Annotated in this window: 39 protein-coding genes and 1 tRNA gene (1 of these 40 cut by a window edge); 9 read left to right on the forward strand and 31 right to left on the reverse strand. The window is 70.8% G+C overall.

From position 1 onward, the window contains the following. On the reverse strand, positions 1 to 328 hold the 5' end (the start) of the coding sequence (locus tag HCJ93_RS22770) for a TetR/AcrR family transcriptional regulator (protein WP_167997649.1). It extends 329 nt beyond the left edge of the window; only the first 328 of its 657 coding nucleotides appear in the window; its start codon is at positions 326 to 328; its stop codon lies off the left edge, out of view. A gap of 79 nt (positions 329 to 407) precedes the next feature. Here HCJ93_RS22770 and HCJ93_RS22775 point away from each other — a divergent pair, with 79 nt between their 5' ends. The 3 genes from HCJ93_RS22775 to HCJ93_RS22785 are packed head-to-tail and all read left to right on the forward strand — an operon-like array spanning position 408 to position 2,570. Next, positions 408 to 1,190 carry an ABC transporter ATP-binding protein gene (locus HCJ93_RS22775; RefSeq protein WP_167997650.1) on the forward strand — a complete coding sequence of 261 codons (783 nt, stop codon included), beginning with the start codon at positions 408 to 410 and terminating at the stop codon, positions 1,188 to 1,190. Positions 1,191 to 1,234: 44 nt separating this feature from the next. Further along, positions 1,235 to 1,984: an ABC transporter permease gene (locus HCJ93_RS22780; protein WP_167997685.1), complete on the forward strand. Its 750-nt coding sequence runs from the start codon at positions 1,235 to 1,237 to the stop codon at positions 1,982 to 1,984. Positions 1,985 to 1,997: 13 nt separating this feature from the next. Continuing rightward, a complete protein-coding gene (locus HCJ93_RS22785; protein ID WP_167997651.1) occupies positions 1,998 to 2,570 on the forward strand; it encodes a cob(I)yrinic acid a,c-diamide adenosyltransferase in 573 nt (190 codons plus the stop codon). Here HCJ93_RS22785 and HCJ93_RS22790 read toward each other — a convergent pair. Both HCJ93_RS22790 and HCJ93_RS22795 read right to left on the reverse strand, forming a co-directional pair. After that, positions 2,567 to 2,770 (reverse strand): DUF5708 family protein, encoded by a 204-nt coding sequence (locus HCJ93_RS22790; RefSeq protein ID WP_167997652.1) that lies wholly within the window; start codon positions 2,768 to 2,770, stop codon positions 2,567 to 2,569. The genes HCJ93_RS22785 and HCJ93_RS22790 overlap by 4 nt on opposite strands. Beyond that, a complete protein-coding gene (locus HCJ93_RS22795; protein WP_309141483.1) occupies positions 2,767 to 3,396 on the reverse strand; it encodes a hypothetical protein in 630 nt (209 codons plus the stop codon). Before HCJ93_RS22795 ends, HCJ93_RS22790 begins: the two co-directional genes overlap by 4 nt. Positions 3,397 to 3,549: 153 nt before the next feature. Here HCJ93_RS22795 and HCJ93_RS22800 point away from each other — a divergent pair, with 153 nt between their 5' ends. The 3 genes from HCJ93_RS22800 to HCJ93_RS22810 all read left to right on the forward strand — a co-directional run bounded on the left by HCJ93_RS22800 (position 3,550) and on the right by HCJ93_RS22810 (position 7,346). Further along, a complete protein-coding gene (locus HCJ93_RS22800) occupies positions 3,550 to 4,746 on the forward strand; it encodes a sensor histidine kinase (RefSeq protein WP_373563604.1) in 1,197 nt (398 codons plus the stop codon). Then, positions 4,743 to 5,387: a response regulator gene (locus HCJ93_RS22805; protein ID WP_167997653.1), complete on the forward strand. Its 645-nt coding sequence runs from the start codon at positions 4,743 to 4,745 to the stop codon at positions 5,385 to 5,387. The genes HCJ93_RS22800 and HCJ93_RS22805 overlap by 4 nt, the downstream gene beginning before the upstream one ends. A 135-nt stretch (positions 5,388 to 5,522) precedes the next feature. Continuing rightward, the gene (locus HCJ93_RS22810) at positions 5,523 to 7,346 is read left to right on the forward strand and encodes a glycoside hydrolase family 18 chitinase (RefSeq protein WP_167997654.1); all 1,824 of its coding nucleotides are present in this window, start codon (positions 5,523 to 5,525) and stop codon (positions 7,344 to 7,346) included. An 18-nt stretch (positions 7,347 to 7,364) separates the two neighbouring features. Here HCJ93_RS22810 and HCJ93_RS22815 read toward each other — a convergent pair whose 3' ends face one another. The 25 genes from HCJ93_RS22815 to HCJ93_RS22935 all read right to left on the reverse strand — a co-directional run bounded on the left by HCJ93_RS22815 (position 7,365) and on the right by HCJ93_RS22935 (position 34,113). After that, a complete protein-coding gene (locus HCJ93_RS22815) occupies positions 7,365 to 7,811 on the reverse strand; it encodes a DUF2550 domain-containing protein (protein ID WP_167997655.1) in 447 nt (148 codons plus the stop codon). Positions 7,812 to 7,939: 128 nt separating this feature from the next. Further along, entirely contained in the window at positions 7,940 to 8,317 is a 378-nt protein-coding gene (locus HCJ93_RS22820; protein WP_167997656.1) for a F0F1 ATP synthase subunit epsilon, read from the reverse strand. A gap of 131 nt (positions 8,318 to 8,448) precedes the next feature. After that, a complete protein-coding gene (gene atpD, locus HCJ93_RS22825; protein ID WP_167997657.1) occupies positions 8,449 to 9,885 on the reverse strand; it encodes a F0F1 ATP synthase subunit beta in 1,437 nt (478 codons plus the stop codon). Continuing rightward, the gene (locus HCJ93_RS22830) at positions 9,886 to 10,803 is read right to left on the reverse strand and encodes a F0F1 ATP synthase subunit gamma (RefSeq protein WP_167997658.1); all 918 of its coding nucleotides are present in this window, start codon (positions 10,801 to 10,803) and stop codon (positions 9,886 to 9,888) included. Positions 10,804 to 10,824: 21 nt separating this feature from the next. Continuing rightward, positions 10,825 to 12,432 carry a F0F1 ATP synthase subunit alpha gene (atpA, locus tag HCJ93_RS22835; RefSeq protein ID WP_167997659.1) on the reverse strand — a complete coding sequence of 536 codons (1,608 nt, stop codon included), beginning with the start codon at positions 12,430 to 12,432 and terminating at the stop codon, positions 10,825 to 10,827. Positions 12,433 to 12,570: 138 nt separating this feature from the next. Continuing rightward, positions 12,571 to 13,386 carry a F0F1 ATP synthase subunit delta gene (locus HCJ93_RS22840; RefSeq protein WP_167997660.1) on the reverse strand — a complete coding sequence of 272 codons (816 nt, stop codon included), beginning with the start codon at positions 13,384 to 13,386 and terminating at the stop codon, positions 12,571 to 12,573. Next, positions 13,383 to 13,931, reverse strand: a complete 549-nt coding sequence (locus tag HCJ93_RS22845; protein WP_167997661.1) for a F0F1 ATP synthase subunit B — start codon at positions 13,929 to 13,931, stop codon at positions 13,383 to 13,385. The genes HCJ93_RS22840 and HCJ93_RS22845 overlap by 4 nt, the downstream gene beginning before the upstream one ends. Positions 13,932 to 13,972: 41 nt before the next feature. Continuing rightward, positions 13,973 to 14,206: an ATP synthase F0 subunit C gene (gene atpE, locus HCJ93_RS22850; RefSeq protein WP_013000660.1), complete on the reverse strand. Its 234-nt coding sequence runs from the start codon at positions 14,204 to 14,206 to the stop codon at positions 13,973 to 13,975. A gap of 79 nt (positions 14,207 to 14,285) precedes the next feature. Beyond that, the gene (atpB, locus tag HCJ93_RS22855; protein WP_507202473.1) at positions 14,286 to 15,104 is read right to left on the reverse strand and encodes a F0F1 ATP synthase subunit A; all 819 of its coding nucleotides are present in this window, start codon (positions 15,102 to 15,104) and stop codon (positions 14,286 to 14,288) included. 225 nt (positions 15,105 to 15,329) lie between these two features. After that, on the reverse strand, positions 15,330 to 15,767 hold the full coding sequence (locus HCJ93_RS22860) for a Cg1360 family ATP-synthase-associated protein (protein ID WP_167997662.1): 438 nt from the start codon (positions 15,765 to 15,767) through the stop codon (positions 15,330 to 15,332). Positions 15,768 to 16,167: 400 nt separating this feature from the next. Then, on the reverse strand, positions 16,168 to 17,520 hold the full coding sequence (locus HCJ93_RS22865; protein ID WP_167997663.1) for an MraY family glycosyltransferase: 1,353 nt from the start codon (positions 17,518 to 17,520) through the stop codon (positions 16,168 to 16,170). 133 nt (positions 17,521 to 17,653) lie between these two features. Continuing rightward, positions 17,654 to 18,883, reverse strand: a complete 1,230-nt coding sequence (glyA, locus tag HCJ93_RS22870; protein WP_167997664.1) for a serine hydroxymethyltransferase — start codon at positions 18,881 to 18,883, stop codon at positions 17,654 to 17,656. A gap of 111 nt (positions 18,884 to 18,994) precedes the next feature. After that, positions 18,995 to 19,672 carry an arsenate reductase/protein-tyrosine-phosphatase family protein gene (locus tag HCJ93_RS22875; protein WP_167997665.1) on the reverse strand — a complete coding sequence of 226 codons (678 nt, stop codon included), beginning with the start codon at positions 19,670 to 19,672 and terminating at the stop codon, positions 18,995 to 18,997. Next, positions 19,669 to 20,316, reverse strand: coding sequence for an L-threonylcarbamoyladenylate synthase (locus tag HCJ93_RS22880; RefSeq protein ID WP_167997666.1), 648 nt, complete (start codon positions 20,314 to 20,316; stop codon positions 19,669 to 19,671). The genes HCJ93_RS22875 and HCJ93_RS22880 overlap by 4 nt, the downstream gene beginning before the upstream one ends. A 98-nt stretch (positions 20,317 to 20,414) precedes the next feature. Continuing rightward, positions 20,415 to 21,260, reverse strand: coding sequence for a peptide chain release factor N(5)-glutamine methyltransferase (gene prmC / locus HCJ93_RS22885; RefSeq protein WP_167997667.1), 846 nt, complete (start codon positions 21,258 to 21,260; stop codon positions 20,415 to 20,417). A 26-nt stretch (positions 21,261 to 21,286) separates the two neighbouring features. Continuing rightward, a complete protein-coding gene (gene prfA, locus HCJ93_RS22890) occupies positions 21,287 to 22,354 on the reverse strand; it encodes a peptide chain release factor 1 (protein WP_167997668.1) in 1,068 nt (355 codons plus the stop codon). A gap of 103 nt (positions 22,355 to 22,457) precedes the next feature. Next, positions 22,458 to 22,679: a 50S ribosomal protein L31 gene (gene rpmE / locus HCJ93_RS22895; RefSeq protein WP_030740744.1), complete on the reverse strand. Its 222-nt coding sequence runs from the start codon at positions 22,677 to 22,679 to the stop codon at positions 22,458 to 22,460. Positions 22,680 to 22,872: 193 nt separating this feature from the next. Then, positions 22,873 to 24,009 (reverse strand): LCP family protein, encoded by a 1,137-nt coding sequence (locus HCJ93_RS22900; protein WP_167997669.1) that lies wholly within the window; start codon positions 24,007 to 24,009, stop codon positions 22,873 to 22,875. A gap of 589 nt (positions 24,010 to 24,598) precedes the next feature. Then, on the reverse strand, positions 24,599 to 26,671 hold the full coding sequence (rho, locus tag HCJ93_RS22905; protein ID WP_167997670.1) for a transcription termination factor Rho: 2,073 nt from the start codon (positions 26,669 to 26,671) through the stop codon (positions 24,599 to 24,601). A 412-nt stretch (positions 26,672 to 27,083) separates the two neighbouring features. After that, complete coding sequence (thrB, locus tag HCJ93_RS22910; protein WP_167997671.1) at positions 27,084 to 28,001, reverse strand: homoserine kinase; 918 nt, start codon at positions 27,999 to 28,001, stop codon at positions 27,084 to 27,086. Positions 28,002 to 28,343: 342 nt separating this feature from the next. Then, the gene (gene thrC, locus HCJ93_RS22915; protein ID WP_167997672.1) at positions 28,344 to 29,402 is read right to left on the reverse strand and encodes a threonine synthase; all 1,059 of its coding nucleotides are present in this window, start codon (positions 29,400 to 29,402) and stop codon (positions 28,344 to 28,346) included. Between the two features lie 6 nt (positions 29,403 to 29,408). After that, positions 29,409 to 30,701 carry a homoserine dehydrogenase gene (locus tag HCJ93_RS22920; RefSeq protein WP_167997673.1) on the reverse strand — a complete coding sequence of 431 codons (1,293 nt, stop codon included), beginning with the start codon at positions 30,699 to 30,701 and terminating at the stop codon, positions 29,409 to 29,411. 177 nt (positions 30,702 to 30,878) lie between these two features. Continuing rightward, the gene (lysA, locus tag HCJ93_RS22925) at positions 30,879 to 32,270 is read right to left on the reverse strand and encodes a diaminopimelate decarboxylase (RefSeq protein WP_167997674.1); all 1,392 of its coding nucleotides are present in this window, start codon (positions 32,268 to 32,270) and stop codon (positions 30,879 to 30,881) included. Positions 32,271 to 32,287: 17 nt separating this feature from the next. Continuing rightward, positions 32,288 to 33,511: an ArgS-related anticodon-binding protein NrtL gene (gene nrtL, locus HCJ93_RS22930; protein WP_167997675.1), complete on the reverse strand. Its 1,224-nt coding sequence runs from the start codon at positions 33,509 to 33,511 to the stop codon at positions 32,288 to 32,290. Positions 33,512 to 33,618: 107 nt separating this feature from the next. Beyond that, the gene (locus HCJ93_RS22935) at positions 33,619 to 34,113 is read right to left on the reverse strand and encodes a response regulator (protein ID WP_167997676.1); all 495 of its coding nucleotides are present in this window, start codon (positions 34,111 to 34,113) and stop codon (positions 33,619 to 33,621) included. A 180-nt stretch (positions 34,114 to 34,293) separates the two neighbouring features. On the opposite strand from HCJ93_RS22935, the gene HCJ93_RS22940 reads away from it, so the two are divergent. Continuing rightward, a tRNA-Arg gene (locus tag HCJ93_RS22940) sits at positions 34,294 to 34,368 on the forward strand. 177 nt (positions 34,369 to 34,545) lie between these two features. On the opposite strand, the gene HCJ93_RS30050 is transcribed toward HCJ93_RS22940, so the two are convergent. Together HCJ93_RS30050 and HCJ93_RS22945 are read right to left on the reverse strand one after the other, a co-directional pair. Continuing rightward, positions 34,546 to 35,295, reverse strand: a complete 750-nt coding sequence (locus tag HCJ93_RS30050; RefSeq protein WP_309141484.1) for a DUF6083 domain-containing protein — start codon at positions 35,293 to 35,295, stop codon at positions 34,546 to 34,548. Between the two features lie 62 nt (positions 35,296 to 35,357). Beyond that, positions 35,358 to 36,218 carry a nuclease-related domain-containing protein gene (locus tag HCJ93_RS22945; protein ID WP_167997677.1) on the reverse strand — a complete coding sequence of 287 codons (861 nt, stop codon included), beginning with the start codon at positions 36,216 to 36,218 and terminating at the stop codon, positions 35,358 to 35,360. 498 nt (positions 36,219 to 36,716) lie between these two features. On the opposite strand from HCJ93_RS22945, the gene HCJ93_RS22950 reads away from it, so the two are divergent. After that, entirely contained in the window at positions 36,717 to 38,498 is a 1,782-nt protein-coding gene (locus HCJ93_RS22950; protein ID WP_167997678.1) for a beta-ketoacyl-[acyl-carrier-protein] synthase family protein, read from the forward strand. A 310-nt stretch (positions 38,499 to 38,808) separates the two neighbouring features. On the opposite strand, the gene ku is transcribed toward HCJ93_RS22950, so the two are convergent. Next, positions 38,809 to 39,855, reverse strand: coding sequence for a non-homologous end joining protein Ku (gene ku, locus HCJ93_RS22955; RefSeq protein ID WP_444875657.1), 1,047 nt, complete (start codon positions 39,853 to 39,855; stop codon positions 38,809 to 38,811). Positions 39,856 to 39,906: 51 nt separating this feature from the next. On the opposite strand from ku, the gene ligD reads away from it, so the two are divergent. Beyond that, complete coding sequence (gene ligD / locus HCJ93_RS22960; protein ID WP_167997680.1) at positions 39,907 to 40,788, forward strand: non-homologous end-joining DNA ligase; 882 nt, start codon at positions 39,907 to 39,909, stop codon at positions 40,786 to 40,788. The last annotated feature ends 111 nt before the right edge of the window (positions 40,789 to 40,899 follow it).

The following is a 40,899-nucleotide window of genomic DNA, read 5'->3' on the forward strand; positions in this document are numbered from 1 at the left end:
CGTACCCGTCCATCAGGCCGATCCGGGGCGAGACGGACTCGGCCTCCTCGCGCAGCTCCCGCAGGACGGCCTCGGCGGCGGACTCCCCGGCACGCCGCCCGCGCACCCAGCGGGAGAGCAGGTCGGTGACACCCTTGGCCCGGTCGAGGAAGAGGTCCTCCTTGGCCGGGAAGTAGTTGTAGACGGTGTTGACGGAGACGTTCGCCGCGTCCGCCACCTCGGCCACGGTCACGGACTCGAAGCCCCGCTCGACGAACAGGGCCGTGGCGACATCGGAGATGTACTGCCGGGTCTGCCGCTTCTTCCGTTCCCTGAGTCCCTCGGCCATGTCCGCATCCTAGCTTCGCTGGGCGCGATGAAAACTTGGGGTCGTTGCAAAATTTCAGTCCCTCTGCTTTTCTGGGGGCATGGCCATCATCAGCACCGTCTCGCTCGCCCGCACCTTCCGGACGAAGAGCGGCACCGTCCAGGCCGTCCGGGGCATCGATCTCACCGTCCGCGAGGGCGAGATCGTGGGCCTGCTCGGCCCCAACGGCGCCGGCAAGACCACCACCCTGCGGATGCTCACGACCCTGCTCGCCCCCACCGGCGGGGCGGCCACCGTCGCCGGCCACGACCTGGTGAAGGACCCGGCCTCGGTGCGGCGGGCCTGCGGCTATGTGGCCCAGAGCGGCGGGGTGGACCCGCAGCTGACCGTGCGGGAGGAGCTGGTCACCCAGGGCCGGATGTACCGGCTCGGCCGGGCGCGGGCCGCCGAGCGCGCCCGCGAACTGGCCCACGAGCTGGACCTGACGGACCTGCTGGACCGCCCGTGCGCGGCGCTCTCCGGCGGCCGGCGCCGCCGCCTGGACATCGCCATGGCGCTGCTGCACGAACCCAGGCTGCTCTTCCTCGACGAACCGACGACCGGCCTGGACCCGGCCGGCCGGACCGCCCTGTGGGACCTGGTGCGCCGGCTGCGCGACGACCACGGCACCACCGTCGTCCTGACCACCCACTACCTGGACGAGGCCGATGCGCTCTGCGACCGCCTGGTCGTCGTCGACGGCGGGACGGTCGTCGCCGAGGGCACCCCGGCCGCGCTCAAGCTGCGGTACGCGGGCTCGGCCGACGCCTCGCTCCAGGACGCGTTCCTCGCCCTCACCGGCCGCAGCGCCGCACCGGCGGACCCGGCCCCGGTCGCCGTATGAGCGGCCACACCCCCCGTACCGCCGCCCGCCCCGAAGGACCGACGATGCTGCTGCACGACACCGCACTGATCTATGGCCGCTGCCTGCGCCAGTCCCTCCGCTCCCGCTTCGCCCTGCTCTTCGGCCTGCTGATGCCGATGCTGTACCTGCTCTTCTTCGGGCCGCTGCTGACCGGTCTGCCGCTCGGCGGGCGCGGCAGCTCCTGGCAGGTGCTGGTTCCCGGGCTGCTGCTGCAACTGGGGCTCTTCGGTGCCTCCTTCGCGGGCTTCGCGATCATCATCGAGAAGGGCCACGGGGTGGTGGACCGGATGCGAGTGACCCCGGTGAGCCGGCTCGCCCTGCTGCTGGGCCGGGTACTGCGGGACGCCACCGTGTTCGTGTTCCAGGCGGTGCTGCTGGTGCTGGCCGCGGTGGCGATGGGACTCAGGGCACCACTGGCCGGCGTCCTCATCGGATTCGTCTTCGTCGCACTGCTCACGGTCTCGCTGGCGGCGCTGTCGTACGCGCTGGCCATGCGGATGGGCACCCCGCAGGGCTTCGGCCCGGCGATCAACGCGCTGACCATGCCGTCGATGCTGCTGTCAGGGCTGATGCTGCCGATGACCCTGGGCCCGGCCTGGCTGGACGCGCTGTCCCACCTGATGCCGCTGCGCTATCTGGTGGACGCGGTGCGCGACGCCTATGTCGGTGCCTACGCCACCGGCCACATGCTGCTGGGCTCCCTGGTGGCCACCGGCTTCGCACTGCTGGCCGTGACAGTGGGCACACGAGTGTTCCGGACGGCCGGGGCATAACTAGGCTGGCCGCATGGTCAATCTGACGCGCATCTACACCCGCACCGGCGACAAGGGCACCACCGCGCTCGGTGACATGAGCCGGGTCGCCAAGACCGATCTGCGGATCGCCGCGTACGCCGACGCCAACGAGGCGAACGCGGTGATCGGCACGGCGATCGCGCTGGGCGGGCTGGAGGACGAGGTGGTACAGGTCCTCAAGCGGGTCCAGAACGACCTGTTCGACGTCGGCGCGGACCTGTCCACGCCGGTGGTGGAGAACCCGGAGTACCCGCCGCTCCGGGTGGAGCAGTTCTACATCGACCGCCTCGAGGCGGACTGCGACCGCTTCAACGAGCGTCTGGAGAAGCTGCGCTCCTTCATCCTGCCGGGCGGCACCCCGGGCGCGGCCCTGCTGCACCAGGCCTGCACGGTGGTGCGGCGGGCCGAGCGGTCCACCTGGGCGGCGATGGACGTCCACGGCGAGACCATGAACCCGCTCACCGCCACCTACCTCAACCGCCTCTCCGACCTGCTGTTCATCCTGGCCCGCATCGCCAACAAGGAGACCGGCGACGTGCTGTGGGTGCCGGGCGGGGAGCGCTAGAGGCGCTCCTTCCCGCGGGCGGGGCGGACGGTCCGGATCAGACCCCACAGGATCAGGGCCGAGCCGACGCACATCAGCACCGTGCCGACCTTGGTGAGCGTGACCACCGGGACCTCCACGTCCCCGGTGGTCAGCCTCAGCACCAGGCCGACGGCGAAGGTGACGACGCCCTCCGTGATGTCCTTCGCTGCCCTGGTCATCGGTGCGCCCCCTCCCGAGCGGAGTTCTTACCGGTCTTCTCGGTCTTCTCGGTCTCACCGGTCTCCCCGGTGCTCGCGGTGACCGGATCGGCGTCCGCAGGGGCCCTTCTCGGCCAGACGAAGTAGGACAGCGCGATCAGTCCGTGGATGCCGGCCGCCCGCCAGGCGCCGCCGCGCCACTCCTCCAGCGAGGTGACCCGGCTCGGGTCGTCGACGTACCAGATCGCGCCCTGGAGCAGCACCGTCGCGACGACGGCAGCGACCAGGGTGCCCAGCCACACCCTGGCCTCGTGCCGCGCCCGTGCCATGCCGTAGCGCGGGGGCCTGACCAGCGGGCGGCCCTCGAGGCGGTGCGCCGCATGGCCGTCCAGCCACTTCACGGTGCGGTGGCCGTGGCCCACGGTGTAGCCGATGTAGAGCGCGGCCAGCCCGTGCGTCCAGTTCGGTTCGGCGCCGTTCTTCAGGTCGATCGCGGTGACGATCAGCAGGACGACCTCGAGCAGCGGCTCGCACAGCAGCAGGGCCAGGCCGGTGCGCGGCATCCTCAGCAGGTAGCGGCAGGCCAGCCCGGCCGCCAGCAGCACCCAGAAGCCGATCTCGCAGGCGGCGATCAGTGCGACGATCACGGTTCGCTCCTCTCGGTCACCCTTTCAGGCTCCCGGTGACGGCGCCCGGACGCGTCGTCGCCTGCGATGAACTCGCAGTACATCGAAAGATGCAGTCCCGTACCGTCCCGGGGCATCAGGCGCCGGGTGCGCGCAGCGTGTTGGATGGTGCCCATGGCCGCTGTACGTCTCCCCCGCCCGCACCGCTTCGACGTCTGGGCCGCGCTCGGCGGGCTGCTGGGCGGCCTCGTGCTGTGGGGGTTCGGGCTGGGCCTCAGGCACGACGACGACGCGATGGTGCAGTTCGCGGGCCGCGGGCCGATCCTGGTCCCGCTGGTCGTGATGGCCGGATGCGAACTGCTGCGCCGCAGCGCCCCGCGCGCCGGTCTGTGCCTGGGCACCCTGGCGCTGGCCGCCGACCAGCTCACCCAGGGCAGCATCGCCACGATCGTGATGTACACCGACCTGATGTACGCGGCCGTGCTCTACGGCCCGGCGTCCACCGCACGCCGCCTGCCCTGGGTCACCGGGCTGCTGTCCCTCACCGGGGTGCTGGTGCCGTACGCGGTGTGGCGGGAACCCGAGGCTCTGCTGATCGGCGTCGTGACGGCCGGAGTCGCCTTCGCCCCCGCCTCCACCGGTCTCATCGTGCGCAATCACCGCGAGGCCGCGGACGCGGCGCTGCTGCGCGCCGAACAGACCGCGCTGCTGGCCGAGATGGACCGCAGCCAGGCGGTGACCGCGGAACGCGCCCGGATGGCCCGGGAGTTGCACGACCTGGTCGCCAACCATCTGTCGGCCATCGCCATCCACTCCACGGCGGCGCTCTCCCTGGAGGACGAGCGCACCTCCCGCGAGGCGCTCTCGGTCATCCGGGAGAACAGCGTCCAGGGTCTGTCCGAGATGCGACGGCTGATCGGCATCCTGCGCGACGGCGCCCAGGACCGGGAACCGGCGGCCACCCCGACCCTGGACGGCCTCGCCGCCCTGGTGGAGGGCGCCCGCGCCAACGGTCTGGACGCCGCCCTGGACGCCGAGCACGAGGCGGTGCCCGCGCCGGTGGAGCTGGCCGCCTACCGGATCGTCCAGGAGTCCCTGACCAACGCCCTCAAGCACGGCGCGCCGGGGCGGGTCACGGTGTGGCTGCGGCAGCGGGACGGCACCCTGTCCCTGCGGGTGACCAGCCCCTACGGTGGCCGGGACGCGCCGCGCGCTCCCGGTTCCGGCGCCGGCCTGGTGGGCATGCGGGAGCGTGCGGCGCTGCTGCACGGCACCTTCGACGCGGGTCCCCAGGACGGCCCCGACGGCAAGGTGTGGGTGGTCCGCGCGGAGCTCCCCGTCCACGACATCGACCGAGGAGGCAGTGAATGATCCGGGTCCTGGTCGCCGAGGACCAGTCGGCGGTGCGCGCCGGGCTGGTGCTGATCCTGCGCAGCGCCCCCGACATCGAGGTGGTCGGCGAGGCGGACGACGGCGCGCGGGCGGTGGAGCTGGCCCGGGAGCTGCGGCCGGATCTGGTGCTGATGGATGTCCAGATGCCGCGCATGGACGGGGTGTCGGCGACCCGGCAGGTGGTCGGGGAGGGCCTGGCCGATGTGCTGGTGCTGACCACGTTCGACCTGGACGAGTACGTCTTCGGCGCGCTCCGGGCGGGGGCCGCCGGGTTCCTGCTGAAGAACACCGAGGCGAAGGACCTGATCGAGGCGGTGCGCACGGTGGCGCGCGGCGAGGGGATCGTCGCCCCCGCGGTCACCCGCCGGCTGATCGCCGAGTTCGCGGCGACGCCCGCGGCGCGGGAGCCGTCCGTCGATCCGGCGCTCCTCGAGTCGCTGACGCGGCGTGAGCGGGAGGTGCTGTCCTGCCTGGGGGAGGGTCTGTCCAACGCGGATGTGGCGGTGCGTCTGGACATGGCGGAGGCGACGGTGAAGACGCACGTCAGCCGTCTGCTGAACAAGCTGGGGCTGCGCAGCCGGGTGCAAGCGGCGGTTCTCGCACAGGAGTTGGGGATCTGAAGCGGGCGGCGGGCGCCGCATTCCAGAGTGGTCCAGACCTATTGACCGCTGGTCCAGACCTTTCTATTCTCGCGGCACTGCGGGCGTGAAGGCTCAGTCATGCCCCCACCACACTCCCCATAAAGGAGGCGCACGATGCGCTTCAGACGAAGAGTCGCAGCGGTGATCGCGACGCTGGCCCTTCCCCTGTCCGGTCTCGTGGCACTCGCGAGCCCCGCCCAGGCCGCGACCTCCGCCACCGCCACCTACGCCAAGACCCAGGACTGGGGCAGCGGCTTCGAGGGCAAGTGGACGGTGAAGAACACCGGCACCACGACCATCGACTCCTGGACCGTCGAGTGGGACTTCCCCTCCGGCACCAAGGTCACCTCCGCCTGGGACGCCACGGTGACCAACTCCGGCGACCACTGGACCGCCAAGAACCTGGGCTGGAACGGCACCCTCGCCCCCGGGGCGTCCGTCACCTTCGGCTTCAACGGCACCGGTTCCGGCTCCCCCAGCAACTGCACGCTCAACGGCGGCAGCTGCGACGGCGGTTCGGTACCCGGCGACGAGGCACCCTCGGCGCCCGGCACCCCCACCGCCTCGGACATCACCGACAGCTCGGTGAAGCTCACCTGGACGCCGGCCACCGACGACAAGGGCATCAAGAACTACGACGTCCTGCGCGACGGCGCCAAGGTCGCCACGGTGACCACCACCTCGTACACCGACACCGGGCTCAGCAAGGGCACCGACTACTCCTACTCGGTGCAGGCCAGGGACACCGCCGACCAGACAGGACCGGTCAGCGGCTCGGTGCGGGTGCGCACCACCGGTGAGACCGAGGAACCCCCGCCGCCCGGCGACAAGGTCAAGCTCGGCTACTTCGTCGAGTGGGGCGTCTACGGCCGCAACTACCACGTCAAGGACCTGGTGACCTCCGGCTCCGCGTCGAAGATCACCCACATCAACTACGCCTTCGGCAACGTCAAGAACGGTCAGTGCACCGTCGACGACACCTTCGCGGCCTACGAGAAGGCCTACACCGCCGAGCAGTCGGTCAGCGGCGAGGCCGACACCTGGGACCAGCCGCTGCGCGGCAACTTCAACCAGCTGCGCCAGCTGAAGGCCAAGTACCCGCACATCAAGGTGCTGTACTCCTTCGGCGGCTGGACCTACTCCGGCGGCTTCGGCCAGGCCGCGCAGAACCCGGCCGCGTTCGCCAAGTCCTGCAAGGCCGTCGTGGAGGACCCGCGCTGGGCCGACGTCTTCGACGGCATCGACATCGACTGGGAGTACCCGAACGCCTGCGGTCTGACCTGTGACAGCAGCGGCCCTGCCGCCTTCAAGAACCTCATGCAGGCACTGCGTGCCGAGTTCGGCCAGGACTACCTGGTCACCGCGGCGATCACGGCCGACGCCTCCGCCGGCGGCAAGATCGACGCCGCCGACTACGGCGGTGCGGCGCAGTACCTCGACTGGTACAACGTGATGACGTACGACTACTTCGGCGCCTGGGACCGGACCGGCCCGACCGCCCCCCACTCGCCGCTGACCTCGTACAACGGCATCCCGAAGGAGGGCTTCGACTCCGCCGCCGCGATCGCCAAGCTCAAGGACAAGGGCGTCCCGCCGGCCAAGCTGCTGCTCGGCATCGGCTTCTACGGCCGCGGCTGGACCGGCGTCACCCAGTCCGCACCCGGCGGCACCGCGACGGGCCCGGCGACCGGCACCTACGAGGCGGGCATCGAGGACTACAAGGTCCTCAAGAACAGCTGCCCCGCCACCGGCACGGTCGGCGGCACGGCCTACGCCCACTGCGGCAGCAACTGGTGGTCCTACGACACCCCGTCCACGATCAACGGCAAGATGTCCTGGGCCAAGGATCAGGGCCTGGGCGGGGCGTTCTTCTGGGAGTTCAGCGGCGACAGCGCCAACGGAGAGCTGGTGAGCGCCATCGACAGCGGACTGAAGTAGATCTCAGGGCTACAGGCCCTAAGCGACATTGACGCGCTGACCGGGCGGGGCTGCTTCGAGCCACGCGAGGAATCCGGTCAGCGCGTCTTCGCTCATCGCCAGTTCGAGCCGGGTGCCGCGATGCAGACAGGCGAGGATCACCGCGTCCGACAGCAGCGCCAGCTCCTCCTCGCCCTCGGGGAGCCGGCGGCCGGCCACCTCGATCGCGGAGCGCTCCAGGATGCGGCGCGGGCGGGGGGCGTAGGAGAAGACCCGGAACCACTCGACCCGGTCCCCGTTGTAGCGGGCCACGCCGTAGGCCCAGCCTTTGCCGCTGCCGTCGCCGGCCTCGGGGGCGTTCCAGCGCAGGCTGCAGTCGAAGGTGCCGCCGGATCGCTGGATCAGCCGGCGGCGCAGGCCGAAGACGAAGAGGCCCACCACCACGAGGGCCACGACGATTCCGCACACAGTCAGAGCGAGGATCATCGACACCGACCTCCTCGTCTGCCTAGGTTACGGAACGTAAAAATCATCCATATCTGCCTCAGCCGCGGCCGGCTCCGGATCACTCCGGTGCCGACCGCGGCTGAGTTACGTCATGACACCTCGCGGTGTCAGCGCGCCGCCGTAGCCGCGCGCAGCCGGACGTCCGCGCGGCGCTGGGCCTCCGCGTCGTCCTCCGCCTTCGCACGGGCCAGCTCCTGCTCCGCGCGCTGGACGTCGATCTCCTCCGCCAGCTCGGCGATCTCGGCCAGCAGCGACAGCTTGTTGTCCGCGAACGAGATGAAACCGCCGTGCACCGCGGCGACGACCGTCCCACCGTCACTCGTACGGATGGTCACCGGGCCCGACTCCAGCACACCGAGCAGCGGCTGGTGACCGGGCATGACGCCGATGTCGCCGGACGTGGTGCGCGCGACGACCAGGGTGGCCTCGCCGGACCAGACCTCTCGGTCGGCCGCGACCAGCGCGACGTGCAGCTCAGCAGCCAAGGTGGCTCCTCGGGTCACCACCCGGCGGGACTGCCGGGTGTTGGTTACAAGTCTAAGGGGCGTGACCGAGGGGGCGGGACGCGCCCGCCCCCTCAGGTGTGAACCTCAGGGGTTCACGGTGAGCTCGGTGCTCAGGAGACGCCCAGCTCCTTCGCGTTCTTCTTCAGGTCCTCGATGCCACCGCACATGAAGAACGCCTGCTCCGGGAAGTGGTCGTACTCACCGTCGCAGATCGCGTTGAACGCGGCGATCGACTCGTCCAGCGGCACGTCCGAACCGTCCACGCCGGTGAACTGCTTGGCGACGTGGGTGTTCTGGGACAGGAAGCGCTCCACGCGACGGGCACGGTGGACGACGAGCTTGTCCTCCTCGCCCAGCTCGTCGATACCGAGGATCGCGATGATGTCCTGGAGGTCCTTGTACTTCTGCAGGATGTTCTTGACGCGCATGGCGCAGTCGTAGTGCTCCTGCGAGATGTAGCGCGGGTCCAGGATCCGGGACGTGGAGTCCAGCGGGTCCACGGCCGGGTAGATGCCCTTCTCGGAGATCGGACGGGAGAGAACCGTCGTCGCGTCCAGGTGGGCGAAGGTGGTGGCCGGGGCCGGGTCGGTCAGGTCGTCCGCGGGGACGTAGATCGCCTGCATCGAGGTGATCGAGTGACCGCGGGTCGAGGTGATGCGCTCCTGCAGAGCGCCCATCTCGTCGGCCAGGTTCGGCTGGTAGCCCACCGCGGAGGGCATGCGGCCGAGCAGGGTCGACACCTCGGAACCGGCCTGGGTGAAGCGGAAGATGTTGTCAATGAAGAACAGCACGTCCTGCTTCTGCACATCGCGGAAGTACTCCGCCATGGTCAGACCGGCCAGGGCCACGCGCAGACGGGTGCCCGGGGGCTCGTCCATCTGGCCGAAGACGAGCGCGGTCTTGTCGATGACGCCCGACTCGCTCATCTCGTCGATGAGGTCGTTGCCCTCACGGGTGCGCTCACCGACACCGGCGAACACCGACACACCGTCGTGGTTGTTGGCGACGCGGTAGATCATCTCCTGGATGAGCACCGTCTTGCCGACGCCGGCGCCGCCGAACAGACCGATCTTGCCGCCCTTGACGTACGGGGTCAGCAGGTCGATGACCTTGACGCCGGTCTCGAACATCTCGGTCTTCGACTCGAGCTCGTCGAAGTTCGGCGCCTTGCGGTGGATCGGCCAGCGCTCGCCGTCGTACTCGGCGTCGACGTTCAGCACCTCACCGAGGGTGTTGAACACCTTGCCCTTGGTGAAGTCGCCGACCGGCACGGTGATCGGGGCGCCGGTGTTGACCACCGGGGCCTGGCGGACCAGACCGTCGGTGGGCTGCATGGAGATGGCGCGGACCAGGCCGTCACCCAGGTGCTGGGCGACCTCCAGGGTCAGCGTCTTCTTCTCGCCGGCCTTGGCCGGGTCGGACACCTCGACGTGGAGGGCCTGGTAGATGTCCGGCATCGCGTCGACGGGGAACTCCACGTCGACGACCGGGCCGATGACCCGGGCGACGCGGCCCGTAGCCGTCGCGGTCTCAACAGTGGTGGTCATTTATCGGTCACTCCCCGCGGTCGCGTCGGCCAGGGCACTGGCGCCACCGACGATCTCGCTGATTTCCTGGGTGATTTCGGCCTGGCGGGCCTGGTTGGCAAGCCGGGTGAGAGTCTCGATGAGCTCGCCCGCGTTGTCGGTGGCCGACTTCATCGCGCGCCGCGTGGCGGCGTGCTTCGAAGCGGCCGACTGGAGCAGTGCGTTGTACACACGGCTCTCCACATAGCGCGGCAGCAGGGCGTCGAGGACGTCCTCCGCCGAGGGCTCGAAGTCGTACAGCGGCAGGATCTCGCCCTTCGGAGCGGCCTCCGCGGCGGCCTCGTCGAGGCGCAGCGGAAGCATCCGGGAGTCGACCGCCGTCTGCGTCATCATCGAGACGAACTCGGTGTAGACGATGTGGAGCTCGTCCACGCCGCCGTCCGCCGCGCCCTTCTCGATGGCCTCGATCAGCGGAGCCGCGACCTTCTTGGCGTCCGCGTACGAGGGGTCGTCGGTGAAGCCCGTGAACGACTCCGCGATCGTGCGCTCACGGAAGTTGTAGTGGGCGACACCGCGCCGGCCGACGATGTACGTGTCGACCTGCTTGCCCTCGCGCTCCAGGCGCTCGGTCAGCTGCTCCGCCGCCTTGATGGCGTTGGCGTTGAAGGCGCCGGCCAGGCCGCGGTCGCTCGTGAGGAGCAGGACAGCGGCACGGGTCGGGTTCTCCGCCTCCGTGGTCAGCGGGTGCTTGGTGTTCGAACCGGTACCGACCGCCGTGACCGCGCGGGTGAGCTCCCGCGCGTACGGCGTGGAGGCCGCCACCTTGCGCTGCGCCTTGACGACGCGCGAGGCGGCGATCATCTCCATCGCCTTCGTGATCTTCTTGGTCGCGGTGACGGATCGGATGCGACGCTTGTAGACCCGGAGCTGGGCTCCCATGAGTCAGGTCCCTTCCTTACGTCACTTGGAGGCGCTGGTCGCCTTCGGGGCGGCGGGAGCGTCCTCACCGAGCAGCTTGCCGTCGCTCGTCTCGAACTGCTTCTTGAACTCGGCGATGGCGTCGGCAACGGCCTGCAGGGTGTCGTCCGACATCTTGCCGCCCTCCTTGATGGAGGTCATCAGACCCTGCTCCTTGCGGTGCAGGTACTCCAGCATCTCCTTCTCGAAGCGCCGGATGTCGGCGACCGGCACGTCGTCCATCTTGCCGGTGGTGCCGGCCCAGACGGAGACGACCTGGTCCTCGGTGGCCATCGGCTGGTACTGGTCCTGCTTGAGCAGCTCGACCATGCGCTGACCGCGCTCCAGCTGGGCCTTGGAGGCCGCGTCCAGGTCGGAACCGAAGGCGGCGAAGGCCTCCAGCTCACGGAACTGGGCGAGGTCCACGCGCAGACGGCCGGAGACCTGCTTCATCGCCTTGTGCTGGGCGGAACCACCGACTCGGGAGACGGAGATACCGACGTTCAGCGCGGGGCGCTGACCGGCGTTGAACAGGTCCGACTCCAGGAAGCACTGGCCGTCGGTGATGGAGATGACGTTGGTCGGGATGAACGCCGAGACGTCGTTGGCCTTGGTCTCGACGATCGGCAGACCGGTCATCGAGCCGGCGCCCATGTCGTCGGAGAGCTTGGCGCAGCGCTCCAGCAGGCGGGAGTGCAGGTAGAAGACGTCGCCCGGGTAGGCCTCGCGGCCCGGCGGACGGCGCAGCAGCAGCGACACGGCACGGTAGGCGTCGGCCTGCTTCGACAGGTCGTCGAAGACGATCAGGACGTGCTTGCCCTGGTACATCCAGTGCTGGCCGATGGCGGAACCGGTGTAGGGCGCCAGGTACTTGAAGCCCGCCGGGTCGGACGCCGGGGCGGCGACGATGGTCGTGTACTCGAGGGCGCCGTTCTCCTCCAGCGCGCGGCGGACCGACGCGATGGTGGAGCCCTTCTGGCCGATGGCGACGTAGATGCAGCGGACCTGCTTCTTCGGGTCGCCGGAGCGCCAGTTGTCCCGCTGGTTGATGATCGTGTCCACGGCCAGCGCGGTCTTGCCGGTCTGGCGGTCACCGATGATCAGCTGACGCTGACCACGGCCGATCGGGGTCATGGCGTCGACGGCCTTGTAGCCGGTCTCCATCGGCTCGTGCACCGACTTGCGCTGCATGACCGTGGGGGCCTGCAGCTCGAGGGCACGGCGGCCCTCGGTCTCGATCTCGCCGAGGCCGTCGATCGGGTTGCCGAGCGGGTCGACCACTCGGCCGAGGTAGCCCTCGCCGACCGGGACGGACAGAACCTCGCCGGTACGGGTGACCGACTGGCCCTCCTCGATGCCGCTGAACTCACCGAGGACGATCGCACCGATCTCGCGCTCCTCGAGGTTGAGGGCGAGGCCGAGGGTGCCGTCCTCGAACTTCAGCAGCTCGTTGGCCATGGCCGAGGGCAGGCCCTCGACCTTCGCGATGCCGTCGCCGGCCAGGGTGACCGTACCGACCTCCTCGCGCGAGGCCGCGTCCGGCTTGTACGACTGGACGAAGTTCTCCAGCGCGTCCCGGATCTCCTCCGGCCGGATCGTGAGCTCCGCCATCTGAGTTCCCTGCTCTCCTTGTTGGGCCCGAAGTTTCACTTTGGGGGGATGGGGACTCCCCCCAACAGGAGGTGAATCCTCTGCACGGCCCAACCAGGGCCGTAGGTACGTACTGCGTTCGTTGCTATGAAATTGCTGCTAGCCGGCCAGGCGGCGGCTCGCGTCTTCCAGCCGGTCCGCGATGGAGCCGTTGATGACCTCGTCGCCGATCTGCACCCGGATCCCGCCGATGACCGAGGGGTCCACGTCCAGGTTGAGGTGCATCTGGCGGCCGTAGAGCTTCGCCAGGGCGGCGCCCAGACGCTGCTTCTGCGACTCGCTCAGCGGCACCGCGGAGGTGACCACGGCCACCATGCGGTTACGGCGGTCGGCGGCGAGCTTGGACAGGGACTCCAGTCCCGACTCCAGGCTACGTCCCCGCGGCGCGGTCACAAGACGCGTCACCAGTCGCTCGGTGACCTGGTCCGCCCGCCCGCCGAGCAGCCTGCGCAGCAGCTCGGTCTTGGCGGACGCGGTCGCCTTGCGGTCGGTCAGCGCGGCGCGCAGCTCGGTGCTGCCGGAGACGATCCGGCCGAACCGGAACAGCTCGTCCTCGACGCTGTCGAGCGTGCCGGCCTGCTGGGCGGAGGTGAGGTCGGCGAGGTCCGCCAGCTCCTCCAGCGCGTCCACCAGGTCGCGGGACTGCGACCAGCGGGAACGCACCATGCCGGCCACCAGGTCCACGGCCGGGCCGCTGACCTGCGAGCCGAGCAGGCGCTGGGCCAGCTCCGCCTTGGCCTCACCGTCCTGCGCCGGGTCGGTGAGGACCCGACGCAGCGACACCTCGCGGTCGAGCAGCGCGGTGACGGCGGCCAGCTCGTCGGCGAGCGTCGCTGCGTCGACGGCCTTGCTGTCCGTCAGCGCGTCGAGACGCTCACGTGCGGCTGCCAGGGCCTCGCGGCTCGCTCCGTTCATCGTGCGGCCTCAGCCTTCTGGTCGAGCTCGTCCAGGAAGCGGTCGATCACGCGGCTCTGCCGGGCGTGGTCCTCGAGGGACTCGCCGACGAGCTTGCCGGCCAGTTCGGTGGCCAGCTTGCCGACGTCCTGACGCAGCGCGGACGCGGCGGCCTTGCGGTCGGCCTCGATCTGGGCGTGACCGGCAGCGATGATCTCCTCGCGCTGCCGCTGGCCCTCGGCACGCATCTCGGCGATGAGTGCGGCACCCTGCTCCTGCGCCTCCTGGCGCAGACGCGCGGCCTCGTGCCGGGCCTCGGCGAGCTGTGCCTTGTACTGCTCAAGGACGCTCTGGGCCTCGACCTTCATGGCCTCGGCCTCTTCGATACCGCCTTCGATCGCCGCCCGGCGCTCCTCCAGAACCTTGTTGATGTTCGGGAGCAGCTTCTTCCAGAAGAAGAAGAAGACGATGGCGAAGGCGATGGTGCCGACGAGCAGCTCGGGGCCCGGAGGAATGAGCGGGTTCTGCTTCTCCTCCGCCGCCAGCTGTACCAGGTTGGCGATCACATCAGTGCCTTTCGTCGAAAGGTTTGGCTCGTCGGCGTTCGTCAGTTGTAGACGAACGGCATGACGATGCCGATGAGGGCGAGCGCCTCACAGAAGGCGAAGCCGAGGATCTGGTTGGCACGGATCAGGCCGGCGGCCTCGGGCTGGCGGGCGAGCGCCTGGGTGCCGTTACCGAAGATGATGCCGACGCCGACACCCGGGCCGATGGCGGCGAGGCCGTAGCCGACGGAACCGATGTTGCCTTCGAGGGCGGCGAGGGTCTCCATGGCAGCCATGCTGATTCTTCCTTCTCTTTCTCGGACCGGCGGGGGTTGGCCACCGGACGTTCTTGGGGGCTTGTGGTGCGGGGGAGGCTCAGTGGTGCTCGGCGAGCGCGCCCTGGATGTACGAGCAGGCCAGCAGCACGAAGACGTACGCCTGGACGGCCTGAACGAAAAGTTCGAACATGATCATGACCATGGTCATGACGAAGGAGACGCCGGCCGCGGGGATCATCCAGCTGTTCAGCAGGTACCAGGAGGCGACCGTGAACATCACCAGCATGAGGTGACCGGCGAACATGTTGGCGAACAGTCGCACGGCGTGGGTGAACGGCCGGACCAGCAGGTTCGAGAAGAACTCGATGATCATGACCAGCGGCAGCACCGCGCCCAGCGACTTGTCGTAGCCGGTCACGTTCTTGAAGAAGCCGACGAAGCCGTGCCGCTTGAAGGTCAGCCCCACCCAGACCAGCCAGACGATCGCCGCGAGCACCATCGGGTAGGCGATGATCGACGACACCGGGAACTGGGCCAGCGGGATCACGGACCAGATGTTCATGACCCAGATGAAGAAGAACAGCGAGACCATGAAGGGGACGTACTTCTCGCCCTCCTTCTTGCCGAGCGTCTCGTAGACGATGCCGCGTCGGACGAAGTCGTAACCGGCCTCACCGATCATCTGCAGCTTGCCCGGCACCACCTTCGCCTTGCCGAACGCCGCGTAGAAGAAGCTGACGACGACGGCGGTGGTGATGATGGCGAGCAGCATCACCTTGTTGAACTCGATCCCACCGACAGTGGCGATCGGCTTGAAGAGGAACGAGTGCAGGCCCGGAGCCGGAAAGCCACACCCGTTGTCGGACATGATCCGACAGCTCCAGTCAAAGGCGAGCTGGGTCTGGTCAGCACTCACCGCGGGCTCCTTCGGCGTGACGCATAGGTACGGCAACCTCGTTGTGTCGGCGCGGCGCGCAGCCGCGGATCGGCACCGGACAGGTGTTACGGATGTGGGGGCGGCTGGGGGGCAACAAGCCTCGCGATGTAGCAGGCGTCAGCTCGGATGCCCGCGCCCGCGATGCCGCAGTTGGCACCGGACGATAGCAGGATCTCTCACGCGTCTTTATCCCGGGCCTACCTCTCACGACGAGTGCCCCGTCTTGTCGGGCTTGCCGCCCGTCGTCGACTCGGGCTCGACGTAGAGGATCTTGGCTTTCATATGGGCGCGCGTCTGTGCGGCGATCCACACCAGAGTGCCGCCGACCAGCGTGAACGCAAAGGCCTTGGCGTTGAACAGCGTGGTGTCCTTGAACGCCGTGAGGAAGATGAACAGCAGCAGGATCTGCGCCGCGTAGAGCATCAGGCCCATCATCTGGAACAGGTGCGGAAGCGTTCTGGCGGTGCGCTGCAGGACGTAGAGGCCGATCCCCATGAAGAGGATGACCACCACGGTCGCGACGAGCGCTCCGATCGCCCCCTTGCCTCCGGCCACCACCGCGCTGACAACGACGCCGACAGCGCCGGCGGCGGCCGTGGGCACGGCGGCCTGGGCCAGGTTCCGGACGTCGTTGGACGGCATGGCGGCAACTCCGCTTTTCACAGGGGGCAGGGGTGTCGTCATGGACGAGCGTAAACCCCTGGGCCGGGTGTGAAGTCCTCACACCATCGGACCGTCGCACTACGGTCCCTCGGCTCTCCGCGGGGTTCTCGTGAACGGTATCACAAACTATTTGATGCAGTCTTTACCCGGAAGGTGTGCCCACTCTCACACATGAGAGTGAACACGCGCGCGTGAGCGAGAAGCGGGGCGAGTTGTCTGATATCGGGGGGTTCGCACCCCCAAAGCAGACCCATCACACCCCCACGAGATGGCAATGCTCTAGGCGGATTCTTACCTTGACCGTGATCCGGCGCTGACGCGTGTGTGCCGCGTTCCTGGTGGGAGGCCTGATCCGCGCTCCCGGGCACGAGGGGCCGCCCTAGCGCGAGCTGCCCGCCCTGCGACGGTCGGCCATGTGTGCGCGGGGTCCGACGGCGGTGGCGCCGTTGACGCCGGAGACACCGGCGGCGACCGGCGTGCGGGTGCCCGGCTGCTCCGCCGCGTCGGCCGGCCCGGCGTCCGCCGTGGCCGGTGCCTGCCGCGAGGCGTCGGCGGCCCTGCGGCGGGCCCTGCGGTAGCGGGGCGGCACGAAGGCTTCCATCCAGCGCGGGGTGCGCGGGGTGAAACGGGGCAGCAGGAGCAGGACCAGCCCGATCGCGCTGAGGAAGACCACCCCCAGGACGATCCACATGGACGCCGAGTTGACCGAGTAGGCGAGCGCGCCGAAGGCGATCAGCGCCGACCAGAAGTACATGATCAGCACCGCCCGGCTGTGCGAGTGGCCGATCTCCAGCAGCCGGTGGTGCAGATGCCCCCGGTCCGCCGCGAACGGCGACTGCCCGCGCCAGGTGCGCCGCACGATCGCCAGGACCAGGTCGGCCATCGGCAGGGCGATGATCGTCAGCGGCATGATCAGCGGGATGAAGACGGGCACCATCGCGTGGGTCGCCTCGCGCGTGCCGCCCAGGTCGACATTGAGCGCCTCCACGTCCAGCTGACCGGTGACCGACACGGCACTCGCCGCGAGGACGAGACCGATCAGCATCGAGCCGGAGTCCCCCATGAAGATCCGGGCCGGATGCAGATTGTGCGGCAGGAAGCCGAGGCACATGCCGATCAGCAGCGCGGAGAACAGGGTGGCGGGGGCGGCGGCCTCGGCGCCGTAGCCGTACCAGATCCGGTAGCTGTAGAGGAAGAACGCGGTGGCCGCGATGCACACCATGCCCGCGGCGAGACCGTCCAGCCCGTCGACGAAGTTCACCGCGTTGATCGTGATGACCACCAGCGCCACCGTGAGCAGATTGCCCTGCCACGGGGTGACGGCGACCGTGCCGACGCCGGGAATGGGCAGCCACAGAATGGTCAGGCCCTGCAGAATCATGACGCCGGCGGCGATCACCTGGGCGCCCAGCTTGATCAGGGCGTCGATCTCGAACTTGTCGTCCAGGACACCGAGCAGCCAGATCAGCGCCGCACCCGACAGCAGGGCGCGGGCCTCGTTGGAGTCCTCGAACACCTGGTCGAGATTCGTCAGGTGACTGGCCACCAGCAGACCCGCGCACAGCCCGAAGAACATCGCGATCCCGCCGAGCCGCGGAGTGGGCTCCCGGTGCACGTCACGCGCGCGGATCTCCGGCATCGCCCCGGCCACGATCGCGAACTTGCGGACCGGGCCGGTCAGCAGGTACGTCACCGCGGCCGTGATGCAGAGCGTCAGGAGGTATTCACGCACGGGCTTTCCTAGGAGGTCACTGGTGTGTCAGCACCACACCTTAGCCCTCGCCGCTGTGCACGGGACCGGACCGGCCCGAGGCCGGGGACGGACCGTTACATCCCCCGTACCGTCGCGTCCGCTCCCCGTACGGTCACGGCGGGAAGGCACCGGCCAGGTCCCGCACCTGCTCGCGCACCCTCGGCGCACTGGCCTCGTCCCGCAGGGCCTGGCCGATGAACGCCGCGATCCGGATCATCTCCGCCTCCCGCATGCCCTGCGTCGTGACCGCGGCCGTCCCCAGGCGCAGCCCGCGCAGATCGGCGTGGGGCAGGGCACAGCAGTCCATGACCAGCCCCGCCGCCGCCAGCCGGCCACGGGCGGTGCGGCCGTCGACGCCGAGCGGGGCCGGGTCGGCGGTGATCAGGTGGGTGTCCGTGCCGCCGGTGGTGACGACCAGGCCCTCGGCGGCCAGCGCCGCGGCCAGCGCCCTGGCGTTGGCGACCACCTGGTGCGTATAGACGGCGAAGGCCTCGGTGGCCGCCTCGCCGAAGGCCACGGCCTTGGCGGCGATGGTGTGCATCTGGGCGCCGCCCTGGGTGAACGGGAACACCGCCCGGTCGACCCGTTCGGCCAGCTCGGCGCCGCAGAGGATCATGCCGCCGCGCGGCCCGCGCAGCACCTTGTGCGTCGTCGCGCACACCACGTCGGCGTACGGCACCGGGCTGGGCGCCGCTCCCCCGGCGACCAGCCCGATGGGGTGCGCGGCGTCGGCAATGAGATAGGCGCCCACCTCGTCGGCCACCTCGCGGAAGAAGGCGTAGTCGATGTGCCGCGGGTAGGCGATGGAGCCGCAGACGATGGCCTTGGGGCGGCGGGTGCGGGCCAGGGTGCGCACCTGGTCGTGGTCGATGAGCCCGGACTCGGCGTCGACGCCGTAGCCGACGAAGTCGAACCAGCGGCCGGAGAAGTTCGCGGGCGAGCCGTGCGTGAGATGGCCGCCGTAGGGCAGACCGAGGGCGAGCACGGTGTCCCCGGGGCGCAGCAGCGCCGCGTAGGCGGCCAGCACGGCCGACGAACCGGAGTGCGCCTGCACATTGGCGTGCTCGGCCCCGAACAGCGCCTTGGCCCGCTCGACGGCCAGCCGCTCGGCGACGTCGGCGATCTCGCAGCCCCCGTGGTGCCGGGCACCGGGGTAGCCCTCGGCGTACTTGTTGGCCAGCGGCGACCCGAGGGCGGCCAGCACGGCCGGCGAGGTGAAGTTCTCGGCGGCGATCAGCTGCAGCGTGCTCGCCTGCCGCTCACGCTCCCCCAGCAGCAGGTCGGCGAGCTCGGGATCCTGCCTCCGCAGCACATCGCCCTCGAGGGCATGGGTGACCGTCATGACGAACTCCCCGGGCGTCGACGCCGACGTAGCACCAATGTAGGCCCGGCAGTACGTCCGCGCCCGAGTTGTTGCACCACGGCTCCCGCGGCACTCGGGTGGGGCGAGGCGCTAGGTGCGCGCCGGGACCCCGGTCAGGGCCGTCACCACCGGGTCCAGCGCCTGGTGTATCTCGTCGCCGATGGAACGGAAGAAGGTCAGCGGGGCGCCGTAGGGGTCGTGGACCTCGTCGGCCTCCGCGGTGGGGGCCAGCAGCCACCCGCGCAGCGCGGCCGCGGCGCGGACCAGGGCGCGGGCGCGCGTCACCAGCCCGTCCTCCAGCGGGGGCAGCGTCGCCGGGTCGATGGCGTTCACCAGGCGGGTGAACTCCTTCAGGGTGAAGGTGCGCAGGCCCGCCGAGTGGCCCATGGAGATCACCTGCGCCCGGTGGTCGCGGGTCGCGGTGAGCACCAGGTCCGCCCGGATGACGTGCTCGTCCAGCAGCTCGCGGCCCTTGAAGCCGGAGGCGTCCGCCCCGTACTCGGCCAGCACGGTCTCCGCGTGGGACTCCATGGGCGCGCCCTCGTGGCCCCAGGTGCCCGCGCTCTCCACGATCAGCCCGCCACCCAGCACGCCCAGTCGCTGCTGCACGAAATGCCGGGTCAGCCGCTCGGTGATCGGCGAGCGACAGACATTGCCGGTGCTGACGTGGAGGATGCGGAAGGTGTCGCGCGGGAAGCCGAACGTCGTCGTCTGCTCCGCGCTGCTCTCCCCGTTGCCTATGCCACGCCCCGCGTCAGGGGCCGTCAATTCGCCACCTCGAGGTCGGGTACCACCTTGCGCAGCTCCTCCGGCGAGAGCGCTCCCTCGCGCAGCAGGACCGGCACGGAACGGGTGACGTCGACGATGGACGAGGGCACGTTGCCCGGGGTCGGGCCGCCGTCGAGGTAGACGGAGACCGAATCGCCGAGCATCTCCTGCGCGGCGTCGCAGTTCTCCGGCGCCGGGTGCCCGGTGAGGTTGGCGGAGGAGACGGCCATGGGGCCGACCTCGGTCAGCAGCTCGATGGCGACCGGGTGCAGCGGCATCCGCACCGCGACCGTGCCGCGTGAGTCGCCCAGGTCCCACTGCAGGGACGGCTGGTGCCTGGCGACCAGGGTCAGGGCGCCCGGCCAGAACGCGTCGACCAGCTCCCAGGCCAGCTCGGAGAAGTCGGTGACCAGGCCGTGCAAGGTGTTCGGGGAGCCGATCAGGACGGGCGTGGGCATGTTGCGGCCCCGGCCCTTCGCGGCCAGCAGGTCGGCCACGGCGTCCGAGGAGAACGCGTCCGCGCCGACGCCGTACACGGTGTCCGTGGGCAGCACCACGAGCTCGCCGCGGCGGACGGCGGAGGCGGCCTCGCGCAGACCGGTCGCGCGGTCGGTCGCGTCGTTGGTGTCGTAACGCCGAGCCATCTAACGGGCCTCCTCGTACACGTGCTGCTGGCGGAAAGACAGGAGCCGGGCCCGGGCGGACTGCCCGGGCCACGGGATGTGCCGCACCGGCCGGGCGGTCACGGCAGCGCCTTGCGGGCGGTGGCGAACCGCGGGCGGTTGTTCAGGTCCGGGTGGTCGGCGGCGTCGGTCCAGCCGCGGTCCTCCGCGAAGATCCACGGCACCTGGCCGCCCTGGGTGTCCGCGTGCTCCACCACGACCACCCCGCCCGGACGCAGCAGCCGGTGCGCGGTGCGCTCCAGGCCCCGGATCAGGTCCAGACCGTCCTCACCGGAGAACAGCGCCATGCCGGGGTCGTAGTCGCGCGCCTCGGGGGCGACGTACTCCCACTCCGACAGCGGGATGTACGGCGGGTTGGAGATGACCAGGTCGACCTGCCCGTCGAGGTCGGGGAAGGCCGTCAGGGCGTCGCCCTGGCGCAGCTCGACCCGGGACCCCTCCATGTTCTTGCGGGTCCACACCAGCGCTTCCTCGGACAGCTCCACCGCGTAGACGCGCGAGCGGGGCACCTCCTGGGCGAGCGCGAGCGCGATGGCGCCCGACCCGGTGCACAGGTCGACGATGCACGGCTCGACGACGTCCATGGCGCGCACCGCGTCTATGGCCCAGCCGACCACCGACTCGGTCTCCGGACGCGGCACGAACACCCCGGGGCCGACCTGCAGCTCCAGGTAGCGGAAGTAGGCGCGCCCGGTGATGTGCTGCAGCGGCTCGCGGGCCTCCCGGCGGGCGACGACCTCCCAGTAGCGGGCGTCGAAGTCGGAGTCCTTCACGTTGTGCAGCTCGCCGCGCTTGACGCCGTGCACGAACGCGGCGAGCTCCTCCGCGTCGGTGCGCGGCGAGGGCACGCCGGCGTCGGCGAGCCGCTGGGTGGCCTGGGCCACCTCGGCGAGCAGCAGGTTCACGTGGTCCTCCGGGCTGTCTTCGTGTGTTACGCGGCCGCGAGCTTGGCGGCCGAGTCGGCGTCGACGCAGGCCTGGATCACCGCGTCGAGGTCGCCGTCCAGCACCTGGTCCAGGTTGTACGCCTTGAAGCCGATCCGGTGGTCGGAGATGCGGTTCTCCGGGAAGTTGTAGGTGCGGATCTTCTCGGAGCGGTCGACGGTGCGGACCTGGCTGCGGCGGGCGTCGGCGGCCTCCCGCTCGGCCTCCTCCTGCGCCATGGCGAGCAGCCTGGAGCGCAGGATACGCAGGGCCTGCTCCTTGTTCTGCAGCTGGCTCTTCTCGTTCTGGCAGGAGGCTACGACGCCGGTCGGGATGTGCGTGATGCGCACCGCGGAGTCGGTGGTGTTGACGGACTGGCCGCCGGGGCCGGAGGACCGGTAGACGTCGATGCGCAGATCGTTGGGGTTGATCTCCACGTCGACCTCCTCCGCCTCGGGCGTGACCAGCACACCGGCGGCCGAGGTGTGGATGCGCCCCTGGGACTCGGTGGCCGGTACGCGCTGCACGCGGTGCACGCCGCCCTCGTACTTCAGCCGGGACCACACGCCCTGGCCGGGCTCGACCGGGCCGCGGGCCTTCACGGCGACCTGGACGTCCTTGTAGCCGCCCAGCTCGGACTCGGTGGCGTCGATGATCTCGGTCTTCCAGCCGACCCGCTCGGCGTAGCGCAGGTACATCCGCAGCAGGTCACCGGCGAACAGCGCGGACTCGTCGCCGCCCGCACCCGCCTTGATCTCCAGGATGACGTCCTTGTCGTCGCTCGGGTCGCGCGGGATCAGCAGCAGCCGCAGCTTCTCGGTGAGCTCCTCGCGCTGCTGCTCCAGCTCCTTGACCTCGGCGGCGAAGTCCGGGTCGTCGGCGGCCAGTTCGCGTGCGGCCTCGATGTCGTCCCCGGTCTGCTTCCAGGAGCGGTAGGCGGCGACGATCGGGGTCAGTTCGGCGTAGCGCTTGTTCAGCCTGCGCGCGTTGGCCTGGTCGGCGTGGACCGACGGGTCGGCGAGCTTCTTCTCCAGGTCGGCGTGCTCGGCGACGAGTTCCTCGACGGCCTCGAACATCTTGGGCTCCTGCGGTGACGGGGGTGAAGGGCGGGCGACCAAAAACGCCGGTCCCGGGCGCACCCCGAGGGGGCGCGACCGTGGACCGGCGAATCGGTGCTCGCTACTTCTTGGAGCCGGCGGCCTTGCCGAAGCGGGCCTCGAAGCGGGCCACACGGCCACCAGTGTCGAGGATCTTCTGCTTGCCCGTGTAGAACGGGTGGCACTCGGAGCAGACCTCGGCCCGGATGGTGCCGGACTCGATGGTGCTGCGGGTGGTGAACGACGCGCCGCAGGTGCAGCTGACCTGCGTCTCGACGTACGCGGGGTGGATGTCGCGCTTCAAGGTGTCTCCTAGGTTTCGGGAGGGCGCCGGGTCGCCGCCGCGGGATGCGGGGGCGTGAACCGGAGCCGACGTACCAGTCTGCCAGGACTGGGCCCATCCCCCAAAACCGGGGGCGGCCTCCGTCTATTCCGCGCGGTCCGCGGCCCCGCTGCCCGGGCTGTTCCCGGCGGGCGGCTCGGGCGCCGGGAACCCGTCACGGGGCGCTGACCACGTCCTTCGCCTCACCGGTGGCCGACTCCTCGGTGGCCGCCTTCGGGATCGGCTTGTCCTGCTTCAGCGCCTTCCACACCAGGTCGGCCTTCTGCTTCTGCAGCAGGACCCGGTTGGGGTTGTCCGGGTCGTAGGCGACCGGCATGGTGACCATCTGCATGTTGCCGGGGCTGATGCCTTTCATGCCGCCCGCGAAGGACATCAGGGCGTTGACCGAGCCCAGCCCGGAGTCGGTGGTGACGGTCTTGGTGGCGGTGTCGGCGAGGTCGTAGAGCTTCTTCGGGTTGGTGAACAGGCCGATCTCCCTGACCTGCTTGACCAGCGCCTTGAGGAACGCCTGCTGCAGCTGGATGCGGCCGAGGTCGGAGCCGTCGCCGACGCCGTGGCGGGTGCGGACCAGGCCGAGGGCCTGCTCGCCGTCGAGCCGGTGGGTGCCGGCCGGCAGGTCAAGGTGGCTCTCGGGGTCCTTGATGTCCTTGCTGGTGGTGACCTCGACTCCGCCGAGCCGGTCGATGAGCTTCTGGAAGCCGGCGAAGTCGACCTCCAGGTAGTGGTCCATGCGCAGGTCGGTCATCTTCTCGACGGTCTTCACGGCGCAGGCGGCGCCGCCGGTGGCGTAGGCGGAGTTGAACATGGCGCTGCGCGCACCGGGGTGCCTGTTGCCCTCGGAGTCCGTGCACTCGGGGCGCTCGATCAGGGTGTCGCGCGGGATGGACACCACGCTGGCCTTCTTGTGGCCCTCGTAGATGTGCACGATCATCGCGGTGTCGGAGCGGGCGGTGCCGTCGTCCGTGCCGCCACCGATCCCCTTGTTGCTGCCGGAGCGGGTGTCGGAGCCGAGGACCAGGATGTTCTCCGAGCCGTTGTCGGCCTTCTCGGGCCGGTCGGTGCCGAGCGCCTGGTCGATGTCGACACTGCTGATGTTGCCGTTGAGCTTGAAGTAGACGTACCCGATACCGGTGCCGCCCAGCACCACGATGCCCGCGGCGGTCCAGGCCATCACCTTCATGCCGGAGGGCCGCTTGCCGCGCGGCTTGCGGCGGCGTCCCCTCCCCCTGCGGGCGGCCGGTGTGCCGGGCTCTCCCGCGGCGGCGGGGTCCGGTGTGCTCTCGGCAGACATGTGCTCCTCAGCTCTCGTGTCCGGTCGGATACCCCCTGCGCTCGATGCCAGACTTGGCCGGTTCACGACCCGTACGGCACCTATCGTCGCGCTGTTCGGGTCAGACGGGGAAACCCGGCACAGGGTTGCACGCGCCCTTGTGCCCCTCCGGACCCCGGTCAGGGGCGCGGCAGGCGGGCCACGAGCTGCCGGGCACCCGCTCACCTGCGCTTTCGCCGGAGCCCGCGGCGCGGCTCGATCCGTACGCCGCGCATGAGCCGTGTGGCGAAGGTCTCGCCCCGGACCGCGGGGTTCCGGGCACGGCACGCAATCCGGGCGCGGACCACGCTCCGGGCACGGCACGCAATCCGGGCGCGGACCACGCTCCGGGCACGGCACGCAATCCGGGCGCGGACCACGCTCCGGGCGGGGCACGGGAGCCGGGCGCGGCACGGCATCCGGGCGCGCACCGTGCATCGGGCGGGGCACGGAAGCCGGGCGCGCACCGTGCATCGGGCGCGGCACGGGTCCCGGGCCCGGGCACGAGTGAGGGCCGCCCCTCGCCGGAAGGGCGGCCCTCGCTCACAGAAGCGGTCGGTCGACCGGACCCTCAGTCGCCGTTGCCGGGGGTCGGGGTGTTCTTCTGGATCTGCATCAGGAACTCGACGTTCGACTTGGTCTGCTTCATCTTGTCGAGCAGCAGCTCGATCGCCTGCTGCTGGTCGAGCGCGTGCAGCACCCGGCGCAGCTTCCAGACGATGCCTAGCTCCTCGGCACCGAGCAGGATCTCCTCCTTGCGGGTGCCGGACGCGTCGACGTCCACCGCGGGGAAGATGCGCTTGTCGGCGAGCTTCCGGTCGAGCTTGAGCTCCATGTTGCCGGTGCCCTTGAACTCCTCGAAGATCACCTCGTCCATGCGGGACCCGGTGTCGACGAGCGCGGTCGCCAGGATGGTGAGCGAGCCACCGTCCTCGATGTTGCGCGCGGCACCGAAGAAGCGCTTCGGCGGGTACAGGGCGGTGGAGTCGACACCACCGGAGAGGATGCGGCCCGAGGCGGGCGCGGCCAGGTTGTAGGCACGGCCCAGACGGGTGATGGAGTCGAGCAGCACGACCACGTCGTGACCCAGCTCCACCAGCCGCTTGGCGCGCTCGATGGCCAGCTCGGCGACCGTGGTGTGGTCCTCGGCCGGGCGGTCGAAGGTCGAGGAGATGACCTCGCCCTTGACCGACCGCTGCATGTCGGTGACCTCTTCCGGACGCTCGTCGACCAGGACGACCATCAGGTGGCACTCGGGGTTGTTGTGCGTGATCGCGTTGGCGATCGCCTGCATGATCATGGTCTTGCCGGTCTTCGGCGGGGCCACGATCAGACCGCGCTGGCCCTTGCCGATCGGCGAGACGAGGTCGATGATCCGGGTGGTCAGCACGCCCGGGTCGGTCTCCAGGCGGAGCCGGTCCTGCGGGTACAGCGGGGTGAGCTTGTTGAACTCCGGGCGGCCGCGGCCGTGTTCGGGGGCCATGCCGTTGACGGAGTCCAGGCGGACCAGCGCGTTGAACTTCTCGCGCCGCTCGCCTTCCTTGGGCTGGCGCACGGCACCGGTGATGTGGTCGCCCTTGCGCAGGCCGTTCTTGCGGACCTGGGCGAGGGAGACGTACACGTCGTTCGGACCGGGCAGGTAGCCGGAGGTCCGGATGAAGGCGTAGTTGTCGAGGATGTCCAGGATGCCCGCGACGGGGATCAGGACGTCGTCCTCGGCGATCTGCGGCTCGGCGTCGTCGCGGCCACGGCGGCCACGGCGGTCGCGGTAGCGTCCGCGCCGGCCACGCCGGCCGCCGCCCTCCTCCTCGTAGCCGTCGTCCTGACGGCCGCCGCCCTGCTGGTTCTGCTGGCGGCCCTGGCCGCCCTGCTGGTCGTCGCCGCCCTTGTTGCGGCGGTCGCGGTCCCGGCCGCGGTTGCGGTCGCGGTCCCGGCGGCGGCCCTCGCCGCCCTCGCCGTCGGACCTCGAGTCGGACTTGGAGTCGGACCTCGAGTCGGACTTCGCATCGGACTTGGCCTCGGACTTCCCATCCGACTTGCCGTCGCCCTGGGCCTGCTGTCCTTGCTGCTGCCCCTGCTGCTGGGCGGGGGTCTCGGCCTTCTGCTCGGTCTTGGCCTCGGCCGTGATCGTCTCGGTGGCGGCCGGGGCGCCCGCCTCGGCGGTGGCCCTGCGGCGGCGGCGCTCGGCCGGGGCCTCGGCGCCGGCGGGCTGCTCGGCGGAGGCGGAGGCCTTCGGGGAGGGCTGGCCCGGGATCTCGATCTGCTGCTGGGCCGCCGCCTGCTCGGCGGGAGCGGCCTCGGCCTTGGTGTCCGCCTTCTTCTCGGCGGTCTCACCCGTGCGGGCCTTGGAGGTGGCGCGGCGCTTGGGCTTGGTCTCGGCCGGCGCGTCGGTCTTCGCGGGGGCGCCGCCCGCGGCCTGCGCCTCCTTGATGACCTCGATCAGCTGGCTCTTGCGCATCCGCGCGGTGCCCCTGATGCCGAGGCCGGATGCGACCTGCTGCAGCTCGGCCAGCACCATGCCCTCGAGGCCGGTACCGCGCCGCCGCCGGGAGCCGGCACCGGATGCAGGCGCGGAGGCGTCCGTGGCGGGCGCTGCAGCGGTCTCGTCGACACGTGCGCCCATCAGATCGGTGGTGTCGCTCACGAAGGGTCCTTCCCTGGAGCGGACGTCGGCCTGTCTGGCTCGGCGACCGGTTGTGCTGTCCGGCTTCGGTCCTTGCTGTGTGGACCGTGCCGGGGCGGTGGTCCGCCTAAGCGGCGGAAGAGATATCTGGTGATGGCGCTACCTCGAGCCGTGGCACCCAGTGTCACGTGGCGTGGTCGCACCGGTTCCGGAGCGTGCCCGGCGGGCCGTTCAGTGTCCGCGTACGGCGTCATGCCCACAGGGGAGGCAGTGAACGATGCAGAGAACACAGTGCGGCTTGGGGGGCTCCCGGAAGAATGTCTGTCCCGGACGGGGACACGAGGCACCTCGCCATGGTGGGGTCGGGTGCAGACTTGAGGTTAACACTACCGGATCCAACAAACATTCCCCCTCTCGAATTCCGGCAACCGTGTCAGGTGGCGAGCGGAAGCACGCTCGCTCCCTGCAGGTCCAGGCTCAGCCGGTTGGCCGCCCAGTCGCTGCCGGCCAGTGCTTCGACCTTGTCGGCGGTGTCCGCGTCGGCCAGCGCCATGACCGTGGGTCCGGCGCCGGAGATCACCGCGGGGATGCCGTCCCCCCGCAGTCGCTCGACCAGGGCGGCGCTCTCCGGCATGGCCGGGGCGCGGTACTCCTGGTGGAGGCGGTCCTCGGTGGCGGGCAGCAGCAGCTCGGGGCGCCGGGTGAGGGCCTCGACGAGCAGGGCCGCACGGCCCGCGTTGGCGGCCGCGTCGACGTGCGGCACGGTGCGCGGCAGCAGTCCGCGCGCGGTTTCGGTGAGTACCGGCTTTCCGGGGACGAAAACCACCGGAACGATGGAATCGGCCGGGTCCATCCTGATCGCGCGGGCCGCGCCGCCGTCCATCCAGGACAGGGTGAATCCGCCGAGCAGGCAGGCCGCGACGTTGTCGGGGTGGCCCTCGATCTCGGTGGCGAGCTCGAGCAGCGCGGTGTCGTCGAGCCGTGCCTCGGCGCCTATGGTCACGGCGCGGGCGGCGACGATGCCGGCACAGATGGCGGCCGAGGAGGAGCCGAGGCCCCGGCCGTGCGGGATGCGGTTGGCGCAGACGATCTCCAGGCCGCGCGGCTGGCCGCCGAGCAGGTCGAAGGCGGTGCGCAGGGAGCGTACGAGCAGATGGCTCTCGTCGCGCGGGAGGGTGTCGCTGCCCTCACCGGCGATGTCGATGTGCAGCCCGGAGTCGGCCACCCGGACGACCACGTCGTCGTACAAGCCCAGCGCGAGGCCGAGGGCGTCGAAGCCCGGGCCGAGGTTGGCGCTGGTGGCGGGGACGCGCACCCGGACGGCGGCGGCGCGGAACGCGGGACCGGCCATCTCTCGATGACTCTCCTTGAGCTGCGTGACGGTCGTGACGGTCGAATGGCGGCGATGGACATTCGGTGACGTACCCGGACCCGCTGGGGCCGCCTCTGCGGACCCCTGCTGACGACGCGGAGACGACGCGGTGCCGCGGCATATGCGCGGCATATGCGGCGGGCGGGTTCGGTACAGCCTATCGAAGGAAGGTTCAGTGGCGACATAGGGCGCACAGGAGGCGCACGATGCGTGTCGCAAGCCCCCTGTGCACCCTCTGAGGAGAACTTCCCCAGGTAAGCGCCGTCTTACGCCGGATCTGCCGACGCTTGTCGCCTCCGTGCGGACCCGGCTGGGGCTCGTCTAGACCAGTCCGAGCCGCTCGGCGGCCGCCGCGGCGTCGACCGGGACGGTGACCGGCTGCGGGGCGCCGGCGACGGCCCAGTCGGGGTCCTTCAGGCCGTTGCCGGTGACCGTGCACACGATGCGCTGGCCCGGGTCGACCTTGCCCTGCTCGGCGGCCTTCAGCAGACCGGCCACCGAGGCGGCGGAGGCGGGCTCCACGAAGACGCCCTCCTGCGAGGCCAACAGCCGGTAGGCCCGAAGGATCTCACGGTCCGTCACCTCGTCGATCAGACCGCCCGACTCGTCGCGCGCGGCGAGCGCGTACTGCCAGGAGGCGGGGTTGCCGATGCGAATGGCGGTGGCGATGGTCGAGGGGTCCTTGACGATCTCGCCGCGCACGATCGGCGCCGAACCGGAGGCCTGGAAGCCCCACATGCGCGGGGTGCGGGTGGCCGGGCCGTCGGCGGCGTACTCGCGGTAGCCCTTCCAGTAGGCGGTGATGTTGCCCGCGTTGCCCACCGGCAGGACGTGGATGTCGGGAGCGTCGCCCAGCATGTCCACGATCTCGAAGGAGGCGGTCTTCTGCCCCTCGATCCGCACCGGATTGACCGAATTGACCAGCGCCACGGGGTAGTTCTCGCTCAGCGCGCGGGCCAGCGTGAGGCAGTCGTCGAAATTGCCGTCCACCTGGAGGATCTTCGCCCCGTGCACCAGGGCCTGGCCCATCTTGCCGAGGGCGATCTTGCCCTGCGGCACCAGCACCGCGGACACCATCCTCGCGCGCACCGCGTACGCGGCGGCGCTCGCCGAGGTGTTGCCGGTGGAGGCGCAGATGACCGCCTTCGCGCCCTCCTCCGCGGCCTTGGAGATGGCCATGGTCATGCCGCGGTCCTTGAAGGACCCGGTCGGGTTGGCGCCCTCGACCTTGAGGTGGACCTCGCAGCCGGTGCGCTCGGAGAGCACCTGCGCGGGCACGAGCGGCGTGCCGCCCTCGCGGAGCGTGACGACCGGCGTGGTGTCGGATACCGGCAGCCGGTCCCGGTACTCCTCGATGATTCCGCGCCACTGGTGGGTCATTGCTGGCTACTCTCCTTCAACCCGCATGATGCTGGCGACACCGCGCACGGTGTCGAGCTTGCGCAGCGCCTCGACGGTGCCGCCGAGGGCCGCGTCGGACGCACGGTGGGTGACGACGACGAGGGAGGCCTCCCCGTCCTTGCCCTGCTGGCGCACCGTGTCGATCGAGACACCGTGCTCCGCGAACACGGTCGCGACCTGGGCGAGCACGCCCGGTTTGTCGGCCACGTCCAGGCTGATGTGGTACCGCGTGACGACCTCGCCCATCGGCGAGACGGGCAGCGCGGCGTAGGCGGACTCGCCGGGCCCGGTCGCCCCGGCGAGCCGGTTGCGGCACACCGCGACCAGGTCGCCGAGCACCGCGGAGGCGGTGGGCGCACCGCCCGCGCCGGGGCCGTAGAACATCAGCTGCCCGGACGCGTCGGACTCGACGAAGACGGCGTTGTAGGCGCCGCGCACCGAGGCCAGCGGGTGGCTGAGCGGGATCATCGCCGGGTGCACGCGCGCGGTGACGGAGGCGCCGTCCTCGGCCCGCTCGCAGATGGCGAGCAGCTTGATGGTGCAGCCCATCTCCTTCGCGGACGCGAAGTCGGCGGCGGTGACCTCGGTCATGCCCTCGCGGTAGACGTCGTCGAGCCGCACCCGGGTGTGAAAGGCGATGCCGGCCAGGATGGCGGCCTTGGCGGCCGCGTCGAAGCCCTCGACGTCGGCGGTGGGGTCGGCCTCGGCGTAGCCGAGCGCGGTGGCCTCGTCCAGGGCCTCCTGGTAGCCGGCCCCCGTGGTGTCCATCTTGTCGAGGATGAAGTTCGTCGTTCCGTTGACGATGCCGAGCACCCGGTTGACCTTGTCCCCGGCGAGCGACTCGCGCAGCGGGCGGATCAGCGGGATGGCACCGGCGACGGCGGCCTCGTAGTAGAGGTCCCTGCCGTGCTCCTCGGCGGCGGCGTGCAGCGCGGCGCCGTCCTGGGCGAGCAGGGCCTTGTTCGCGGAGACGACGGAGGCGCCGTGCTCGAAGGCGGTGGTGATCAGGCTGCGGGCGGGTTCGATCCCGCCGATGACCTCGACGACGACATCCAGGTCGCCGCGTTTGACCAGCGCGGTCGCGTCGGTGGTGATCAGCTCCGCGGGGATGCCCTCGCGCACCTTGTCGGGCCGCCGTACGGCCACCCCGGCCAGTTCCACCGGGGCGCCGATGCGGGCGGCGAGGTCGTCGGCGTGCGTCGTCATGATGCGTGCCACCTCTGAGCCGACCACTCCACAGCCCAGCAGCGCCACCTTCAGCGGACGCGTACGCATCATCCGACCTCGTTTCCTGATTACCGTCTCGGTTGCACCAGTCTCACTCACCGGACGGGACTTCTTGCCCTTCGTCCGGATCGTGAGACATGTATTTCATTGTCACGGCCCGGCACGCCGCAGATCTTTTACCAAGGCCCTCGCGGGCTCCTGCAAGGTCCGCGCCGGCCCGCCCGGCCGCTATCCGACGTCCAGCCGGAGAAGATCCTCCTCCGTCTCCCGCCGGACGATCACGCGCGCCTCGCCGTCCTTCACCGCGACGACGGGCGGACGCAGCACATGGTTGTAGTTGCTGGCCATCGACCGGCAGTACGCCCCCGTCGCCGGTACGGCGATGAGGTCGCCCGGCGCCAGGTCGGCCGGCAGGAAAGCGTCCCGCACCACGATGTCACCGCTCTCGCAGTGCTTGCCGACCACCCGGCTCAGCATCGGCCCCGCGTCGGAGGTGCGGGAGGCCAGCACCACGCTGTACTCGGCGTCGTACAGCGCGGTCCGGATGTTGTCCGACATGCCGCCGTCGACCGACACATACGTGCGCAGCCCGTCCAGCGGCTTGACGGTCCCGACCTCGTACAGCGTGAACGCGGTCGGCCCGACGACCGCCCGCCCCGGCTCCACCGAGATCCTGGGGGTGCGCAGCTTCGCGGCCTCGCACTCACGGGTGACGATCTCGGAGAGCGCCTTGGCGATCTCGTGCGGCTCCCGGGGGTCGTCGTCGCTGGTGTACGCGATGCCGAGACCGCCGCCGAGGTCGATCTCGGGCAGCTCGACCCCGTGCTCGTCCCGGATGTCCTTCAGCAGCCCCACGACCCGGTGGGCGGCCACCTCGAAACCGGACATGTCGAAGATCTGCGACCCGATGTGGCTGTGGATCCCGGTCAGCTCGAGCCCGTCCAGCTGCAGCGCCCGCCGCACCGCCTCGGCGGCCTGCCCGTCCGCCAGCGGAATGCCGAACTTCTGATCCTCGTGCGCGGTCGCGATGAACTCGTGGGTATGGGCCTCCACGCCGACCGTCACCCGGATCTGCACGCGCTGCCGCTTGCCCAGCGACTGTGCGATGTGGGCCACCCGCACGATCTCCAGGAACGAGTCGAGCACGATCCGGCCCACACCGGCCCGGACGGCCCGCTCGATCTCCTCCGCCGACTTGTTGTTGCCGTGGAAGGCGATCCGCTCGGCGGGCATCCCGGCGGACAGCGCGGTGGTCAGCTCACCACCGGAGCAGACGTCGAGGTTCAGCCCCTCCTCGTTCAGCCACCGCACCACGGCGCGGGACAGGAACGCCTTGCCGGCGTAGAACACATCGGCGTCGCTGCCGAAGGCGGTGCGCCAGGCCCGCGCCCGGGCCCGGAAGTCGGTCTCGTCGAGGATGTAGGCCGGGGTGCCGAACTCCTCGGCCAACCGCTTGACGTCGATACCGCCCACGGTGAGGACGCCGCTCTCATCGCGGGTGACGGTCTGCGCCCACACCTTCGCGTCGAGGGCGTTCAGATCGGCGGGGGGCGCGAGGTAGTGCCCCTCGGGGAGGACATCGGCGTGACGGGGCCCGGCGGGGTGTGCGGAACGGCTCATGACGGGTCTTGGGCTTCCTAGAGATGGTCGGGTGCGTCGATGCCGAGCAGGGACAGGCCGCCGGCCAGCACCGTCCCGGCGGCTTCGGCGAGGGCCAGCCGGGCACGGTGGGCGGCCGAGGGTTTCTCCGCACCGAGAGGCAGGACGGCGGGCAGCAGCGGCTGCAGGGCATCGGCGACGGTGACCAGATGCCGGGCGAGTCGGTCGGGCGCACGCCGGTCGGCGGCGGCCCGCAGGATGCGGGGGTGGTCGCCGAGGGCGGCGACCAGCTCCGGCACCGCCGGCTCCGTCACCGGCCCAGGCTCGGGCCGGAACCCCAGGTCGGAGGCGTTGCGCAGCAGGGCCCGGGTGCGGGCGTGCGCGTACCGGACACGGAAGAGGGGGTTGCCCTCGCGCTGGCTCAGGTGCTCGGAGGTGAGACGTGGACGGTCGTGCGGGGCCGGGTACAGCAGCGCCCAGCGACCGGCGTCCCGGCCGAGGGGGGCGGGGTCGCCGGGGGCGGGAACGGGGCGGACGGTGTGGACGTGGGCGGGGGTGGAGACCTGGGTGCGGAGGCGGGCCTGGGGCTCGCTGCCGGAGGCGGCCTTTCCACCGCCCTCTCCCTCCTCCGCGCTGTCCGGACGAAGGCCGAGCACCTTCATCCACTCGGACGCCCCGCTCGGCTCGGGCCGCTCGGGGGCCTCGGCGGACCCGGCGGACTCGGAGGGCCCGCACTGAAGGCGACTGCTTCTGCTTCTGGCCCCGCTCCCGTCGCCGTCGCCGTTGCCACTCCCGCCCTCGTACCGGATCCGGACGGCAGCGCCCTGGGACCGCAGGATCCGGGCCAGAACGTCGGCGCAGACGAGAGCACGCACCTCGTACGGCGCGCTGAGCCGGAAGACCTCGCCCGCGAGGGCATCGCTGTGCCCGTACCGGACACCGGCCCGCAGGATCTCCTCGACCAGGGCGGCCTGGGCGTCGTCCGGCAGCCTGATGTTGAGGAATCCGGGCCCGGTCACGACCACGTCGGCGACGGCACCGGTGCGCAGCAGATGCGAGCGCAGCACCTCCGCCACCCGCAGCGGCGGCTGCCCGGCAGGCTTGGCCAGCTGGAGGGCGATGCTGGTGGCGTAGTCCCCGCACCCTCCGGGCCCCGGCGGCCCGACCTGGGCACGTTCGGGAACCGCCACCTGCAGATCCCCCTCGTCGACGGCACGGCGCACCGCGCGCAGCACGGTGCGGGAGAGCTCGACGGGGGTCACGGGACAAGCGTAGGCGAGAAGGGGGGTGGGTGAGCGAGTCGGTTCGGGGCGGGTCCCGAGATGTGGACGCCCTCAGTACGCGGACGACCCGGAGTACGTGGACGCGCTCAGGTGCCGGCCCCGGAGTGCCCGGCGGCCGTCTCGTTCTCCCCCACGGCCTCGCTCTCCCCCACCACGGGAACGCGCGGCCCCCTCCCGATCCGGGCGGCGTCCCGCCCCGGCGCCGGGCGCCCGCTGAGCAGCCGCCGCACCACCCGTACCAGCTCTCCGGGCTCGAACGGCTTGGACAGGAACGCGTCGACCCCGACGTCGAGTCCGTTCTCCACCTCGCGCCGGCTGCAGGCACTGATGATGGCGAGCGGAAGGTGGCGGGTGAGCGGGTCCTCCCTCAGCCGGGCGGCGGTGCGGAGCCCGTCGAGCCTCGGCATGACCACATCGAGCGTCACGGCGTCGGGCCGCACCCGATGCACCACTTCCAGACACTCGGCACCGTCGGCCGCGGTCACGACCTCGATGCCCTCCAGCTCGAGATTGACCCTGATCAACTGCCGGATGACCTTGTTGTCGTCCACAACAAGCACCCGGCCCGATGCGCCTGGCACAACTCGAGAGTAGGTCCGCACCGGCCACCGCGTCCGGGTTTTCCCGACTTCCACCCCGCACGAGCGACACGGCACCCACGAGGTGGACCCTGGCAGGGCTTCTGGTGGGAAACCGGTTCATGACCACCCCCCGGGAACTGGTAATGTTCTACCCGTCGCCGCGATCACCGCGACCGGCACGCCCCCGTAGCTCAGGGGATAGAGCAACGGCCTCCGGAGCCGTGTGCGCAGGTTCGAATCCTGCCGGGGGCACCATCGATCAGGTGCCCGAAGACCCCGCCGTCAGCACAATCGCTGAGAGCGGGGTCTTCGTGCATGTGCAGCCGTGTGCAGCCCGGAGCACCCTGGGGACGCAGTCCGTGGACTGTGACTGTTCGTGGACAGAACTTCGGAACGTCCACCCTGGTCAGCGCCCTGGTCTCGCAGACGACTTCAGCCCGCGTCCGGCCACTGCTCCGGAGGAGGAGGCTCCGGATCATTCTGTCGCTCCACTCGCCGCGCGTTCTCCTCCCGCAGGCACGTCAACCACGGCCACAGATCCGGCAGTGGCTGCGCTGGACAAGCGAGATCGTGCTCGATACGGCACCGCTGGAACGGATCCGGCGGACACACCCCGTAGACTGTCACCCGCCCGTCGGACAGCTCGATCCATCGACGGTCCGCCGGCACCGTGTGAGCCAGGGGACGCATGTCCGGCTCCAACAGCACCCAGTCCTGATCGAGTGTCGCCACCCGGTCCGCCAGCAGCCCGCATCGCGGACACTGGGACTGCCCACCACCGAGTCGCCGCGGATTCTCGCCTGAGGCCCCCATACCGTGAGGATCGCTTGCCTCCCACTCCAGACGGAGAACGCCAACCGGACGAATCGCCTGAGGCAGCCAACCACCAGCGGGGCGGAACACGACGCGGCAGGCGCGGAACGCAACCAACGGCCAACAGCGCACGGCCGAGAGACGGCGACAGCCCTCCGGCCCGAGCGGGCCGGAGGGCCTGCAACCCACATGCGTGTGATCACAGCTGATGTCCGGCGCTCGGACGACGACGAGCTCTTCGGAAAGACCAGGCGCCATGGCTACGTCCACTCGGGGCGGTACGCGGCTCTGCCCGCCTTGACCGGGATGGCACGGGGTGGGCGCCGCCGGTCCGGCGGGCGGCGCTCGTCCCGGCCGGCTGCGTCGCATTCCTGACGTGTCGGGTCCTGCACCGCCCTCGTGGTCCGAACGCGGCTTGCCGCGGGTCACGCTCAGGCCAGTCGCCAGGCCTGGCGGTGGCGGGCGATCTCGTGGACCTGGTCGACCTGGTCGGCGGTCAGCACCCCGGACAGCGGGGCCAGTGAGGCGACTTGGCGCTCCTGGTACACCCGGACGGTGAGCTGGGTCGCGGCCACCGTCAGGTCGGTGGCGCCGGCGAAGACCAGGACCGGTTCCACCGGTACCGGAAAGCGGCAGTAGTGCCCGAGCACCCGCCGCACCCGGTCGGCCTCGGCCCGGCTCTTGCGTGCGTATGGCCGCGGTTTCCCGTGATCGATCTTCACGGCGTCGTCGCCGACCCAGACCGCCCTCTTGGGGCAGTACTTGGTGTTGATGCTGAAGACTCCGCCGGGTCCGATCAGCAGATGATCGATGTCCACGTCGTGGGCCAGCGGTATGGAGTGCAGGACGCGCCAGCCGTGACGGGACAATCGGGCGAGTTCCGCTCCGACGCGCTTCTCCCCCGTCAGCCCCTTCTCCCAGGACTCCCACTCGGTCGGCCGGCGCAGGAGCCGGGCGAGGGTCCGCTCGAACCGTCCCGCGCCCGACCGGGCGAGCCGCTCCCGGAGGGCGGCTCCAGGAGGGTTGCCGGCCAAGTCGTCGTCCGGGGTCAGTGGGGGCAGTCCGGGGGGCGCTGCGGGCTCGGCCGTCGCGGGCTCCGGACCGGCCGCCGTGTCGTGACGGTCCGACAGGTGAGGGGTGAGTGCGGCGATCACGTCGTCGCTGTGCTCGGCACGCAGGATGGTGATCTTCCCCGTCTTCAGGTCCGCCCAGCCGGCGGCGGTGCCGTCGGGGAGGCTCGCGTACAAGCGGTCGTGCCCGTACCGCCTCCAGCGTGTGACCTCGAGCTCCATGAGACCCCCTCGGCGCCTCGGCTCCGCACCCGTCAGCTCGCATGGCAGCAGCAGGAGGGAGGCGGCCACAAGACGGGGCACGGGTTCTGGGGTGCATGCGGACGGGAACGCCGTGCGGCGCAGCAGGCCTGCGCCCTGACGTCCGCCCGGCAAGGCGGTTGACCGGTCGGCGGTTTCACCGAGTCTCGGCGTGCCATGGGTGCCGGGGCGTTCCGGTCCCGGCAGCGGCAGCGGGGTGTGAGCTGGGTCTCGTTCGGGCGGACTGTGCGGGGAGTTGGGCGCTGTGCGGCGTGACCAGTTCCACAGGGTGGAGTGACGGGGCGGTAACTCGTGTGCCCGGCAGGCCGGTTGACGGGTTGACCGATTCATCCCTCAAGCGACACCGCAGGGCAAAACGGACATGTACGTCATTCAACTGTGGCCGGTTCCGGGTTCGTGCACTTCACTCTTAACGGTCCTCAAGTACGACAGTTCGGACCAACGAAAGCATCTGCACTCATGCCCCACTCTTCCGGCATACGCGAAGTCCCCATGAACCCGCACTCGGTGACGGCTGCCGAGGTCGTGCCCGGTGATCTGGTCGCCCTGTCGGGCGACGACGTGGCGGCGGACCGGTGGTACGTCGTCACGCACACGCTGCCCGAGGACCCTGAGGTGATCCGGGTCACGCTGCGGCCGCCCCTCGGCGGGCGGGACCGGGAGGAACTGCTGCGCCGTGAGCAGCGGGTGAGCGTCGCCGGGCGACGCGTGGATCCCTCCGCGGTACCGGAGGTGACGTCGCCCGCACTCGACGATGTCGAGTTCCGGGACGGGGACAGGGTGTCGTCCCTGCGTGCCGTGGACCCGTCGGCGCAGGAGGTGACGTATGTGCGTCGCTGGGGGACCTGGCGGCGGGACGACGAGAGCGCGAGCGCGGGCGCGACCGGCGGGGTCTCCGACACCGAGGTACGGCGGTGGGCCGCCGAGGCCGACGAGGCCGGGCATGTCGTACGGCACGAGCCGCGGCCGGTGAGCGAGGCGCGGGCCGCCGGGGCCCGCCGGGTCGTGGTGACCGGGCTCGGTGCGATGACGCCGCTCGGCGCCGGGACCAGCGAGCTGTGGCAGGGGCTGCTCGAGGGGCGGCACGGCATACGGGAGCTGGAGGACGAGGAGTTCGGGGAGCTGCCGGTGCGGGTGGCCGGGACCGTGCCGGTGGATCCGGCGCGGCTGCTGCCGCGGGCGGTGGCCCGGCGGATGAACCGCGCCGCCCAGTTCGCGGTGCTGGCCGCACGGGAGGCCTGGGCGGACGCCGGGTTCGCCGAGGGCGGCACCCGCGAGAGCGGTCTTGACCCGGAGCGGGTCGGGGTGAGCCTCGGCGCGATTCTCGGGGACGCGTCCGTGCTGGTGGGCGGGGACCGGAAGCTGCGGGACAAGGGCCCGCGGAGTGTGTCGCCGCTCACCACGCCGATGACCGTGCCGTCGCAGGCCGCGTCGCAGGTCTCACTGGATCTGCACATCACGGGCGAGGCGCGGACCGTGACCAGCGCGTGCGCCTCGGGTACGGAGGCGATCGGGCAGGCGGTGGACCGGATCCGGTTCGGACGGGTGGACGTCGCCCTGGCGGGCGGCGCCGAGGCCGTGGTGACGCCGGCGATCATGGCGTCGTTCGCGGCGATGCGGGCCCTGGCCGAGGGCGACCCCGCCGAGGGCTCGCCGTCGCGGCCCTTCGACCGGGACCGGAACGGCTTCGTCAACGGCGAGGGCGCCGGCGTGCTGGTGCTGGAGTCCGAGGAGCACGCGCGGGCGCGTGGTGCGCGGATCTACTGCGAGGCGGCCGGCTGGGGGCTGTCCGCGGACGCTCACCATGTGGCAGCGCCGGATCCGTCCGGCGAGGGCATCGCCCTGGCGCTGCGGCGGGCCGTGCGGGACGCGGGGGGCCACCTGGCGGACGTGGTCCATGTGAACGCGCACGCCACCGCCACGGTCGACGGCGACCTCGCGGAGGCCCGGGCGCTGCGGAACGTCCTGGGCGCCCGGAACGTGCCGGTGAGCGCGCTCAAGGGGCACCTGGGGCATCTGCAAGGTGCGGCCGGCGGTGTCGAGGCGGTGGCCGCGGTGCTCACGCTGCACCACGGTGTGATGCCGCCCACGGTGGGCTGCGCCGAGCTGGACGAGGCGATCGAGCTGGACGTGGTGCGTGAGGCCCCACGTGTGCTGCCCGCGGAGGGTGACCTGGTGCTGAGCAATTCGTTCGGCTTCGGCGGTCACAACGCGGTGCTGGCGCTGCGGCGCGCGGCCTGAGGCGACGCACGGGATCTCCCGCTTGCGTCGGGCGCGGCGCCCGCATCGGCGGTCGGCCGGCGCGTCCGTCCCCGTCCGGCGGTTGCGGGTGCAGGCCCAGGGCCGGCAGCTGCCATGTGAGGGGCGACGCCGGGCCCCCGGATCCCAGGGACCGGGGGCCCGTTCGCACTCCGAAACCGGGGTCCGGCCGGTCTCACGGCCCCGGGCAGGCGCCCGCCTCGAACTCATGGCCCCGAGCAGGCGCCCACCTCGAACTCACAGCCTCGGGCAGAGGCTCACTGGGAACTCGAGGCCCCGAGCAGGCGCCGTGTCACGCCGAGCGTTTCCGGGAAGCGGTCTTCTTCGTCGCGGACGTCTTCTTGGCCGTCGACTTCTTCGCCGTGCTCTTCGTTCCGCCGCTCTTCGCGGATGCGCTCTTTGCGGCGGTCTTCTTCGCGCTCGCCGGCTTGCGGGAGGAGGACGCCGTCTTCTTCGCCGCGGTCTTCTTGGCGGTGGACTTCTTGCCGCCGGTCTCCTTGGGAGAGGTGCGGGAGGTCTTGCGCTGCGGGAGGGGCTTGACCTCGGCCTCCTCCGCGGATTCGCCGCGGGACTCGCGGGCGGCGCGGACGCTGTTCTCCAGGGCGGCCATCAGGTCCAGGACCTTGCCGCCGCGCTCGGGCTCGGGCAGCTCCGGCGGGGTCTCGCCGGCCGCCTTGGCGGCGATGACCTCCTCCAGCGCCTCGCGGTACTCGTCGTGCAGGTCCTCCAGGTCGACCTCGCCGAGGGTCTCCATCAGCGCGTCCGCGAGGTCGAGCTCCTTGTCGCGGACGGTGACGTCGGTGTCGGGGGCGACACCCTCGGGTGCGCGCACCTCGTCCGGCCAGAGCAGTCCGTGCATGGCGATGGCGTCGCCGACCACGCGCAGCATGCCGAGCCGCTCGCGGCCGCGCAGCGCGAACTTGGCGATGGCGACCTTGTTGCTGCGTTTGAGGGCCTCGCGCAGCAGGGTGTACGGCTTGGCGGCCGGTGCCCCGCTCGCGGCCAGGTAGTAGGCGGAGTCCATCTGCAGCGGGTCGATCCGGTCGCTGGGCACGAAGGCGACGATCTCGATGGTCCTGGCGGTCGGGATCGGCAGCTGGGCCAGGTCCTCGTCGGTGATCGGGATGATCGTGCCGTCCGAGTCCTCGTAGCCCTTGCCGATCTCCTGGCTGCTGACCTCCCGGTCCTCCAGCTCGCAGAACTTGCGGTACCGGATCCGGCCGCCGTCCTCGGTGTGGATCTGGCGGAAGGAGATCGAGTGGCTCTCGGTGGCGTTCACCAGCTTGATCGGGATGCTGACCAGGCCGAACGAGATCGCGCCGTTCCAGATGGACCTCACGTGCGACACCTTCCCGACCGTTTGTCATGGTTTGCGTGAGATTCTCATCGTATGGCGCCTATCACTGAGGTGGAGGGGCGGCGGCTCCCGCTCAGCAATCTGGAGAAGGTGCTGTATCCCGCCACCGGGTTCACCAAGGCGGAGGTACTGCACTACTACGCGACCGTGGCCGAGGTGCTGCTGCCGCATCTGCGGGACCGCGCGGTGTCCTTCCTGCGCTACCCGGACGGGCCCGACGGGCAGGTGTTCTTCACCAAGAACGTGCCGCCGGGTACGCCCGACTGGGTCACCACCGCCGAGGTGCCCAGGTCGGACGGGCCGTCGCGGATGGTGCTGGTGCAGGACCTGCCGAGCCTGATGTGGGCGGCGAACCTGGTCGCCGAGTTCCACGTCCATCAGTGGCGGGTGCAGAACCCCGAGGAGGCGGACCGGATCGTCTTCGACCTGGACCCCGGGCCGCCGGCGACGATCGTGCACTGCTGCGAGGTCGCCCGCTGGCTGCGGGACCGGCTCGCCGAGGACGGGATCGAGGCCTACGCGAAGACCTCCGGCTCGAAGGGGCTGCATCTGCTCGCGGCGGTGCGGGGTGCCTCGCCCGAGCGGGTGTCGGACTACGCCAAGGGGCTGGCGGTGGAGGCGGAGAAGGCGATGCCCCATCTGGTGCTGCACCGGATGACGCGCAGCCTGCGGCCGGGGAAGGTCTTCGTCGACTGGAGCCAGAACGCCGCCCGGAAGACCACGGCCGCCCCCTACACGCTGCGCGCCCGGCAGGAGCCGCTGGTGTCGGCACCGGTGACCTGGGAGGAGGTCGAGGAGTGCCGGTCACCGGACCTGCTGGCGTTCACCGCTCCCGACCTCGGGCCCCGCCTGACGGACTACGGCGATCTGCTGGCGCCGCTCCTTGATCCGGAACACGCGGGGACGCTGCCCTGAGAGCGCCTCCGGAGCACGCGGGGCCACCCCTCTGAAGGTGCCCTCTGCCCTGAAGGCGCCGGGACCCTGCCCCCAAGGGGCCGCTTCCGCATCCGGGCCCGGCAGCTCTTC

It is taken from the genome of Streptomyces composti (assembly GCF_012034205.1).
GTDB lineage: Bacteria > Actinomycetota > Actinomycetes > Streptomycetales > Streptomycetaceae > Streptomyces > Streptomyces composti.

What these genes read in the sequence shown, in the direction of transcription:
- HCJ93_RS22775 (WP_167997650.1), top strand. Translation starts at nt 408, where the DNA reads ATGGCCATCATCAGCACCGTCTCGCTCGCCCGCACCTTCCGGACGAAG.
- HCJ93_RS22780 (WP_167997685.1), top strand. Translation starts at nt 1,235, where the DNA reads ATGCTGCTGCACGACACCGCACTGATCTATGGCCGCTGCCTGCGCCAG.
- HCJ93_RS22785 (WP_167997651.1), top strand. Translation starts at nt 1,998, where the DNA reads ATGGTCAATCTGACGCGCATCTACACCCGCACCGGCGACAAGGGCACC.
- HCJ93_RS22790 (WP_167997652.1), bottom strand. Translation starts at nt 2,770, where the DNA reads ATGACCAGGGCAGCGAAGGACATCACGGAGGGCGTCGTCACCTTCGCC.
- HCJ93_RS22800 (WP_373563604.1), top strand. Translation starts at nt 3,550, where the DNA reads ATGGCCGCTGTACGTCTCCCCCGCCCGCACCGCTTCGACGTCTGGGCC.
- HCJ93_RS22805 (WP_167997653.1), top strand. Translation starts at nt 4,743, where the DNA reads ATGATCCGGGTCCTGGTCGCCGAGGACCAGTCGGCGGTGCGCGCCGGG.
- HCJ93_RS22810 (WP_167997654.1), top strand. Translation starts at nt 5,523, where the DNA reads ATGCGCTTCAGACGAAGAGTCGCAGCGGTGATCGCGACGCTGGCCCTT.
- HCJ93_RS22815 (WP_167997655.1), bottom strand. Translation starts at nt 7,811, where the DNA reads ATGATCCTCGCTCTGACTGTGTGCGGAATCGTCGTGGCCCTCGTGGTG.
- atpD (WP_167997657.1), bottom strand. Translation starts at nt 9,885, where the DNA reads ATGACCACCACTGTTGAGACCGCGACGGCTACGGGCCGCGTCGCCCGG.
- HCJ93_RS22830 (WP_167997658.1), bottom strand. Translation starts at nt 10,803, where the DNA reads ATGGGAGCCCAGCTCCGGGTCTACAAGCGTCGCATCCGATCCGTCACC.
- atpA (WP_167997659.1), bottom strand. Translation starts at nt 12,432, where the DNA reads ATGGCGGAGCTCACGATCCGGCCGGAGGAGATCCGGGACGCGCTGGAG.
- HCJ93_RS22840 (WP_167997660.1), bottom strand. Translation starts at nt 13,386, where the DNA reads ATGAACGGAGCGAGCCGCGAGGCCCTGGCAGCCGCACGTGAGCGTCTC.
- atpE (WP_013000660.1), bottom strand. Translation starts at nt 14,206, where the DNA reads ATGGCTGCCATGGAGACCCTCGCCGCCCTCGAAGGCAACATCGGTTCC.
- HCJ93_RS22860 (WP_167997662.1), bottom strand. Translation starts at nt 15,767, where the DNA reads ATGCCGTCCAACGACGTCCGGAACCTGGCCCAGGCCGCCGTGCCCACG.
- glyA (WP_167997664.1), bottom strand. Translation starts at nt 18,883, where the DNA reads ATGACGGTCACCCATGCCCTCGAGGGCGATGTGCTGCGGAGGCAGGAT.
- HCJ93_RS22880 (WP_167997666.1), bottom strand. Translation starts at nt 20,316, where the DNA reads ATGGCTCGGCGTTACGACACCAACGACGCGACCGACCGCGCGACCGGT.
- prfA (WP_167997668.1), bottom strand. Translation starts at nt 22,354, where the DNA reads ATGTTCGAGGCCGTCGAGGAACTCGTCGCCGAGCACGCCGACCTGGAG.
- HCJ93_RS22900 (WP_167997669.1), bottom strand. Translation starts at nt 24,009, where the DNA reads ATGTCTGCCGAGAGCACACCGGACCCCGCCGCCGCGGGAGAGCCCGGC.
- thrB (WP_167997671.1), bottom strand. Translation starts at nt 28,001, where the DNA reads ATGGCCGGTCCCGCGTTCCGCGCCGCCGCCGTCCGGGTGCGCGTCCCC.
- thrC (WP_167997672.1), bottom strand. Translation starts at nt 29,402, where the DNA reads ATGACCCACCAGTGGCGCGGAATCATCGAGGAGTACCGGGACCGGCTG.
- HCJ93_RS22920 (WP_167997673.1), bottom strand. Translation starts at nt 30,701, where the DNA reads ATGATGCGTACGCGTCCGCTGAAGGTGGCGCTGCTGGGCTGTGGAGTG.
- lysA (WP_167997674.1), bottom strand. Translation starts at nt 32,270, where the DNA reads ATGAGCCGTTCCGCACACCCCGCCGGGCCCCGTCACGCCGATGTCCTC.
- HCJ93_RS30050 (WP_309141484.1), bottom strand. Translation starts at nt 35,295, where the DNA reads ATGCGACGCAGCCGGCCGGGACGAGCGCCGCCCGCCGGACCGGCGGCG.
- HCJ93_RS22945 (WP_167997677.1), bottom strand. Translation starts at nt 36,218, where the DNA reads ATGGAGCTCGAGGTCACACGCTGGAGGCGGTACGGGCACGACCGCTTG.
- HCJ93_RS22950 (WP_167997678.1), top strand. Translation starts at nt 36,717, where the DNA reads ATGCCCCACTCTTCCGGCATACGCGAAGTCCCCATGAACCCGCACTCG.
- ligD (WP_167997680.1), top strand. Translation starts at nt 39,907, where the DNA reads ATGGCGCCTATCACTGAGGTGGAGGGGCGGCGGCTCCCGCTCAGCAAT.